The organism is Roseovarius nanhaiticus (genome assembly GCF_900156535.1).
GTDB classification, from domain to species: domain Bacteria; phylum Pseudomonadota; class Alphaproteobacteria; order Rhodobacterales; family Rhodobacteraceae; genus Roseovarius; species Roseovarius nanhaiticus.
The window spans coordinates 1237886-1292670 of sequence record NZ_FTNV01000001.1; the positions used below are offsets into that span (position 1 = coordinate 1237886).

General features: G+C 63.8%; 60 protein-coding genes and 1 pseudogene (2 of these 61 running past the window's edge). 35 read left to right on the top strand and 26 right to left on the bottom strand.

All coding sequences use genetic code 11. From position 1 onward, the window contains the following. The 3 genes from BW975_RS05945 to BW975_RS05955 all read left to right on the top strand — a co-directional run. On the top strand, positions 1-649 hold the 3' portion of the coding sequence (locus tag BW975_RS05945) for a SulP family inorganic anion transporter (RefSeq protein ID WP_076533442.1). 974 nt of this gene lie to the left of the window's left edge; only the last 649 of its 1623 coding nucleotides appear in the window; its start codon lies beyond the left edge, outside the window; the stop codon is at positions 647-649. Between the two features lie 77 nt (positions 650-726). Beyond that, positions 727-1209 (top strand): GNAT family N-acetyltransferase, encoded by a 483-nt coding sequence (locus BW975_RS05950; protein WP_076531831.1) that lies wholly within the window; start codon positions 727-729, stop codon positions 1207-1209. 31 nt (positions 1210-1240) lie between these two features. After that, the gene (locus BW975_RS05955; RefSeq protein ID WP_076531833.1) at positions 1241-2014 is read left to right on the top strand and encodes an EcsC family protein; all 774 of its coding nucleotides are present in this window, start codon (positions 1241-1243) and stop codon (positions 2012-2014) included. A 9-nt stretch (positions 2015-2023) separates the two neighbouring features. Here the strand turns inward: BW975_RS05955 and ptsP are convergent, their stop codons facing one another. The 5 genes from ptsP to BW975_RS05980 form a co-directional block, all read right to left on the bottom strand. After that, positions 2024-4267: a phosphoenolpyruvate--protein phosphotransferase gene (ptsP, locus tag BW975_RS05960; protein ID WP_076531834.1), complete on the bottom strand. Its 2244-nt coding sequence runs from the start codon at positions 4265-4267 to the stop codon at positions 2024-2026. 48 nt (positions 4268-4315) lie between these two features. After that, the gene (locus tag BW975_RS05965; RefSeq protein WP_076531836.1) at positions 4316-5554 is read right to left on the bottom strand and encodes an aspartate kinase; all 1239 of its coding nucleotides are present in this window, start codon (positions 5552-5554) and stop codon (positions 4316-4318) included. A gap of 94 nt (positions 5555-5648) precedes the next feature. Then, entirely contained in the window at positions 5649-6053 is a 405-nt protein-coding gene (locus tag BW975_RS05970) for an ACT domain-containing protein (RefSeq protein ID WP_076531838.1), read from the bottom strand. A gap of 72 nt (positions 6054-6125) precedes the next feature. Continuing rightward, positions 6126-6578, bottom strand: coding sequence for a DUF1178 family protein (locus tag BW975_RS05975; RefSeq protein WP_076533444.1), 453 nt, complete (start codon positions 6576-6578; stop codon positions 6126-6128). Between the two features lie 81 nt (positions 6579-6659). Then, positions 6660-7139 carry an NUDIX hydrolase gene (locus tag BW975_RS05980; RefSeq protein WP_244512505.1) on the bottom strand — a complete coding sequence of 160 codons (480 nt, stop codon included), beginning with the start codon at positions 7137-7139 and terminating at the stop codon, positions 6660-6662. Positions 7140-7334: 195 nt separating this feature from the next. Here BW975_RS05980 and modA point away from each other — a divergent pair, with 195 nt between their 5' ends. From modA to modC, 3 genes are read left to right on the top strand one after another with little or no spacing between them, the layout of a single operon-like run. Then, positions 7335-8105 carry a molybdate ABC transporter substrate-binding protein gene (gene modA / locus BW975_RS05985; protein ID WP_244512503.1) on the top strand — a complete coding sequence of 257 codons (771 nt, stop codon included), beginning with the start codon at positions 7335-7337 and terminating at the stop codon, positions 8103-8105. Continuing rightward, positions 8105-8788, top strand: a complete 684-nt coding sequence (modB, locus tag BW975_RS05990) for a molybdate ABC transporter permease subunit (protein WP_076531842.1) — start codon at positions 8105-8107, stop codon at positions 8786-8788. Before modA ends, modB begins: the two co-directional genes overlap by 1 nt. Next, positions 8785-9894, top strand: coding sequence for a molybdenum ABC transporter ATP-binding protein (gene modC / locus BW975_RS05995; RefSeq protein WP_076531844.1), 1110 nt, complete (start codon positions 8785-8787; stop codon positions 9892-9894). Before modB ends, modC begins: the two co-directional genes overlap by 4 nt. Positions 9895-9967: 73 nt before the next feature. Here the strand turns inward: modC and BW975_RS06000 are convergent, their stop codons facing one another. From BW975_RS06000 to BW975_RS06020, 5 genes are all read right to left on the bottom strand, one after another. Continuing rightward, positions 9968-10963, bottom strand: coding sequence for an ABC transporter ATP-binding protein (locus BW975_RS06000; RefSeq protein WP_076531846.1), 996 nt, complete (start codon positions 10961-10963; stop codon positions 9968-9970). Continuing rightward, positions 10960-11946, bottom strand: coding sequence for an ABC transporter ATP-binding protein (locus BW975_RS06005; RefSeq protein WP_076531848.1), 987 nt, complete (start codon positions 11944-11946; stop codon positions 10960-10962). Before BW975_RS06005 ends, BW975_RS06000 begins: the two co-directional genes overlap by 4 nt. Further along, positions 11946-12854 carry an ABC transporter permease gene (locus tag BW975_RS06010; protein WP_076531850.1) on the bottom strand — a complete coding sequence of 303 codons (909 nt, stop codon included), beginning with the start codon at positions 12852-12854 and terminating at the stop codon, positions 11946-11948. Before BW975_RS06010 ends, BW975_RS06005 begins: the two co-directional genes overlap by 1 nt. Continuing rightward, the gene (locus tag BW975_RS06015) at positions 12851-13837 is read right to left on the bottom strand and encodes an ABC transporter permease (protein ID WP_244512501.1); all 987 of its coding nucleotides are present in this window, start codon (positions 13835-13837) and stop codon (positions 12851-12853) included. The genes BW975_RS06010 and BW975_RS06015 overlap by 4 nt, the downstream gene beginning before the upstream one ends. Before the next feature lie 138 nt (positions 13838-13975). Next, complete coding sequence (locus BW975_RS06020; RefSeq protein ID WP_076533449.1) at positions 13976-15520, bottom strand: ABC transporter substrate-binding protein; 1545 nt, start codon at positions 15518-15520, stop codon at positions 13976-13978. A 302-nt stretch (positions 15521-15822) separates the two neighbouring features. On the opposite strand from BW975_RS06020, the gene BW975_RS06025 reads away from it, so the two are divergent. The 6 genes from BW975_RS06025 to BW975_RS06050 all read left to right on the top strand — a co-directional run bounded on the left by BW975_RS06025 (position 15823) and on the right by BW975_RS06050 (position 21061). Next, a complete protein-coding gene (locus BW975_RS06025; protein WP_076531852.1) occupies positions 15823-17448 on the top strand; it encodes an ABC transporter permease in 1626 nt (541 codons plus the stop codon). 162 nt (positions 17449-17610) lie between these two features. Next, positions 17611-18252 (top strand): ATP-dependent Clp protease proteolytic subunit, encoded by a 642-nt coding sequence (locus BW975_RS06030; RefSeq protein ID WP_076531855.1) that lies wholly within the window; start codon positions 17611-17613, stop codon positions 18250-18252. 132 nt (positions 18253-18384) lie between these two features. Further along, positions 18385-19653: an ATP-dependent Clp protease ATP-binding subunit ClpX gene (clpX, locus tag BW975_RS06035; RefSeq protein WP_076531857.1), complete on the top strand. Its 1269-nt coding sequence runs from the start codon at positions 18385-18387 to the stop codon at positions 19651-19653. A gap of 153 nt (positions 19654-19806) precedes the next feature. Further along, positions 19807-20190: an NADH:ubiquinone oxidoreductase subunit NDUFA12 gene (locus BW975_RS06040; protein WP_076531859.1), complete on the top strand. Its 384-nt coding sequence runs from the start codon at positions 19807-19809 to the stop codon at positions 20188-20190. 56 nt (positions 20191-20246) lie between these two features. Next, complete coding sequence (mlaD, locus tag BW975_RS06045; protein ID WP_076531861.1) at positions 20247-20708, top strand: outer membrane lipid asymmetry maintenance protein MlaD; 462 nt, start codon at positions 20247-20249, stop codon at positions 20706-20708. Further along, the gene (locus BW975_RS06050; RefSeq protein ID WP_076531863.1) at positions 20705-21061 is read left to right on the top strand and encodes a DUF2155 domain-containing protein; all 357 of its coding nucleotides are present in this window, start codon (positions 20705-20707) and stop codon (positions 21059-21061) included. Before mlaD ends, BW975_RS06050 begins: the two co-directional genes overlap by 4 nt. On the opposite strand, the gene aat is transcribed toward BW975_RS06050, so the two are convergent. From aat to accB, 3 genes are read right to left on the bottom strand one after another with little or no spacing between them, the layout of a single operon-like run. Continuing rightward, the gene (gene aat / locus BW975_RS06055) at positions 21016-21675 is read right to left on the bottom strand and encodes a leucyl/phenylalanyl-tRNA--protein transferase (RefSeq protein WP_076531865.1); all 660 of its coding nucleotides are present in this window, start codon (positions 21673-21675) and stop codon (positions 21016-21018) included. The genes BW975_RS06050 and aat overlap by 46 nt on opposite strands. A gap of 21 nt (positions 21676-21696) precedes the next feature. Then, positions 21697-23046: an acetyl-CoA carboxylase biotin carboxylase subunit gene (gene accC, locus BW975_RS06060; protein WP_076531867.1), complete on the bottom strand. Its 1350-nt coding sequence runs from the start codon at positions 23044-23046 to the stop codon at positions 21697-21699. Positions 23047-23055: 9 nt separating this feature from the next. Continuing rightward, positions 23056-23553, bottom strand: coding sequence for an acetyl-CoA carboxylase biotin carboxyl carrier protein (gene accB, locus BW975_RS06065; RefSeq protein ID WP_076531869.1), 498 nt, complete (start codon positions 23551-23553; stop codon positions 23056-23058). A gap of 213 nt (positions 23554-23766) precedes the next feature. Here accB and queC point away from each other — a divergent pair, with 213 nt between their 5' ends. Genes queC through queF form a run of 4 tightly spaced genes read left to right on the top strand, consistent with a single transcriptional unit; the run spans position 23767 to position 26025 of the window. Beyond that, positions 23767-24462 carry a 7-cyano-7-deazaguanine synthase QueC gene (gene queC, locus BW975_RS06070; RefSeq protein ID WP_076531871.1) on the top strand — a complete coding sequence of 232 codons (696 nt, stop codon included), beginning with the start codon at positions 23767-23769 and terminating at the stop codon, positions 24460-24462. A gap of 3 nt (positions 24463-24465) precedes the next feature. After that, on the top strand, positions 24466-24822 hold the full coding sequence (queD, locus tag BW975_RS06075; protein WP_076531873.1) for a 6-carboxytetrahydropterin synthase QueD: 357 nt from the start codon (positions 24466-24468) through the stop codon (positions 24820-24822). Next, positions 24801-25541, top strand: a complete 741-nt coding sequence (queE, locus tag BW975_RS06080; RefSeq protein ID WP_076531875.1) for a 7-carboxy-7-deazaguanine synthase QueE — start codon at positions 24801-24803, stop codon at positions 25539-25541. The genes queD and queE overlap by 22 nt, the downstream gene beginning before the upstream one ends. 19 nt (positions 25542-25560) lie before the next feature. Next, complete coding sequence (gene queF, locus BW975_RS06085) at positions 25561-26025, top strand: preQ(1) synthase (protein ID WP_076531877.1); 465 nt, start codon at positions 25561-25563, stop codon at positions 26023-26025. Positions 26026-26102: 77 nt separating this feature from the next. On the opposite strand, the gene acs is transcribed toward queF, so the two are convergent. The 7 genes and pseudogenes from acs to BW975_RS06115 form a co-directional block, all read right to left on the bottom strand. Then, positions 26103-28052, bottom strand: coding sequence for an acetate--CoA ligase (gene acs, locus BW975_RS06090; protein WP_076531879.1), 1950 nt, complete (start codon positions 28050-28052; stop codon positions 26103-26105). Positions 28053-28115: 63 nt separating this feature from the next. Next, on the bottom strand, positions 28116-28871 hold the full coding sequence (locus tag BW975_RS06095) for an ABC transporter ATP-binding protein (RefSeq protein WP_076531881.1): 756 nt from the start codon (positions 28869-28871) through the stop codon (positions 28116-28118). A 37-nt stretch (positions 28872-28908) separates the two neighbouring features. Beyond that, the gene (locus BW975_RS18425) at positions 28909-29223 is read right to left on the bottom strand and encodes an ABC transporter ATP-binding protein C-terminal domain-containing protein (RefSeq protein ID WP_418314330.1); all 315 of its coding nucleotides are present in this window, start codon (positions 29221-29223) and stop codon (positions 28909-28911) included. Further along, a pseudogene (locus tag BW975_RS18430) lies at positions 29197-29565 on the bottom strand (ATP-binding cassette domain-containing protein); the annotation flags it as partial. The gene BW975_RS18425 and the pseudogene BW975_RS18430, both read right to left, overlap by 27 nt. A gap of 114 nt (positions 29566-29679) precedes the next feature. Beyond that, positions 29680-30873 (bottom strand): branched-chain amino acid ABC transporter permease, encoded by a 1194-nt coding sequence (locus BW975_RS06105; RefSeq protein WP_076531885.1) that lies wholly within the window; start codon positions 30871-30873, stop codon positions 29680-29682. 4 nt (positions 30874-30877) lie between these two features. Next, complete coding sequence (locus tag BW975_RS06110; RefSeq protein ID WP_076531887.1) at positions 30878-31909, bottom strand: branched-chain amino acid ABC transporter permease; 1032 nt, start codon at positions 31907-31909, stop codon at positions 30878-30880. A gap of 137 nt (positions 31910-32046) precedes the next feature. Continuing rightward, positions 32047-33420 (bottom strand): substrate-binding protein, encoded by a 1374-nt coding sequence (locus tag BW975_RS06115; protein ID WP_076531889.1) that lies wholly within the window; start codon positions 33418-33420, stop codon positions 32047-32049. Positions 33421-33617: 197 nt separating this feature from the next. On the opposite strand from BW975_RS06115, the gene BW975_RS06120 reads away from it, so the two are divergent. The 5 genes from BW975_RS06120 to BW975_RS06140 all read left to right on the top strand — a co-directional run bounded on the left by BW975_RS06120 (position 33618) and on the right by BW975_RS06140 (position 39803). Next, positions 33618-35012, top strand: a complete 1395-nt coding sequence (locus BW975_RS06120) for a short-chain fatty acyl-CoA regulator family protein (protein ID WP_244512499.1) — start codon at positions 33618-33620, stop codon at positions 35010-35012. A 106-nt stretch (positions 35013-35118) separates the two neighbouring features. Then, positions 35119-35502, top strand: coding sequence for a response regulator transcription factor (locus tag BW975_RS06125; RefSeq protein WP_076531891.1), 384 nt, complete (start codon positions 35119-35121; stop codon positions 35500-35502). Beyond that, the gene (locus BW975_RS18225; RefSeq protein WP_244512497.1) at positions 35499-35897 is read left to right on the top strand and encodes a hypothetical protein; all 399 of its coding nucleotides are present in this window, start codon (positions 35499-35501) and stop codon (positions 35895-35897) included. Before BW975_RS06125 ends, BW975_RS18225 begins: the two co-directional genes overlap by 4 nt. Continuing rightward, entirely contained in the window at positions 35897-38593 is a 2697-nt protein-coding gene (locus BW975_RS06135) for an ATP-binding protein (RefSeq protein WP_076531893.1), read from the top strand. The genes BW975_RS18225 and BW975_RS06135 overlap by 1 nt, the downstream gene beginning before the upstream one ends. A gap of 94 nt (positions 38594-38687) precedes the next feature. Then, on the top strand, positions 38688-39803 hold the full coding sequence (locus BW975_RS06140) for a FliM/FliN family flagellar motor C-terminal domain-containing protein (protein ID WP_076531895.1): 1116 nt from the start codon (positions 38688-38690) through the stop codon (positions 39801-39803). Between the two features lie 13 nt (positions 39804-39816). On the opposite strand, the gene BW975_RS06145 is transcribed toward BW975_RS06140, so the two are convergent. Then, the gene (locus BW975_RS06145) at positions 39817-40032 is read right to left on the bottom strand and encodes a hypothetical protein (RefSeq protein WP_076531897.1); all 216 of its coding nucleotides are present in this window, start codon (positions 40030-40032) and stop codon (positions 39817-39819) included. Positions 40033-40174: 142 nt separating this feature from the next. On the opposite strand from BW975_RS06145, the gene BW975_RS06150 reads away from it, so the two are divergent. Further along, positions 40175-40435, top strand: coding sequence for a DUF2312 domain-containing protein (locus tag BW975_RS06150; RefSeq protein ID WP_170846539.1), 261 nt, complete (start codon positions 40175-40177; stop codon positions 40433-40435). A 145-nt stretch (positions 40436-40580) separates the two neighbouring features. Further along, positions 40581-40703 (top strand): hypothetical protein, encoded by a 123-nt coding sequence (locus tag BW975_RS18335; protein ID WP_272482016.1) that lies wholly within the window; start codon positions 40581-40583, stop codon positions 40701-40703. A 118-nt stretch (positions 40704-40821) separates the two neighbouring features. Here the strand turns inward: BW975_RS18335 and rplI are convergent, their stop codons facing one another. From rplI to rpsF, 3 genes are read right to left on the bottom strand one after another with little or no spacing between them, the layout of a single operon-like run. Further along, positions 40822-41442: a 50S ribosomal protein L9 gene (gene rplI / locus BW975_RS06155; RefSeq protein ID WP_076531901.1), complete on the bottom strand. Its 621-nt coding sequence runs from the start codon at positions 41440-41442 to the stop codon at positions 40822-40824. A gap of 11 nt (positions 41443-41453) precedes the next feature. Beyond that, positions 41454-41681: a 30S ribosomal protein S18 gene (rpsR, locus tag BW975_RS06160; RefSeq protein WP_036700444.1), complete on the bottom strand. Its 228-nt coding sequence runs from the start codon at positions 41679-41681 to the stop codon at positions 41454-41456. Positions 41682-41710: 29 nt separating this feature from the next. Then, a complete protein-coding gene (gene rpsF, locus BW975_RS06165) occupies positions 41711-42064 on the bottom strand; it encodes a 30S ribosomal protein S6 (RefSeq protein WP_076531903.1) in 354 nt (117 codons plus the stop codon). Positions 42065-42363: 299 nt separating this feature from the next. Here rpsF and BW975_RS06170 point away from each other — a divergent pair, with 299 nt between their 5' ends. Together BW975_RS06170 and BW975_RS06175 are read left to right on the top strand one after the other, a co-directional pair. After that, the gene (locus BW975_RS06170) at positions 42364-42870 is read left to right on the top strand and encodes a hypothetical protein (protein ID WP_076531905.1); all 507 of its coding nucleotides are present in this window, start codon (positions 42364-42366) and stop codon (positions 42868-42870) included. A gap of 125 nt (positions 42871-42995) precedes the next feature. After that, positions 42996-43577, top strand: a complete 582-nt coding sequence (locus BW975_RS06175; RefSeq protein ID WP_076531907.1) for a YceI family protein — start codon at positions 42996-42998, stop codon at positions 43575-43577. A 64-nt stretch (positions 43578-43641) separates the two neighbouring features. Here BW975_RS06175 and BW975_RS06180 read toward each other — a convergent pair whose 3' ends face one another. Beyond that, a complete protein-coding gene (locus BW975_RS06180; RefSeq protein ID WP_076531909.1) occupies positions 43642-44886 on the bottom strand; it encodes a cytochrome b/b6 domain-containing protein in 1245 nt (414 codons plus the stop codon). A gap of 151 nt (positions 44887-45037) precedes the next feature. Between BW975_RS06180 and fabD the strand changes: the two genes are divergently transcribed. The 3 genes from fabD (at position 45038) to BW975_RS06195 (ending at position 47186) form a co-directional block, all read left to right on the top strand. Next, positions 45038-45982 carry an ACP S-malonyltransferase gene (gene fabD, locus BW975_RS06185; RefSeq protein WP_076531911.1) on the top strand — a complete coding sequence of 315 codons (945 nt, stop codon included), beginning with the start codon at positions 45038-45040 and terminating at the stop codon, positions 45980-45982. 13 nt (positions 45983-45995) lie between these two features. Continuing rightward, entirely contained in the window at positions 45996-46733 is a 738-nt protein-coding gene (gene fabG, locus BW975_RS06190) for a 3-oxoacyl-[acyl-carrier-protein] reductase (protein WP_076531914.1), read from the top strand. A 219-nt stretch (positions 46734-46952) separates the two neighbouring features. Next, positions 46953-47186, top strand: coding sequence for an acyl carrier protein (locus tag BW975_RS06195; protein ID WP_076531917.1), 234 nt, complete (start codon positions 46953-46955; stop codon positions 47184-47186). A 129-nt stretch (positions 47187-47315) separates the two neighbouring features. On the opposite strand, the gene BW975_RS06200 is transcribed toward BW975_RS06195, so the two are convergent. Continuing rightward, positions 47316-47771: a PRC-barrel domain-containing protein gene (locus BW975_RS06200; protein WP_076531920.1), complete on the bottom strand. Its 456-nt coding sequence runs from the start codon at positions 47769-47771 to the stop codon at positions 47316-47318. 238 nt (positions 47772-48009) lie between these two features. On the opposite strand from BW975_RS06200, the gene BW975_RS06205 reads away from it, so the two are divergent. The 7 genes from BW975_RS06205 to BW975_RS06235 all read left to right on the top strand — a co-directional run. Further along, complete coding sequence (locus BW975_RS06205) at positions 48010-48753, top strand: 1-(5-phosphoribosyl)-5-[(5-phosphoribosylamino)methylideneamino]imidazole-4-carboxamide isomerase (RefSeq protein ID WP_076531922.1); 744 nt, start codon at positions 48010-48012, stop codon at positions 48751-48753. A 132-nt stretch (positions 48754-48885) separates the two neighbouring features. After that, positions 48886-50145, top strand: coding sequence for a beta-ketoacyl-ACP synthase II (fabF, locus tag BW975_RS06210; protein WP_076531925.1), 1260 nt, complete (start codon positions 48886-48888; stop codon positions 50143-50145). Next, complete coding sequence (gene mltG, locus BW975_RS06215) at positions 50146-51303, top strand: endolytic transglycosylase MltG (RefSeq protein ID WP_076531928.1); 1158 nt, start codon at positions 50146-50148, stop codon at positions 51301-51303. Positions 51304-51411: 108 nt separating this feature from the next. Next, a complete protein-coding gene (locus BW975_RS06220; protein WP_076531931.1) occupies positions 51412-53202 on the top strand; it encodes an ABC transporter transmembrane domain-containing protein in 1791 nt (596 codons plus the stop codon). Positions 53203-53299: 97 nt separating this feature from the next. Beyond that, positions 53300-54184, top strand: a complete 885-nt coding sequence (locus BW975_RS06225) for a carbon-nitrogen hydrolase family protein (protein ID WP_076531934.1) — start codon at positions 53300-53302, stop codon at positions 54182-54184. A gap of 134 nt (positions 54185-54318) precedes the next feature. After that, complete coding sequence (infA, locus tag BW975_RS06230) at positions 54319-54537, top strand: translation initiation factor IF-1 (RefSeq protein WP_005978431.1); 219 nt, start codon at positions 54319-54321, stop codon at positions 54535-54537. An 84-nt stretch (positions 54538-54621) separates the two neighbouring features. Further along, positions 54622-54785: the start of a Maf family protein gene (locus BW975_RS06235; RefSeq protein WP_076533454.1), read on the top strand. Its footprint extends 427 nt past the window's final position; the window shows 164 of its 591 coding nt (coding positions 1-164); the start codon lies at positions 54622-54624; the stop codon falls past the right edge of the window.

Here is a 54785-nt window from a genome sequence, read left to right on the forward strand (position 1 = left end):
GCGGATCGCGGGGATCGCGGCGGCGCTGTTCCTGCTGATCTTCATCCTGTTCGCCGCGCCCGTGATCGAACTGATCCCATTGGCCGCGCTGGTGGGCGTGATGTTCATGGTGGTGATCGGCACATTCGCGTGGAATTCGCTGACCATCCTGCGCAAGGTGCCGCTGACCGATGCGATGGTGATCGTGCTCGTAACGGCGGTCACGGTGAAATACGATCTGGCCATTGCGGTGGTCGTGGGTGTTATCGTCTCGGCGCTGGCCTATTCGTGGAACAACGCCAAGCGCATTCACGCGACCACCAAGATCGACGAGAGCGGCGCGCGCGTCTACGCCATCGAGGGCCCGCTTTTCTTCGGCTCGGCCGAAGGCTTTGGCGAGCTTTTCGATGTCGAGGGCGATCCTGACATGGTCATTGTCGATTTCGATCAGAGCCGCGTCGTGGACCAATCCGCCCTGCAGGCGATCGAAGCTCTGGCGGGCAAGTATCAGGCGGCGGGCAAGACTTTGCAGCTGCGGCACCTCAGCCGCGATTGCCACCGCCTGCTGACCAAGGCGGGCCACCTTATGATCGACAGCGACGATGATCCTGAATATCAGATCGCCGTCGATTACGATGTGCGCACAGGTGTACTGGGCGGCGGCCACTAGGGGCCACATCCGCGCGATTGTGACGCGCGCGGCGCCATGCTAGCCAAGCGCGGTAGGACAAGCGGAGCGGCGCGGCGGTGGAACTGAGGCCCGAGACGGACGGCGATTGGTGGGAGGTGGAGGCGCTTCTCGACCTGTGCTTTGCGCCGGGCCGCGAGGCGCTGTCGTCCTACCGTCTGCGCGAGGGGATCCCGCCCGTTCCCGGCCTCAGCTCGGTCGCACGGGACGAGGGCGGCATCCTAGCCGGCGCCATCCGCTATTGGCCGGTGCGCATCGGGGACGCGACGGCGCTGCTTCTTGGGCCCATTGCCGTCCATCCGACCCATCAGGGCGAGGGCCTGGGCGGCTTCCTGATGCGCTCGACGCTTGGCACGGCGCGCGCGCAGGGCTGGGACCGGGTGATGCTGGTGGGCGATGCGCCTTATTACAGCCGCTTCGGGTTCCAGCGCCTCGATCATGTGCACATGCCGCCGCCGACCAATCCCGACCGGGTTCTGGGCCTTGATCTGGCACCGGGTGCGTGGGGCGGCATCGCCGGGAAAGTGACGCGCGCCGCTTGAATCTGCGCCGCGATACGCCGATCTATAGCCAATGAGCGATATTCTAGGCCCCCCGATCAGCAAGGATGCCGTGGACGCGCGGCTGGATGCGTTGGCGCAGCGGCACAGGCGCGCGGGAAATCTGGGCATTCAGGTGCTGAACGTTGTCGGCGGACGCGCCGAGGCGCTGCTCGACCGGCTGCCCGAGAGCATGCGCGACCGGCTGGAGGGCGGCACCGCCCAGGCCCTTGAGATGGCAATGGGGGCGGCGCACCGCTCGCGCGGGGTGGTCGGCACGCAGCCCGGCTGGCTGAGCCGCGCCGTCACGACCGCGATGGGCGCGGCAGGCGGGTTTGGCGGGCTTCCCAGCGCCATGGCGGAGCTGCCGATCACCACAACGATTTTGTTGCGCGCCATTCAGGATGTGGCAGGAGAGCACGGCTTTGATCCCGCAGAAGAAGGCGTGCGCTACGATTGCGTTCAGGTCTTTGCCGCCGCGGGCCCGCTCGATCACGATGATGGCGCCGATCTGGCGTTTCTGACCACGCGGGTCGCGGTTACGGGCAAAGCGATGCAGGCGCTGATTTCCAAGGTCGCACCGCGCCTGAGCGTGGTTCTGGGCCAAAAGCTGGCCGCGCAGACGGTGCCTGTTCTGGGTGCGGCGGCGGGCGCTGCGACCAACTACGCCTTCACCAGCTATTATCAGCAGATGGCGCACGTGCATTTCGGGCTGCGCCGCCTCGCGATTGAGGCCGACATACCCCATGCCGAGGTTTTGAAACGCTTTCGGCAGCGCGTGGCCACAGCGCCGGTCAAGCGCGGATAGAACGCAAACCTACAGTTTCTCGCGCAGATATTCCATCACAGCCGGGCGCACCGATTGATCGCCGCGCCGACCGGCGGCGTCGATCACGCTGCGCAGCTCATCCAGATCGGTGCGGCGCAGGATCGACTTGACCGGCCCGATGGAGGCTGGCCGCATCGAGAGGCTGCGCAGACCGATGGCCGCAAGGCATGCCGCCTCGACGGGGCGGCCCGCATCCTCGCCACAGAAACTGAGCGGGGTATCGGTGGCGATACACCGCTCAACGATACCTTGCAGAAAGGTCAGAAAGCTGACGTTGAGCGTGTCGTAGCGCCGCCGTACGCGCTCGTTCTCGCGGTCGGCGGCAAAGAAGAACTGTTTGAGGTCATTGCCCCCGATCGAGAGGAAATCGACACTGCGGTAAAACTGGTCCGGTGCATAGGCGAGGCTGGGCGTTTCCAGCATCGCGCCCAGCCTCAGTGTTTCGGGCAGGGGGTGGCCCAAAATGCGCTCGCGCTCCATCGCCTTGTCCATCTCGGCGCGGCCGGCGTCGAATTCCTCGCGCTGGGCAACGAAGGGGAACATAATCGTGAGGGGGCGCCCCTTGGCACCGCGAATAAGCGCCTGAAGCTGCATCCGCATGACACCCGGCTTGTCGAGACCCACACGGATGGCCCGCCAGCCGAGCGCCGGATTCGGCTCGTCCGTCGGCTTCATGTAAGGCAGCACCTTGTCCGAGCCGATGTCGAGCGTGCGAAAGACCACCTGCCGGCCCTTGGCAGCGTCCATGACGCGCGCGTAAAGCTCGCTCAGCTCGGCCCGTTTGGGCATTTTCGAGCGGACGAGGAATTGCAGCTCGGTCCGGAAAAGGCCGACGCCATCGGCGCCCGACCCTTCGAGGCTGGGCAGGTCGGCCATGAGGCCCGCGTTCATGGTCAGCGACAGGGTGCGCCCGCAGAGCGTGGTCGCGGGCTTGTCGCGGATCGAGGCGTAGCGTTCCTGCGCCTTGGCCTGCATCGCCATCTTGTCGCGGAACGCCCCGAAAACCGTATCGTCGGGGCGCAGATGGGCGATGCCCTGGTCACCATCGACAAGGATCGGATCGCCGTTCAGCGCTTCGGTCGTGATATTCTTGGCGTGAATCACCAGCGGGATCGCCAGCGCGCGCGCGACGATGGTCGCGTGGCTGCCAACCGCGCCTTCCTCCAGCACGATACCCTTCAGGCTGCGGCCATAATCCAGAAGTTCGGCAGGGCCGATATTGCGGGCGATCAGGATGGGATCGGGCGGCATCTCGGCGCCTGTCTCATTCCCTTGGCCGGTCAGAATTCGCAGTAGCCTGTTCGACAGATCATCGAGGTCGTGCAACCGGTCACGCAAATAGGCGTCGGCGACCTGGCCAAGGCGCGCGCGGGCGGTCGACTGCTCTTTCTCGACGGCGGCTTCGGCCGAGAGGCCGCGCCCGATATCCTGCTCCATTCGCCGCATCCAGCCCTTGGAATTGGCGAACATGCGGTAAGCCTCAAGCACTTCGAGCTGGTCCTTGTCGCCAAAGCGGGCGCTGGTCAGCATGCGGTCGACGCCAACGCGCAATTCCTCGACCGCCTCATTCAGGCGCTCCATCTCGCGCACCGGATCCTCGGCGATGAGGTTGGTGACGACGACACGCGGCTCGTGCAGCCAGACATGGCCGCGTGCCGCACCCTCCTGAGCGGTTGCGCCGCGAAAGAGGACGGGGTTCTGGTGCCGCGCCGACATCGCCGCGCCCTCGCCGATGAAGGCACCAAGCTCGGCCATTTCGGCAAGCACCATGGCAACCACCTCGACCGCATAGACCTCTTCCTCGGAGAAGCTGCGCGCATCCTTGGATTGAACAACCAGAACGCCCAGCTTTTCGCCCAGGCGCTGGATCGGCACGCCCATGAAGGACGAATACGCCTCTTCGCCGGTTTCGGGCATATAGCGAAAGCCGCGCGTGCCGGGCGCGTCGTCGGTATTGATGACTTGGCCCGTGCGCGCGACGCGTCCCACCAGACCCTCGCCCAGCTTCATGCGCGTTTCGTGCACGGCGGAGGCGTTGAGCCCCTCGGTCGCGCACAGCTCGAGCGTTTCTTCGTCGCGGAAAAGGTAGATCGAGCAGACCTCGATGCGCATCTCTTCTGCGATCAGATGAGTGATTTGATCGAGCCGCGCCTGACCTGCCGCGTCCTCGGCCATGACGGCACGCAGGCGGCCCAGCATCTGCCGGCTGTCGGTCTGGAAATCATGGCTCATCAGCGTGTCCGCCTATCCGCCGCTTCGGGGGTGAGGGGGCCGATCGCCTCAGCCCACCTTGTCCAGCTGGAACGCATCATGCAGCGCCTGCACGGCGAGTTCCATGTATTTCCTGTCGATCAGGACGGAAATCTTGATCTCGGAAGTGGCGATGACCTTGATGTTCACGCCTTCGTCCGAAAGCGTCTTGAACATCTGCGCCGCGACGCCCGACTGGCTGCGCATCCCGATGCCAACGGCCGAGACCTTGGCCACATTCGTGTCAGCCACGAGATCCTCGTATTCGATCTGGCCCGCCGCAACGGCATCTTTCATCGCCTTTTCGGCGCGCGCCACCTGATCGGTGGGGCAGGAGAAGGTCATATCGGTGCGCCCCTCTTCCGAGATGTTCTGGATGATCATGTCGACGTTCACGCCAGCGTCAGACAGCGGGCCGAAAATTGCGGCGGCGATGCCGGGACGGTCGGCCACTGACAGAAGGGTCATCTTGGCCTCGTCGCGGGAATAGGCGATGCCGGTCACAACATTGGATTCCATGATTTCCTCCTCGGCGCAGACAAGGGTGCCGGCGTCATCTGATTGTTCCTCGAAGCTGCTGAGAACCCGCAGCTTGACGTTATAGCGCATCGCCAGTTCGACCGAACGGGTCTGCAAAACCTTGGCGCCCAGACTGGCCAGCTCCAGCATTTCCTCGAACGCGATGCGGTCCAGCTTGCGCGCCTTGGACGAGATGCGCGGATCGGTCGTGTAGACGCCATCGACATCGGTGTAGATATCGCATCGCTCGGCGTCGAAAGCTGCGGCAAAGGCGACGGCTGTCGTGTCGCTGCCGCCGCGTCCCAACGTGGTGATGCGGCCCTCTGGGCTGACACCCTGAAAGCCTGCGACGACGGCGACGCGCATGCCCTCGCCGAATTTGGCCATGATGTTCTCGGGCGGGATTTCCTCAATCCGGGCGGCGGAATGCGCCGAGGTGGTGCGCACCGGCACCTGCCATCCCTGCCAGCTGCGCGCGGGAATTTCCATTTCCTGCAAGGTCAGTGCCATGAGGCCCGCTGTCACGTTCTCGCCCGAGGATACCACGGCATCATACTCGCGCGCGTCATAAAGCGGGGATGTCTCGCCGACCCAGCCGACCAGCTCGTTCGTCTTGCCGGACATGGCCGATACGATGACGATCACATCATACCCCTTGGCCACCTCGACGCCCACACGCTTGGCGACGCGGCGGATGCGGTCGAGGTTGGCGACGGACGTGCCGCCGAATTTCATCACGAGAACGGGCATATGGAGCGTTCCTTGGCTGTAATCGAGCGCGGTTTACGCGGGCCTGCGCCCAAGGGCAAGGGCGCCCGCACTGCAGCGCACCCGCATCAGCGCCTTAGGTGCCGGCCTCGCGCGCCATTTCGCGCAGGGCCGTCATCGCGTCATCGGCGCGGCTGACGGGAACAAAGAGGTGATCGTGGTAGTAGCCCGCCACCGGATTTACGCCCATGCCCAGATCGGCCAGCCGCGTCGTGACCTTGGCCAGAAAGCCAACCGCGTCCAGCGCGGAATGCACGTCCAGGGTGATCATGCGGCAATCAAAGACGTGATCCAGTCCCGCCGCCTCGGCCTCGGAGCGCGTCACGATCACGGTCGTGCCTTCGCCCTCCTGCATCATCATGCGCGGCGCGAGACCCTGGGGGATGTCGCGCCCCGGCAGCGTAACGAAAACGTAGGTCGCCGGATCAAGGACCGGTGACATGCCGGCAAGAAGGCCTTTCAGGTCGCGTCCGCCGCTCATCTCGCACCTCGTCTATTTCGGTTTCGCGCCAAAGATCACCCGGAAGCGCATTTGTCCAGTCTGGCGCGGCGCTCAGTTGACCTTGCGGGCAGGGCCGAACGGCAGGGGAAGGATCGGCACACCGTCCTCGATCAATTTGCGCGCCTCCGCCGGGCGCGCTTCGCCGTGGATCGAGCGCGCCGGCGCCTCGCCTTCGTGTATGCGCCGCGCCTCGGATGCGAAATCCGTGCCGACATAGTCCGAGTTCGCCTCGATCTTGCGGCGCAGGGCGGCCATTGCGCGCTCGGCCTCGCTCCCCGGTGCGGCAAGGGCGTGACGGCGTGGTGCAGCCTCGGGGCTATTGGCAGTGTCGTCGTGGTGGCCGCCACCAATGCGCGGCGCCATGATGGATTTCGCGATTTGGGTGTCGCCACAAACCGCGCAGGCAACCATGCCGCGCGCGGCAAGCGTGTCATAGGCATCCGCCGACTGAAACCAGCTGTCGAAAACATGGCCTTGCGCGCATTTCAGCGAAAATTTTATCATGGTTTCGGGGTCCGGTTGCGATGCAATATACATAAACGCAGGGCCCACGGAATCAAGCGGGGAGGGTGCCGCGCCCCTTGCCTAACTCTTGACCTGGGCCGGATCGAAATTGCGAATAAGATGCGCCAGATCCGGCTCATCCACCAAGGCGGCGGCCCGTTTGGGGCGCATCCACTTACGCTTGCGCTCGTGCGCTTCGGGATAATCCTTGGACAATTCGCGCACCTTCATGGCGTAGATCATCGTGACGCAAGGCACATCCTCACCATCGTCCACGGTCTTGCGATAGGAATAAAGGCCAAGGCACCGGTCATACATGCGCCCGCGCACGCCAGCCTCTTCCCAAGCCTCGATCTCGGCGGCCTGTGCCGGGGTCTTGCCATTCATGGGCCAGCCCTTGGGCACGATCCAGCGGCCGGTGCGGCGGCTGGTGACCAGCAGCACCTCGGGCTTGCCTTGCATGATGCGAAAGCACAGCGCACCAAACTGGGTGCGCACATCGGTTTTGTGCGCATCGCTCAAATCGATCGGCTCGAGTATGGTCTTGCTGGTGCTGCTCACGAGTGCCTGTTCTGTCTTGCTGCGCCTATCGGTTCCGGGCCAGCTGTTATGGCTATGGGCACCTTGCGCTTTTGCTTTGTCCTTGCACAATATATTGCGAAAGCTGTTGAATAACAACCAACGGCGCTGCGATCGCCCGGCTGTCGCCGAGGGACAGGCGCATCTTGCGGGCAGGCGCGCACCAAGGGGGGCAGAATGACAGGAAGGAGGGCGGCGACGGAGTGGATGCGCCACGCCTGCCTTGCGCTGATTGCAGCGTCCCTGCCAGTGATGGCGCAGGCCGACGCGCCGCGGGCGACCATCTTTGCCGCCGCGTCCCTGCAGGGCGTCCTGAGCGAGATCGCGGCGCTTTATCCCGGTGAGGCGACGGTCTCGGTCGCCGGCAGCGGCACCATCGCGCGGCAGATCGCCAATGGCGCGCCTGCCGACCTTGCGATCCTGGCAAATGCGGATTGGATGGACTGGCTGGAGGATCAGGGACTGATTGATCCGTTGCGCCGGACGGACCTTGTGGGTAACAGCCTCGTGCTGATCGGGCCGGCAAACGCTCCGGATCTGAAAGCGGTGAACGCCGAGGCCCTGCTGGCGCGGCTGAATGGTGGGCGCATGGCCATCGGGCAGACGATGGGTGTGCCTGCGGGCATTTACGGGCGTCAATGGCTGGAGGCGGCTGGCTTTTGGCCCGCGCTGCGCCCGCAATTGGCCGAGACGGACAACGTGCGTTCGGCGCTGGCGCTGGTCGCGCGGGGGGAGGCGCCGCTGGGCGTCGTTTATGCTACGGATGCCGCCGCCGAGGAGGGCGTGCGCACCCTCTACGCCGTGCCGCAAGAGATGCACGATCCCATCACCTACCCTTTAGCGGAATTGACGGATGCGGGGGCTGACCTTGCGACGTTTTTGCGCGGAGCCGAAGCGCGCGGCGTGTTCCTGCGCCACGGTTTCGTTCCATTCAGTGGCGCGCCGTGATGCTGGATGGTGCCGCCCTAGACGCCGTTCTGCTGTCGCTGCGGGTCTCTGTCGTGGCGGTGCTTTGCAGTCTGCCGCTTGCCGTGGGCGTGGCCTGGCTGTTGGCGCGGCGGCGCTTTCCGGGCCATTCGGCCCTCAGTGCGCTGGTACACTTGCCGCTGGTGCTGCCGCCCGTGGTTACCGGCTACTTGCTGCTTTTGGCGTTCGGGCAGAATGGATGGATCGGCAGTGCGCTGGCCGAAATCGGGGTCGTCCTCGCCTTTCGCTGGACCGGGGCCGCGCTGGCGGCGGCGATCATGGGATTTCCGCTGATGGTGCGCGCGATCCGCCTCTCGATCGAGGCGGTGGATCCCGGCCTTGAGGAGGCGGCTGGCACGCTCGGCGCGGGCCGCTGGGCTGTGTTTTGCCGCGTAACCCTGCCGCTGATCGCGCCCGGCCTTCTGGCTGGCGCGGTGATGGGTTTTGCCAAGGCAATGGGCGAATTCGGCGCGACGATCACCTTCGTGGCCAATATTCCGGGCGAAACGCAGACGCTGCCATCGGCCATATACGCCTTTCTGCAGGTTCCGGGCGGCGAGGGGGCGGCGCTGCGCCTTGTCGCCGTCGCGTTGGTGCTATCGGTGGGCGCCGTGCTGCTCTCGGAGTGGTTGGCACGGCGCATGGCAGCGCGGATCACCGGATGAGCCTGAGCGTCGATATCGCGCACCAATTGGGGGATTTCGCGTTGGAAGCGGCGTTTCGCGCCGGGCCGGGCGTGACGGCACTTTTTGGTCCGTCCGGCTCGGGCAAGACGACCATCGCGCGGGCGGTTGCCGGGCTTTTGACGCCCGACAGTGGCCGGATCGTGCTGGACGGGGATGTGCTTGTGGACCGCGCCGGGCGTATCGATCTGGCTTCGGCGCGGCGCCGGATCGGAGTGGTTTTTCAGGATGCGAGGTTGTTCCCGCATCTAACGGTGGCACAGAACATCACCTTCGGCGCACGCTACGCGCCGCAAGGGGCGCCCGGACTGGACGCCAGAATGATCGAGCGGACGCTTGGCATCGGCGCGCTGATGGAGCGGCGGCCTGCCACCCTTTCGGGCGGCGAGAAACAGCGCGTGGCCATCGCGCGTGCACTCACGATGCGCCCGCGCCTTTTGCTGATGGACGAGCCTTTGGCCGCGCTCGACGGTCCGCGCAAGGACGAGATCCTGCCCTATCTGGAGCGGCTGCGCGATGTGGGTGGGGATGGCGGCGGTATTCCGATCGTCTACATCACCCATGCGGTTGCCGAAATTGCGCGCCTCGCGGACCGTATCGTCGTTCTGCGCGAAGGCCGGGTTGTGCGCGCGGGCGAGGTGGGCGAGGTGATGAGCGATCCGGCACTGGTCCCGCTCATTGGCGTGCGCGAGGCGGGATCGGTCCTGACGGCGCGGGTCGAAGAATGCGATCCCAAGGGGCTGAGTAGCCTCAGCATCAGCGGCGGTGCGCTGCGCTTGCCGGGGATCGCGGCCGCACCTGGCACATCGATGCGGGTCCGAATTCTGGCGCAAGACGTCCTGATCGCGTTGGAGGAGCCGAAGGGCCTGTCCTCGCGCAACATTCTGCCGGCAGTGGTCGAGGCGGTACACCGGGGCGGAGGGCCGGGCGTCGCGGTGTCGTTGCGCGTTGGGCAGGATCGGCTCTTGGCACGGATTACCGCAGAGGCGTCGGACGAATTGCGGCTTGCCCCCGGTACTGCCTGCTACGCGGTGCTAAAGGCGACGGCGGTGGCGCGGGCGGATATCGGTGCAGGACCTAAGAGTTGACCATAGTCAATCTGCGCCGCCGAGATATGCACCGCAGCGACGCGATTTCTGTTCTTAATCGAACAGCTGGAGCCTACTCGGCCAGATGGCAGGCAGCCATGGTTCCGCTGTCGCCCACGGGGCGCAGCTGGGGGCGCTCTGCGCGGCAGATGTCCTGCGCGATGGGGCAGCGCGGCGCAAACGGGCAACCCGGCGGCGGATTGACCGGATCGGGCAGTTCGCCCGGCTCGCGCGGTGCATCGAACGAGCCGCCTTCAAGACGCGGAATCGCATCCAGCAGGAGTTGTGTATAGGGATGCTTGGGGTCGCGGTAGATCGCCTCGACCTGCGCCAGTTCCATCACCTGACCCAGATACATCACGGCCACGCGGTCGCCGAAATGCTCGACCACGCTCAGATCGTGGGTGATGAACATGTAGGTCAGGCCGCGCTCGTCCTGCAAGTCGTTAAGCAGGTTCAGGATCTGCGCCTGGATCGAAACATCCAGCGCCGAGATCGGCTCGTCCGCGACGATGAAGGCGGGGTTGGTGACCAAAGCGCGGGCGATCGCGATGCGCTGACGCTGGCCACCCGAGAATTCATGCGGCAGTTTTCGCTGCCAGCTTTGGTCGCAGCCGGTGGCGTCCAGCACGTCCTCGACCTGTTTGCGCACGTCCGCCTCTGATTTCTCGGGCATCAGGTGGCGGATTGGCTCGGCCAAGGTCTGGAATACATTGCGGCGCGGATTGAGCGATGCGTACGGGTTCTGAAACACCATCTGCATGTCGGCGCGGATCGGCTTGCGCTCGTCCTCGCCCATGGTGTCGATGCGCTTGCCGTCGTAATAGATCTCGCCCGAAGAGGGCGTCAGCAGGCCCATGATGGCGCGCCCGAGCGTGGTCTTGCCGCAGCCGGACTCGCCCACAACGCAGAAGGTCTCGCCCTGTTGGATCTGCACATCGACGCCCGAGAGGGCATGCAGCACCGGCTTTTCCCGGCTCAGGAAATGCGTCGGCAGGTTGAAACGCATCTCAAGCCCGCGGGTTTCGACAATTGGGGTCTTGGCATCTGGCTTCGCGGTATCGGTCATTCTGCGGTCTCCGCGTCCTTAGTCACACCGGCCTCGTGCATGGGATGAAAGCAGGCCACGCCATGTTCCAGTGGTGGCATGGTGGCGCGGCATTCATCCGTCGCCCGCTCGCACCGGGGGTGGTAGGGGCAGCCCGAGGGCAGGTTGGTAATCGGCGGCATCGAGCCGGGGATCTGGTAGAGCTTGGCGCCCTTGGTGCTGTTTTGCGGCAGCGCCTTCAGAAGGCCGACCGCGTAGGGATGCTTGGGCGCGTCGATGATGTCGCGTGTGCGGCCCGTCTCGACGCATTTGCCCGCATACATGATCATGATGCGCTCGGTCACTTCGGCCACGACGCCCAGATCGTGGGTGATGAGGATCAGCGCCACGTCATTTTCGCGGCAAAGGCGCAGGATCAGCGACATGATCTCGGCCTGGATGGTTACGTCGAGCGCCGTGGTCGGCTCGTCCGCGATGATCAGCTCGGGATCTGTCAGAAGCGCGATGGCGATGACGACGCGCTGGCGCAAACCGCCCGACAGCTCGTGCGGATAGGCGTCCATGCGGCTCTCGGCCGAAGGGATGGCAACGAGGTTCAGCTTTTCCACGGAGAGGCGGTGCGCCTCGGCCTTGGAAATGTTGCGATGCGCCTTGAGCGTCTCGATCATCTGCTGGCCGATGCTGAGAACCGGGTTCAGCGTGACCATCGGATCCTGAAAGATCATTGAGACGCGATTGCCGCGGATGCGGCGGATCTGGCGTTCGCTAAGGTCCAGCAAGTTCTGTCCGTCGAATGTGACAGAGCCTTTCGTGACGCGGCCCGGCTCGGCGATGAGGTTGAGAATGGCGAAGGCCAGCATGGATTTGCCTGCGCCGCTTTCGCCCACAACGCCGAGGCGCTGACCTTTTTCCAGCACCAGATCGACACCGCGCAGGGCCTCGACTTCGCCCTTTTTCCCTTTGGGAAAGGCGACATGCAGGTCTTTGACTTCAAGAAGTGGCATCAGTCGTCCCCCCGGCGCAGTTTCGGGTTCAGCACGTCGCGCAGCCAGTCACCCAAGAGGTTGAGGGCCAGCACCAGCGTGACCAGCACGATGGCGGGATAAAGCGTGATCCACCACGAGCCCGAAAAGATGAATTCAAAGCCCGAGCGGATCAGCGAGCCGAGCGACGGTTTGTCCGTGGGCATACCGAGGCCGAGGAAGCTGAGCGCCGCTTCGGTCATGATCGCCTCGGCCACCTGGATGGTCGAGATGACCAGCACCGGCGTCAGCGTATTGGGAAGGATATGGCCCCACATCACCTTGCGCGCGGGCAGGCCGATCACACGGGCCGCGTCGACATACTCCTTGTTCTTCTCGCCAAGGACCGAGGATCGCACGGTGCGGGCAAATTTCGGCCATTCGGCGATGCCGATGATCACGATCAGCATGATGATGGCGTAATCGGCGTAGATGTTGGCATCGAAGGCCGCCTTGAAGAGGGCGAGCGCGATGATGGCGATCATCAGTGTCGACAGCGACATCTGAATATCGGCCATCCGCATCAGGAAACTGTCCACCCAGCCGCCACGATACCCGGCCCAGAGGCCAAGGCTGACGCCGAGAACGGCTTGCACGATCACGGCGCCGATCCCGATCAGCAGGCTGATGCCGGTGCCATAGAGAATGGTCGAGAAGACGCCGCGACCTTGTGCATCGGTACCAAGCCAGAACCGCTCGTCGCCGCCGTCGCGCCACGAGGGGGGCATTTCGCTGTCCATGATGTTCAGCTGCAAGAGGTCGTAGGGATTCTGCGGTGCGATCCACGGCGCGAAAACGGCCATGGTGACCAGAACCAGCAGGACAAAACCGGCGCCGATGGCGACAGGGTCCGACAGGAAGCGTTTGAGAAATCCTTGCCAGGTGATCATGACTTGGCCCCCGGGAGTTTCACCATCGGATTGATGAGTGTGTAGATGAAATCGACGATCGTGTTCACAACCACGAAGATCAGGCCGACGACGATGATGTAGGCGATGATCAGCGGCGTATCGACACGGTTCACCGCCTCAAGAAAGAGGAAGCCCATGCCCGGCCACTGAAAGACCGTCTCGGTCAGGATCGTGTAGGCGATCAGCGTGCCGATCATGAGACCGCCGACCGTCACAACGGGCAGCAGCGTGTTGCGGAAGGCGTGGACGTAGCGCACGCGCGGCGTCGAAAGGCCCTTTGCCTTGGCAAAGCGGACATAATCGGTGCCCATCGCCTCCATCATCTCGGCGCGGATCAGGCGGATGAACAGCGGCAGCATGATCGAGCTGAGCGCGATGGACGGCAGGATCAGGTGCGACAGGCCATCCCATGTGAGCAGGCCGGTATCCCAGCCCCAGGGCAGTTCGACCGTGTCGCCGCGCCCGAAGGCGGGCAGCCAGCCAAGTTCGACGCCAAAGAGCCAAACCAGTAGGATCGCCGTCAGAAAGACCGGCACCGAGATGCCGATGATCGAGGCGGTCATGATGGTCTTGGCCAGCCATTTCTCGCGATTGATGGCGCAATAGATGCCGCCCGGAATGCTGAGCGCGAGGAAGATCACGACGGAGCCGAGGACCAGCTCGAACGTCGCGGGGAATTTGTCCATGATGACATCGAGCGCCGGACGCTTGAAGAAGTAGGAGGTGCCCAAATCGCCCTGCACGGCATTGCCCAGAAAGCGGCCGTATTGCACGAGGAAACTGTCATTCAAGCCCAGCTCGTCACGGAGCTCCTGGCGCTCGGCTTCGGAGACGGATTGTCCGACCAATTCGCGCAGCGGATCGCCCAGATTGTCCTGGATCGAAAAGCCGATAAGCGAGATGACGAACATCACGATCACGGCCTGAATGGCGCGCCGGATGAGAAATGCGATGATATGCATGGTGCGGATACGTCCCTGGCGGCTGCTGGAGGGGATGCGGCGAATGAGCGCCGTCTAGGGCGGTAGGGGGCCGAACGTCAAGCCATCGAGGTGGTTGACGCAACGGCGGGCCGGAGTGCTCCGGCCCGCCTGAAGTGCTTATTCCTCGATGACGAGGTCACCCAGATAGGGGAAGTTCATCACGTTGAGGACAGGCTCGATGTTCACGCCCTTGCGTGCGGCCCATGCAAGATCCTGCCAGTGCAGCGGGATGTAGGCGGCCTCATCGTAGAGGATCTGCTCGACTTCCTGCAGCATTTCGGCGCGCTTCTCGTTGTCGGTTTCGTTGAGCGATGCCATGGTCAGCTCGTCGACGCGGGCATTGGAGTAGTTGCCCGAGTTGTACTGACCTTTGCCGGTGTCGGCATTCGGGGTCATGTTGAGGAATTCGTAGAAGTTGGCCGAATCCTCGGTATCGGCGTGCCAGCCGATCATCATGATATCTGCTGCACGCTCGTCGTATTCGGGCCAGTACTGCGCCTTGGGCATGGTGGTCAGATCGACGTCGATCTTGATCTGAGCCAGCATTGCCGCCGCCGCTTCGCAAATCTTGTAGTCGTTTACGTAGCGGTTGTTGGGGCACATCATCGAGGCCGAGAAGCCATCGGCGTAGCCGGCCTCTTCCATCAGCGCGCGTGCCTTTTCCAGATCAAAGCGCGGCTCGAGATCGGGGTTGTGGCCCAGATACCCTTCGGGCGAGTTCTGCGCCGCGACGGTGCCAAAGCCCTTCATGATCTTTTCGACGATACCCGCGTTGTTGATCGCGTTGTCCATGGCCAGGCGGACCTTGGGATTGGCCAAAGCCTCATTGCGCTGCTGGTTCAGTTGCAGCGTAATGATGCGCGTGCCCGACATGGTGATCAGATTGGTGTTCTCGTCATTCTCGATCCGCTCCAGATCGGTGGGCGGCACGGGCGCGATGAAATCCACGTCGCCCGACAGCAGGGCCGCGACGCGAGTCGGCGCTTCCTTGATCGGGGTCAGGATTGCGGTCTGGACGTTGCCAGGGCTTTCGGCGTCCCAATAGTCGGGGTTGCGCTCGAACACCACTTTAACGCCCTGCTCGCGCTCGGCGATGGTGAAGGGGCCGGTGCCCGACACGTTCGACGACGCAAAGCTGTCGCCGTGCTTGGCAATCTCGGCGCCGCCTTCTTCGTAGAATTTCTTGTCGAGCGGGAACACGTAAGTGGCCGTGTGCAGCACCAGCGGGCTGGGCCCGTCTGTCTTGATCTCGACCGTGTAGTCATCGATCGCCTCGACCGAGGTCCAGCCCGAGAAGATGCCCTTGAAATCCGCCGAGGATTTCAGGCGTTCGATGGTCCAGACCACGTCTTCGGCGGTCATGTCATTGCCCGAGTGGAACTTGACGCCCTCACGCAGATTGAAGCGCATGGTCGTGTCATCGACCCGCTCCCAATCCGAGGCGAGGCGGCCGTCAAAGCCCAGTTCCTTATTCCAGCGCACCAGCGGATCGAAGATCATGTGGCTCAGCTGCAAAGTGCCGCCCGAAAGCTGCTCATGCGGGTCAAGCGAGACGGGGTCAGCATCATAGGCGAAATTCAGGGTCTGCGCGGGGGCAAGCGTGGCCGCACCCATCAGCAGCGCGGTCGCCGACGCCGTGGCGAGGTGACGAAGTGTTTTCATTGGTATCTCCCAGATCTTGATCGCGGCAGCGCCATTCATCGCGGCGCCGCCTTGGCGATCACAGGAAGGTGTCTCGATTCCCGCGCCGTGTAAAGTCCGGTATTCTTATCCAAGCGAGCAACGCAGAACGAAATTTTCCGCAATATCATCGGGCTGGCGCGCAACTATCCTGCTTGACTGTCGCGCAGCGCATGGGGTGCCGGTGGTTCGCGCCGGGTGCCGGCCTGCTTGACCCCCGGGGAGGTGGGTAATAGTGATCAAAACGCTCAGGCATAGGCGCCGGGCAGCTTGGGGGCGATCGCGTGACGGAACGGCTGATCTATCGTTTGGCTTGGCTGGTGGCGGCGCTCTGCGTGGCGCCGATCTTTGCCGCGGCCCTAGCCGCCCTGGGCGGAGATCTGGCAACGTGGCGCGACGTGCTATCCTCAGTTCTGCCGCGCTATACTGCAACGACGCTGGCGCTGGTGGTGATCGTCGGCGGCGCGGCCGCCGTGATAGGCACCTCGACGGCGTGGCTGGTCACGGTCTACCGCTTTCCGGGGGTACGCTGGCTGGAGGTGGCACTCGCGCTGCCGTTGGCGTTTCCGGCCTATGTTCTGGCCTATGCCTATACGTCGCTTCTGGATCATCCCGGCCCGGTGCAGACGCTGTTGCGCAATATTACCGGCTGGGGCCCCCGCGATTACTGGTTCCCCGAGATCCGCAGCCTGGGCGGCGCTGCCCTCATGCTGACGATGGTGCTCTACCCGTATGTCTACCTGCTGGCACGCGCGTCCTTCCGCCAGCAAAGCTCGAACGCCTTTCTGGTGGCGCGCACCTTGGGGCGCCCGCCGCTGGCCGCGTTCTGGGCCGTGGCGCTCCCGATGGCGCGGCCCGCCATCGTCGGCGGCACCCTCCTCGTGGTGATGGAGACCATCGCCGATTTCGGCACGGTCGCCTTCTTCAACGTCCAGACCTTTGCGACCGGTATCTATCAGGCATGGTTCAGTCTGGGCGACAGGGCGGCGGCGGCGCAATTGGCGCTCTGCCTTTTGACCTTCGCGCTGCTGTTGGCGGGGCTGGAGCGCGCGCAGCGGGGCCGGGTGCGCCGCGCGGCGCGCGGCGGCGCGCGGTTCGAGGTGCTGGCCAAGCCGCGTCTGACCGGCTGGCGCGGCTGGGGCGCGGTAGCTGTTTGCCTGCTGCCGGTGTTGGTGGGCTTCTTGATACCCGTCATCATGCTGGGCGTCATGGCATGGGGATCAGGCCAGAACATTCTTCAGGACCGCTACGTCGATCTGATGAGGAATTCTGTCCTGCTGGCGATGGTCGCATCGGTGCTGACCGTGCTGGGCGCGATCCTTATCGGATTTCGCGCCCGCACCAAGCCCGGGCGCACCTCGCGCGGCCTGCTTGTGGGTGCGGGCCTTGGATACGCAGTGCCGGGCGGTGTTATCGCGGTCGGTCTGATGGTGCCGCTCGCCGGGCTTGACAACGTCATCGACGCCTTCATGGAGCGCAATTTCGGCATCGATACCGGGCTGCTGATCACCGGCTCGATCTGGCTGATGGTGCTGGCCTATATGGCGCGCTTCATGGCCGCCGCGCTCAATGCGTATGACAGCGGCATGGCCACTGTCCCGGCGCATTACGACGCGATCGCGCGCAGTCTGGGGCAGGGTGCGGGACGCCTTTTGTGGCGCGTGCACCTGCCGGTGGCCAAGACGTCGGTCCTGACGGCGCTGCTCATCGTTTTTGTCGATGTGATGAAGGAGCTGCCCGCGACGCTGATCCTGCATCCCTTCAACTTCGAGACGCTTGCCGTGCAGGCTTACCGCCTCGCCGCGGACGAGCGGTTGCGAGAGGCGGCGGTGCCGTCTTTGGCGCTGGTCGCGTTCGGCCTGATCCCGGTGCTGATCCTTTGCCGCACCATCGGGCGCGAAAGCGCCTGAGGCATGCGCCTTTGTAGCGTGGCGGCCGCGCGCGGCGCCTTACTCCATGTCGCGCGGACAATTCCGGGCGGTGCCCTTGCGGGCGGGTTTGCGCAGCACTAAGACTCCGTTAGGAATGATCCGCTAAACGGCGGACGCAGATCTCAGCATGCAAGGCGGCTTATGAACGATCCAATGGACACCTACATGAACACCCTCGTGCCGATGGTGGTCGAACAGACCAGCCGGGGCGAGCGTGCCTACGACATTTTCTCGCGCCTGCTGAAAGAGCGCATCATCTTTCTGAACGGGCCCGTGCATGACGGCATGTCCAGCCTGATCGTCGCGCAGTTGCTGCATCTCGAGGCGGAGAACCCGTCGAAAGAGATCAGCATGTATATCAACAGCCCCGGCGGCGTTGTGACGAGCGGTTTGTCGATCTACGACACGATGCAGTATATCCGCCCCAAGGTTTCGACGCTGGTGATCGGTCAGGCAGCCTCGATGGGCTCGCTCCTGCTGACGGCAGGCGCGCCCGGGATGCGCTTCTCGCTGCCGAACTCGCGCATCATGGTTCACCAGCCTTCGGGCGGGTATCAGGGCCAGGCGACGGACATCATGATCCACGCCGAAGAGACGCTGAAGCTGAAAAAGCGTCTCAACGAGATCTACGTCAAGCACACTGGTCAGACCCTGAAAAAGGTTGAGGACGCGCTGGAGCGCGACAATTTCATGTCGCCCGAGGACGCCAAGAACTGGGGTCTGATCGACGAGATCGTCGAGAACCGCGCCAAGCCGGAAGAAGACGACAAGCCCAAATCCTGAGGCTGAAACACACACTGGGCGGCGCGCGATTTTGCGATTGTCGCCGCCCGGTGCCTGCCATAAGCTAAAGAAAATGGCGGTCCGATCCCCGCGGAGGGCCCCGATTGCAACGCACCGCCCGAAAGGTAGATCATGTCGAATAGTTCAGGCAGCGACAGCAAGAACACCCTCTATTGCAGCTTTTGCGGCAAGAGCCAGCATGAAGTCCGCAAGTTGATCGCGGGCCCGACCGTGTTCATCTGCGATGAATGCGTCGAGCTGTGCATGGACATCATCCGCGAGGAAACCCGCAGCGCGGGTCTGAAATCCTCCGAGGGCGTGCCCGCCCCGCGCGAGATTTGCGATGTTCTGGATGATTATGTCATCGGGCAGTTCACCGCCAAGCGGGTGCTCTCTGTCGCGGTTCACAACCATTACAAGCGGCTGAACAACTCGGGCAAGTCGGGCGATATCGAGCTTCAGAAATCCAATATCATGCTGATCGGCCCCACCGGCTGCGGCAAGACATTGCTGGCGCAGACGCTGGCGCGCATTCTGGATGTGCCCTTCACCATGGCCGACGCGACCACGCTGACCGAGGCGGGCTATGTCGGCGAGGACGTCGAGAACATCATTCTCAAGTTGCTTCAGGCCTCCGAATATAACGTCGAGCGCGCGCAGCGCGGCATCGTCTATATCGACGAGGTCGACAAGATCACGCGCAAGTCCGAGAACCCTTCGATCACACGCGACGTGTCGGGCGAGGGCGTGCAGCAGGCGCTTTTGAAGCTGATGGAAGGCACCGTTGCCGCGGTCCCGCCGCAGGGCGGGCGCAAGCATCCGCAGCAGGAATTCCTGCAGGTGGACACGACCAACATTCTCTTTATCTGCGGCGGCGCCTTTGCCGGCCTCGACAAGATCATCGCGGCGCGCGGCAAGGGCAGCGCAATGGGCTTTGGCGCGGATGTGCGCGACAAGGATGATCGCGGTATCGGCGAGGTGTTCAAGGATCTCGAGCCGGAGGATCTGCTGAAATTCGGCCTGATTCCCGAATTCGTCGGCCGCTTGCCGGTCATCGCGACACTTGAGGATCTGGATGAAGACGCGCTGATCACCATCCTGACCCAGCCCAAGAATGCGCTGGTCAAGCAATACCAGCGTCTGTTCGAGCTTGAGAACGCGCAGCTGACCTTTACCGACGACGCCCTGACCGCCATCGCCAAGCGCGCGATCCTGCGCAAGACCGGCGCGCGTGGTCTGCGCTCGATCCTTGAGGACATTCTGCTCGACACGATGTTCGAACTGCCCAGCATGGAAAACGTCGAGGAAGTGATCGTCAATGAAGAGGCGGTCACATCTGGCGCCAAGCCGCTGATGATCTACGCCGAAAGCGCAAAGAAAGAGGGCGCCTCGGCGGGCTGACACGACCGCAGCGACGCGAGACACAAAAGGGCGGGCCTACGGGCCTGCCCTTTTTCGTTTTGATGCGCGCGGCACCGCCATTGCGGCCTTTGGCCCACTGGACGTTTGCGCGCCGATGCGGCATATCAGGGGCAACGACCTTCGGAGGACGACATGGGCATTCTCAACTCGCTGCTGCGCGCCGTCACCTGGTGGCATGGCCAGACCCTGAACACGCAGCTTTGGACCTGGCGCAAGGGCACCAAGGTGGGCGAGGACGCGCAGGGCAACATCTTCTATCGCTCCAAAGACGGCGATCGCCGCTGGGTCATCTACAATGGCGAGGCCGAGGCAAGCCGAGTGAGCCCGGAATGGCATGGCTGGCTGCATCACACTTACCAGGATCCGCCGACCGAGGCGCCGCTGGCCCATCAGTCTTGGGAAAAGCCGCATCTCGAGAACCTGACAGGCACTGCGCTGGCCTACGCGCCGGCAGGCTCGATCAGGCGCAGCGAGCCTAAGCCGCGCAGCGAATACGAGGCGTGGCGGCCCGAATAAGGCCCGCCTCTTCCACCTGAAATCAAGGCGCGCCGGCGCCAAGTCAGAGAGCGATCATGGCTGAAAACAAGAGCGAAGTCATCGCGGGGGCCGTTGTGCTGGCCGTGGCCTTGGGATTTGTCTTCTACGCGGGCAAATTGACCGGTGCATCGGCTGGTGGCCAAAGCTATGAGCTCGGCGCCTCCTTCCGCTCGGCCGACGGGATCACGGTGGGCACGGATGTGCGCCTCGCAGGCGTCAAAGTGGGCCGCGTGACGTCGATGGCGCTCGATCCTTCCACATACCGGGCGGGCACCACGATTAGCGTGGCCGAGGGTATCTCGGTGCCTGACGACAGCGCGCTGGCCATCTCCTCCGAGGGGCTTCTGGGCGGCAATTATGTCGAGATCCTGCCGGGCGGATCGCCCATCCATTTTGAGCCCGGTGACCAGATCGAGTTCACCCAAGGCTCTATCAGCCTTGTGTCGCTCCTCATGAAGTTCGTTGGCGGCGACTCGGGTGAGGTGCCAAGCGAATGAGATGGGCGGCCCTGATGCTGGCGCTGGTGCCCATGATGGCAAGCGCGCAAGACGAGGCGGCTGTCGGCACCGGCGCCGTGCTGCGCGGGCTGGAAAAGGTCTCCGGTGATCTGGTGGAGATGAACTTGCGCCCCGGAGAGGAGGCCAGCATCGGGCCACTTACCGTCACATTGCGCGAATGTCGGTATCCCCTGGGCGATCCGGCGGCGGATGCCTTTGCCTTCGTTACCATTCGCGACGAATCAGAAGCGCAGCCGATCTTCTCGGGCTGGATGATTGCGTCATCGCCCGCGCTGAATGCGTTGGATCATCCGCGGTTCGACGTCTGGGCATTGCGCTGCAGCACCGAGTGAGGCGACGGGTCCAGCGGCACCGCGTCGATGCCCGCCGGGTATTGGAGCGCGATGGCCAACTGACTGCGATAGGCGCCGCGGCTGATCTCGATCCCGCCAAGGCTGGCCAAGTGGTCCGTCAGGAATTGCGTGTCGAACAGGCGATACCCGCAGCGGCGTAGATGATCGACCAGATGCACCAGAGCCAGTTTCGAGCCGTCATTGGCGGATGAAAACATACTTTCCCCAAAGAACGCGGCGCCAAGGCTGACACCGTAGATGCCGCCAATCATGCGGCCCGATACGGTAATTTCCAGCGAATGCGCGTGCCCCATCTGGTGCAGGGCGATGTATTGACTACGGATCTCGCCGTTGATCCACGTCTCGGGCCGGTCGGCACAGCCATCGACGACGCCCGCAAAATCCGCGTTGAGGCTGACCTCATAGCCGCCGCGCCGCATCCTCTTGGCCAGACTACGCGAGATGCGTAAACCGTCCATCGGAATGATGCCGCGGCGGCGGGGATCGACCCAGAAAATTTCTGGGTCGTCGCGCCCTTCGGACATCGGGAAAATTCCTGATGCATAGGCATTCAGCAGAAGGTCCGGCGTTAGCGAAAAATCCGCATCCTTCATGTTATGCCTCGCAAAGCGGCCTTAGCCGCGCAGGTTGGTCTCCAGCCAATGTTCCAGCCAGTGTATGTTATACTCGCCGGTCTGAATGTCGTCTTCCTGCAAAAGCGCATGGAAGAGCGGCACGGTGGTGTCGACCCCGTCCACGATCAACTCGCCCAAGGCGCGGTTCAGACGCGCGAGCGCTGCGGGCCGATCAGACGCATGCACGATCAGCTTGCCGATGAGCGAATCGTAATAGGGCGGGATGCTGTAGCCATCGTAAAGCGCGCTATCCATGCGCACGCCAAGGCCGCCGGGTGCGTGGAACTGCGTGATCCGGCCCGGACGGGGCGCGAATTCCGGCAACTTCTCGGCGTTGATGCGGACCTCGATGGCGTGGCCGTTGATCTTCAGCTCGTCCTGTTGGAACTCCATCTCGAGCCCGGCAGCCACACGGATCTGCTCGCGCACCAGATCGACGCCAAAGATGGCCTCGGTCACGGGATGTTCGACCTGAAGACGGGTGTTCATCTCGATGAAATAGAACTCGCCATTCTCGTAGAGAAACTCGATCGTGCCTGCGCCGGTATAGTTGATGCGCGCCACGGCATCGGCGCAGATCTTGCCAATGCGGTCGCGCTCTTCCTGAGTGATCGAAGGGCCGGGCGCCTCCTCGAAAACCTTCTGGTGGCGCCGCTGGAGTGAGCAGTCGCGCTCGCCCAGGTGCACAGCGCGGCCCTTGCCGTCGCCAAAGACCTGGATCTCGATATGGCGCGGCGTGGTCAGGTATTTCTCGATATAAACTTCGTCGTTGCCGAAATTCGACTTGCCCTCGGCGCGCGCGGTCTGGAATGCGCGCTCCATCTCCGTCGCGTTCTGAGCGACTTTCATACCCTTGCCGCCGCCGCCCGCCGTGGCCTTGATGATGACCGGATAGCCGACCTCCTCGCCAATGCGTTTGGCCTCGGCCAGATTGGCGACGCCGCCCTCGCTGCCGGGCACGCAGGGCACACCCAGCTGCTTCATCGTGTCCTTGGCGGTGATCTTGTCGCCCATGACGCGGATATGCTCGGCCGTGGGGCCGATGAAGGTCAGGCCGTGATCTTCGACGATCTGCACGAAGGTGGCGTTTTCGCTGAGAAATCCATAGCCCGGGTGGATCGCCTGCGCGCCCGTCACCTCGCAGGCCGCGATGATCGCGGGGATCGAAAGGTAGCTGTCGGTGCTGGCGGGGGGGCCGATGCAGACGCTCTCGTCAGCCATGCGCACATGCATCGCGTCGGCGTCTGCGGTGGAATGTACGGCGACGCTATGGATGCCCATCTCGCGTGCGGCGCGGATGACCCGCAGGGCGATTTCGCCCCGGTTGGCGATCAGGATCTTGTCGAACATGGGTTTGCCTTACTCGATGATCATCAGGGGGGCGCCGTATTCCACGGCACCGCCATCCTCGACGAGGATGCGCTTGACCGTGCCGCCGCGCGGGGCGGGGATGTGGTTCATCGTCTTCATCGCCTCGATGATCAGCAGCGTGTCGCCCTCGCTGACCTTGTCGCCGACCGACACGAAGCTGGGCGCACCCGGCTCTGCCTGCGTATAGACGGTGCCGACCATGGGCGAAGTCACGGCGCCCGGATGGCTGGCCGGGTCTTCGCCCTGCGCCGGCGCGCCGGATGCGGCCGGTGCGGCGCTCGGGGCGGCCGGGGCATGGGCCACGGGCGCGGGCGCAGCGTAATGCGCTTGCGGGGCGGCCTCCATCTTGCGGCTGACCCGCACGTTCAGGCTGTCATCCTCGCCATAGTCGCGCTTGACCTGAAGTTCGGTCAGGTCGTTGTCGTTCAAGAGCTCGGCCAGCGCCTTGATGAAGGCGACGTCGTCGTCATGCGTTGTCTTGGGCATCATGGATCCTCAAACGGCTTGCACCCGAACCGGGCGCTTATGTGATTTTCGCCGCTTATATGGCATGCGGGCGCCATAGAAAACCGCGATTGTGCAGCGTTGATGCGTCCCGGCCACGTGCCGCTTGCTGCGCGGGTTGCCTTGAGGGGCGCTGCAGCTTATGTGCGGCACACTACGCGGTCGCAGCCTACCCGCTCAAAACAAGGACGAGATATGAAAGTCATAGTCATCTGCTCCGGCGGAATGGATTCGGTCGCATTGGCGCATCGCTATGCGGCGACGGGCGATCTGCACGCGCTCTTGTCGTTCAACTACGGTCAGCGTCACGCGAAAGAGCTTGAGTTTGCCGCGCTCTGCGCTGCCCGTCTCGGCGTTCCGCACCATGTCATCGATATCAGCGCCATCGGTGCCGCCTTGAGCGGCAGCGCACTGACCGACGATATCGACGTGCCGGATGGCCATTACGCCGAAGAGACGATGAAAATTACCGTGGTGCCGAACAGAAACGCCATCATGCTGACGATCGCCTTCGGCATGGCCGCCGCACAAAAGGTGGACGCGGTGGCGACGGCGGTGCATGGGGGCGATCACTTTATCTACCCCGACTGCCGCCCCGATTTCATCGCCGCGTTTCAGGCGATGGAGGATCGCGCGATGGAGGGTTACGCCGACATCCGGCTGCTGACGCCCTATGTGCAGGGCACCAAGGCCGACATCGCGATTGACGGCGCCAAGCACGGCACGCCCTTTGCCGAGACATGGTCCTGCTACAAGGGAGGCGATCTACAGTGCGGGCGTTGCGGCACCTGCGTCGAGCGGCGCGAGGCGTTTCATCTGGCCAGCGTCGAGGATCCGACGACCTACGCGGATCCGGATTTCTGGCGCAATGCCACCGGTCAGGAGGGCTGAGCCATGTACCGTATCACCAAGGAATTTCACTTCTCGGCGTCGCATCAGCTGTTTGGTCTGCCCGAAGATCACCAATGCGCGCGCCTCCACGGGCACAACTATATCGTCGTGGTCGAGCTGGCTGGGGCCGAGCTGAACCAGCATGGCTTCGTGCGCGACTATCTCGAGCTGGCGCCGCTCAAGCGGTATATCGATGACGAGCTGGACCACCGCCACCTCAATGACGTGCTGGGCGACGATTGCGTTACGGCCGAGCGCATGGCCAAACACCTCTATGATTGGTGCGCCGCCCGCTGGCCCGAAACAGCTGCCGTAAAGGTCAGCGAAACGCCCAAGACATGGGCCGAGTATCGACCGTGAGCGACGTTCTGCGCATCTCCGAGATCTTTGGCCCGACCATCCAGGGGGAGGGCGCGCTGATAGGCGTGCCGACGGTTTTCGTGCGCACCGGCGGCTGCGATTTTCGCTGCGTCTGGTGCGATAGCCTGCACGCTGTGAACAGCGAATATCGCCATACATGGGCGCCGATGAGCGCCGTGGACGTGATGGCCGAGATCCGCCGCCTTTCGGGCGGCGTGCCCCTGACCGTTACGCTCTCGGGCGGCAATCCTGCGATCCAGCCGATGGGTGATTTGATCGAGATGGGCCGGGCCGAGGGCTATGGTTTTGCGATCGAGACCCAAGGGTCGGTCGCGCGGGACTGGTTCGCGCAATTGGATATGCTGGTGCTTAGTCCCAAACCGCCGTCGTCCGAGATGGAAACGGATTGGGCAATCCTGCAGGACTGTATCGACGCCGCCAAGGATGCGCCGACTGTGCTGAAGATCGTCGTCTTCGACGAGGCGGATTATGCCTATGCACGGGACGTGGCCGCGCGCCATCCCGACCTGCCGATCTATCTGCAGCCCGGCAACCATACACCGCCCCCGCCAGAGGATGACAGCGCCACCGTCGATCAGGACGGGATCGACGCGCGGATGCGCTGGCTGGTGGACCGGGTGATTGCGGATCACTGGCACGCGGCGCGGGTGCTGCCGCAGCTGCACGTCATGCTATGGGGAAACAAGCGCGGCGTTTAGGGCCGGCAAAGGAGACCGTATGAGCGAGAATATCTACCAAGATCTCAAACAACTGGGCGCAAACACGGCCCTGCCGGACGACCCGGACACCGCCGAGCTGGAGCGGGTCAAGAACCCGCAGGCCGATGTGGACTATAACGTGCGCTTCGTCGCGCCCGAATTCACGTCTCTCTGCCCGATGACGGGCCAGCCGGACTTTGCGCATCTGGTCATTGATTACGTGCCGGGCGAATGGCTGGTCGAGTCGAAATCGCTCAAGCTCTACCTTGGCAGCTTTCGCAATCACGGGGCATTTCACGAGGATTGCACCATCACCATCGCGCGCCGGATTGCCGAGTTCACCGAAGCCAAATGGCTGCGCATCGGGGGCTATTGGTATCCGCGCGGGGGCATTCCGATCGACGTCTTCTATCAGACGGGCGAGATGCCGAAAGGTGTTTGGATCCCGGATCAGGGCGTGCCGCCCTATCGCGGACGCGGCTAAGAGTTTTCGCTGAAAAGTCTTGGGTCCGACTTGCCACAAATTTTGCGCCCCGCGAGATGATCGCGGGGCGCTTTTCGTTATTTGCGGTTCATCCGATTTTCGATCAGATCGTCCACAACCGAAGGATCCGCCAGCGTTGACGTATCGCCCAGCGTAGCGTGATCGTTTTCGGCGATCTTGCGCAGGATGCGGCGCATGATCTTGCCCGAGCGGGTCTTGGGCAGGCCGGGCGCCCATTGGATGAGGTCCGGCTTGGCGATGGGGCCGATCTCGGTGCGGACCCATTTTTCCAGATCCTTGCGCAGCTCGTCCGTTGGCTCCACCCCGTTCATCAACGTCACATAGGCGTAGATCCCTTGGCCCTTGATGTCGTGCGGATAGCCGACGACGGCGGCCTCGGCCACGTCCGCGTGGGCGACAAGGGCCGATTCCACCTCGGCCGTGCCCATGCGGTGGCCCGAGACATTGATCACGTCATCGACGCGGCCCGTAATCCAGTAATAGCCATCCGCATCGCGGCGGCATCCGTCGCCGGTGAAGTAATACCCTTTGTAATCCGAGAAATAGGTCTTCTCGAACCGCTCATGATCGCCATAGACCGTGCGCATCTGGCCGGGCCAGCTGCTCTTGATGCAAAGGACGCCCGAGGCTTCGGTCTCAGTCTGCTCTTCGCCGGTCTGCGGGTCCAGAATGACAGGCTCGATCCCGAAGAAAGGCGTGGTGCAGCTGCCGGGCTTGGTGGGGGTGGCGCCGGGCAGGGGGGTCATCAGGTGGCCGCCGGTTTCGGTCTGCCACCAAGTATCGACGATGGGGCGCGTGCCCTTGCCGACGACATCGTTGTACCAGTTCCACGCCTCGGGGTTGATCGGCTCGCCCACGGTGCCCAGCACCTTGAGATCGCTCAGATCGCATTTCTCGACGAATTCCTTGCCTTGCCCCATCAGCGCGCGGATGGCGGTGGGGGCCGTGTAGAACTGGTTCACCTTGTGCTTTTCGCAGACCTGCCAGAAGCGGCTGGCATCGGGATAGGTCGGCACGCCCTCGAACATCAGCGTCGTCGCGCCATTCGCCAGCGGGCCGTAGATGATATAGCTGTGGCCGGTCACCCAGCCCACATCGGCGGTGCACCAGAAGACGTCGCCGTCGTGATAGTCGAAAACGTATCTATGCGTGAGGCCGGCATAGAGCAGGTAGCCGGCAGAGCTATGGACGACGCCCTTGGGTTGCCCGGTGGAGCCCGAGGTGTAGAGGATGAAAAGCGGATCCTCGGCGTTCATGGGGCGCGCGGGGCAGTCGGGGCTGGCGTGCTCCATCTGCGCCTTCACGTCGATGTCGCGCCCGTCGATCCAGGTGGTCTGGCCGCCAGTGTGCTTAACGACGAGGCAGCGCACCTTGTCGTCGCAATGCAGCAGGGCGGCATCGGTGTTGGATTTGAGGGCCGTCTTGCGCCCGCCGCGCGGGGCCTCGTCGGCGGTGATGACCACCTTGGCGCCGGAATTGTTGATACGGTTGGCCAGCGCATCGGGCGAAAAGCCTGCAAAGACGATGGAATGGACCGCGCCGATGCGTGCGCAGGCCAGCATGGCATAGGCGGCCTCGGGGATCATGGGCAGATAGATCACCACCCGGTCACCGCGCATGATGCCCTGGCTCAGCAGGACGTTCGCCATGCGGCAGACCTTTTCGTGCAGCTCATTGTACGTGATGTGCAGCGCAGGCGTCTCGAGATCGTCCGGCTCCCAGATGATGGCGGTCTGGTCGCCGCGCGTCTTGAGATGCCGGTCGATGCAGTTGGCGGCGACGTTCAGGACGCCGTCCTCGAACCAGCGGATATCGACATTGCCCATCTCAAAAGACGCGTTCTTCACCTTTGTAAAAGGCTCGATCCAATCCAGGTTTTGCGCATGTTCGGACCAGAACGCGTCCGGATCCTTGATCGAGGCGGCGTACATCTTGTCATATGCCGCGGCGTCGATATGCGCGTTTTTTGCGAATGCATCGGAGGGCGGATAGGTTTTGTCGGACATGGCTGTGACCTTCTTCTGGTAGGGAGGCGGGCGGCGCGCGCGGCGCCGCCAAGCATGGCGGCGTCAGATCGCCAGATATTCGGCGCGCAATTCTTCGTTGTTCAGGACCTCTTCGGCACTACCGTCAAAGACGATGCCGCCTGTGTCAAGAATGACGGCCCGGTCTGACAGGTTCAGCGCGCGCACGGCGTTCTGTTCGACCAGAATGGTGGTTATGCCTTGCTGCTTGATGATGCGCAGCGTCTTTTCGATCTCGTCGACGATCACCGGGGCCAGCCCCTCGTAAGGCTCGTCCAGCAGCAACACCTTGATATCGCGGGCCAGCGCGCGGGCAACCGCCAGCATCTGCTGTTCGCCGCCGGAAAGGGTGACTCCCTCCTGCTGGCGCCGCTCGGCCAGGCGTGGGAACAGCTCGTAGAGGCGCTCGATCGACCAGCCGACGGGCGGCGCGATCTGCGCCAGTTGCAGGTTTTCCTCGACCGTGAGACCGGGGATGATGCAGCGATCCTCGGGCACGAGGCCGATGCCAGCGACGGAGGCCTCGTGGCTTTTCATCTTGTGCAAGGGCTGGTGATCCAGCCAGATCTCGCCATGATTCAGCTGCGGATTGTCCATGCGGGCGATGGCGCGCAGCGTCGTCGTCTTGCCCGCGCCGTTACGGCCCAGCAGGGCGAGGATTTCGCCCTCGTGCACGTTGAAGCTGATATCCTGAACGATATAGCTTTCGCCATAGTACGCTTGCATGCCCCAGACGGACAGAAAAGCGGGGGCCGTCGCGGCGTGATTGGCATTCTTCGAGAAGTCGGGTTGTGCGGTCATGTCATATGTCCTTTTGCGGGCGTCATCGGCGGCGACGTCAATGAGCGGTTTCGCCCAAGTAAGCTTCGCGCACCTTGGGGTGGCCCTTGATCTTGTCCGGCGTGTCCTCGACCAGGGGGGTGCCCTGCGCCAGCACGGTGATACGCTCGGCCAGGCTGAACACCACGTGCATGTCGTGCTCGATGATGGCGATGGTGATCTCGCGCTCGTCCTTGATCTGCTTGAGCAGGTCGATCGTGTTGTTGGTGTCGGCGCGGGCCATGCCCGCCGTCGGCTCGTCCAGCAGCAGCAGGCGCGGCTCTTGGGCCAAGCACATGCCGATCTCGAGGCGGCGCTTGTTGCCCCGGCTCATCGCGGCTGAATGATTGTGCCGCTGGTCGGCCATGTTGAGGCTTTCCAGCATGTGCTCGGCCTGCTCCATCACCTCGCGTTCGCTGCCGACGGCCTCGATCGCGTGCATGCGAAAGGCGCCGTCACGCTTGGCGAAGATCGGGATCATCATGTTCTCCAGCACCGTCAGATCGCCGAATATCTCGGGGGTCTGAAAGACGCGGGAGATGCCCATCTGGTTGATCTCGTAGGGCTTGCGCCCCAGCACGGATTGGCCGTCAAAGCTGACCGATCCGGTATCGGGGATCAGCTTGCCGACCAGCACGTTGAGAAGGGTGGATTTACCGGCCCCGTTGGGGCCGATGATCGCGTGAACGGAGTTCTCCGCGACGCTGAGGTTCACGTCCCCCAGCGCCTGGAGGCCGCCGAAACGCTTGTTGACGTTCTTGACTTCGAGAATGCCCATGGGTGCGGTTCCTTATTCAGCCGGGGACGGCGCTTCGGAGGATTTCTTGGCCTTCTTGCCTTGGGCAAGGCGGCGGATACGCTGCCCCCCTTCGACGAGACCGCCGGGCAGGAAGATGACGACAAGCATGAAGACGAGGCCCAGCGTCAGGTGCCAGCCCTTGCCGACGAAGGGATAGATCAGCGCGACAGTCAGATCCTCCAGCCCGTCGGGCATCCAGTAGAACCAGTCATGCAGCACGCCCGAGTTGATCTTGGACACGATGTTTTCCATGTACTTGATCAGGCCCGCGCCCAGAACCGGGCCGATCAGCGTGCCGGCGCCGCCGAGGATGGTCATCAGCACCACCTCGCCCGAGGCGGTCCAGAACATCCGCTCGGGGCCCACTTGCGTGTCCATCGCGACCATCAGACCACCGGCGAGGCCAGCATACATGCCCGAGATGACGAACGCCGCCAGCGCGTAGGGGCGCGCATTCAGGCCCGTATAGGTCATGCGGGTGTTGTTGGATTTGATCGCGCGCAGCATCATGCCAAAGGGCGAGCGGAAGATGCGGATCGAGAGGTAAAAGGCCAACACCATCACCACGGCGGCGATGTAGTAGCCCGCGTTGAAGGTGAACTGCCAACCGCTGAGATAAAGGTCGACGCTGGAAGTCATGTCGAGGCCGAAAAGATTGGCACTGGCGCGCTCACTTCCTTCCAGCGCGCCGTCGAGAATGCGCGCGTCGTTCAGCTTCAGCTGCAGGCCCGTCTCGCCGCCCGTGATGGGCGTGAGGACCGAATAGGCCAGCGCATAGGACATCTGCGCGAAGGCCAGCGTCAGAATGGCAAAGTAGATGCCAGACCGGCGCAGCGAAATGTAGCCGACCAGCAGGGCGAAAAGCCCCGCAACGACCACCGCCATGATAATGCCGGGAATGATATTGGCCGTCAGCAGCTTCATCATCCAGATCGCGGCGTAGCTGCCAACACCGAGGAAGGCGGCGTGCCCGAAGCTGAGATAGCCCGTGAGGCCAAAGAGGATGTTGAAGCCGATGGCGAAGATCCCGAAGATCACGAAGCGCTGCATCAGGTCGGGATAGCCCGCGTTGAACTGCGCCATGCCCGAGTTTACCGGGAACGGGTTGAGGATGAAGGGGGCCAGCAGCGCGAGGGCCGTGACCAGCGCCAGCAAAAGGGCGTCTTTGCGTGTCAATCCAAGCATTGGCTTATTCCTCCATCACGCCTTTGCGGCCCATCAGGCCGCGCGGGCGGGTCAGCAAAACGATGATCGCAACAAGGTAGATGACGATCTGGTTGATGCCCGGCAGGGCTTCGAGAACGGCGGACATCGAGGCAAAGCTCTCGAGGATGCCCAGCAGGAACCCGGCCAGAACGGCGCCTGGCAGGCTGCCCATGCCGCCCACCACGACCACGACGAAGCTGAGGACAAGAAAGTCCATGCCCATGTGGTAGTTGGGGCTGTTGATGGGGGTGTACATCACGCCTGCAAGGCCCGCGACGGCGGCGGCAATGCCAAACATGATGGTGAAGCGCTTGTCGATGTTGATGCCCAGAAGGCCCACGGTTTCACGGTCGGCCATGCCGGCGCGCACGACCATCCCGAAGGTGGTGTAGCGCAGGAAGGCAAAGACACCGCCCACAATCACGAGCGCAAAGGCGAAATAGACGAGGCGCCAGTAGGGGTAGATGATCGAATTGGCCTGCATGCCAAGGAAGGCGCCGAAGTCGAACGAGCCGCGGAACGCCTCGGGGGCGGGCGTCGGGATCGGGTTGGCGCCGTAGAAATACTTGATGATCTCCTGCAGCACGATCGCAAGGCCGAATGTCACCAGGATCTGGTCCGCATGGGGGCGCTTGTAGAAATGCTTGATCAGGCCGCGCTCCATGATGACGCCGATGGCGATCATCACAGGAATGGCGAAGATGATGGACAGAGGCACGGCCCAATCGATGATGAAATTGCCGGCATTCTCGCCGACGAGGCCGTAGATATAGGGCACATCGACCGTCATCGGGTTGCCCAGGAAGTCTGTGCGCGTCTCGTCCACAACCGTGTGGCTGAAGGTCAGGATGCGGCTGAGCGTGACCGCGCAGAACGCGCCGATCATGAACAGGGCGCCGTGAGCAAAGTTGACCACCCCCAGCGTTCCGAAAATCAATGTCAGGCCAAGGGCGATCAGCGCATAGGCCGACCCCTTGTCCAGTCCATTGAGGATTTGCAGGATTATCGCATCCATCGATCTGCCTCACATGTCAGAAATCAGTCCAGCCACGAAACGGCCAGGTCAGGCCCCGTCTTGGGGACCGGCGCAGTAGTGATTTGATAGGGGTTGGCCCGTCCCCAGCCCTTGGCGGGGACGGGCCGCCGGGGCGCTTAGGCGCCCGGGTTGCACTCACCCAGGGTTGCCTCGGGGCCACCGAATTCGGGCGCGTCTGCCGCGTAGGTCACCTGCTCGGCAGGGGTCACCTCGACGATTTCGACGAGGTCGAATTCGTTCTCGGGGTTTTCCTTGCCGCGCACGACCACGACGTCCTTGAAGCACTGGTGGTCATCGCCGCGATACAGCGTCGGGCCGCTGCCCAGACCGTCGAATTCGAAGTCCTTGAGGGCCTCGACCACGGCGCAGGGGTTGAAGCTGCCCGCGCGCTCGACCGCATCCGCGTAAAGCAGCGTCTGCACGTAGCAGGTATGCGCCGCCTGGCTGGGCGGGAAGCCGAACTTTTCGCCGAAGGATTTGACGAATGCGTCGGTGCCGACATAGCGGTCGCCGAGCTCGCGCTGAAGTTTCCAGTCCCAGTTCTGCGAACCGAAGATGCCCGCGATGTTCTGGCCTGCGCCGCGTGCCATCAGCTCGGAATAGAGCGGAACGATGATTTCGAACTTCTTGTCGTTCACCATGCGGTCGCGCAGGCCAAACTGCACGGCGTTGGTCAGCGAGTTGACCATGTTGCCGCCGTAATGGTTCAGAACCAGCACATCGGCGTCGGACTGCAGGACGGGCGTGATATACGCGCTGAAGTCGGTCTGGGTCAGCGGGGTCTTGACCGCGTTGACGGTTTCCCAGCCCATGGCCTCGGTCGAGTTGCGGATCGCTTCCTCGGTGGTGTAGCCCCAGTTGTAGTCCGCTGTCAGGTGATACGCCTTGCGGTCGGTGCCATAGGCGTTCGCCAGAACGGGCGCGAGCGCCGCGCCGGACATCCAGCTGTTGAAGAAGTGACGGAAACCGTTGGCCTTGCGGTCCTTGCCGGTCGTATCGTTCGAGTGGGTCAGACCCGCCATGAAGATGACGCCGGCTTCTTGGCAGAGCGCCTGCACGGCCACGGCCACACCCGAAGACGAGCCACCGGTGATCATCACTGCGCCGTCTTTTTCGATCATCGACTTCGCCGATGCGCGCGCCGCGTCCGATTTGGTCTGGGTGTCGCCGGTGACGTACTCGACTTTCTTGCCCATGATGCCGTTGCCCTGCAGCGCCTTGGAGCTGAAGGTGTTCATCATGCCGCCGTCGCCGCCGCCGTTCAGATGCTCGACCGCCAGCTCGTAGGCGCGCAGCTCGTCGGCGCCCTCATCGGCATAGGGGCCGGACTGTGGCACGTTGAAGCCCAGCGTGACGCTGCTGGCATCGGTGGGGTCATTGGTGAACGCCGAGGCGCTGCTGGCCGTGAAAATCGTCGGAACCGCAAGGCCCGCGCCCGCGACGGCGCTGGTTTTCAGCATGCCGCGACGGGTGAAGTTGGATGTGGACATGTAATCCTCCCTTTATGATCAATTGTGGCAGACACCTCCTCCGCGTCACGCCACAACCGCACTTTGTGCAAACGCATTATGACACGGCGCAAGAAAACTTCTCAACAACTGCCTTTTGCACAACGATAATTTTGTAAATTTATGCACACGGACCGCTTGAATCGTGTAAATATTTGTCAATCACACGGAGGATTGCTTTGAAACGAAACGAAAATGGCGGGGGTTCTGCGGCGCAGCACGGATTGGACGCGGGCACGCTGACCGGCACCCGTATCCGCGAGCGGCGGCTCGAGCGCGGTCTGGCGCAGGGCGCATTGGCGCGCGAGGCCGGGATTTCGCCCTCCTATCTCAACCTGATCGAGCATAACCGGCGCAGAATCGGCGGCGGCATTCTCTTGCGTCTGGCCGCCGCGCTGGGTGTCGAGGCACAGGCGCTGGCCCATGGCGGAGAAGCGGCGCTGATGGACGGTCTGCGCGAGGCGGCGGGTGGCTTGCCACCCGAGGACGATGCCCCTGCGCCCGAGCTGGACCGGATCGAGGAATTTGCGGGCCGCTTTCCCGGCTGGGCGCATCTGGCGGTCGCCATGTTGCGCCGCAGCCAGGCCGAGGCACGGCGCGCCGATGCAATGGCGGACCGGCTGGCGCATGACCCGCATCTGGCCGCGTCGCTGCACGAGGTTCTGTCGGTCGTGACCGCCATCCGCTCGACCGCGTCGATCCTTACCGATACCGCCGCGCTCGAGCCGGAATGGCAGGCGCGGTTCCACCGTAATCTGGGCGAGGACAGCCAGCGGCTGGCCGAAGGGGCCGAGCGGCTTGTGCGCTATCTGGATGACGGGCCGGGCGCGGGCAGCGACATCCTGTCGCCGCAGGACGAGATGGACAGGATCATGGACGCGGCCGGCCATCGGTTCGCGCCGCTGGAAGCGGGCGGTAGTCCGGATGCGGTGCTGGAGGAGATCGAAGCCGAGGCGGGGTTGCGCCCCGGCACCGGCGCGCATGCGCTGATTGCGGAGGCGCTGGCCCGCTATGCCGCCGATGCGCGCGCGCTGCCTGAGGCGAAGTTGCGCGCGGCACAGGCGCGCCACGGCACGGCGCCTCTCGCGCTGGCGCAGGATTTGGGCGCTCCGTTGCCGCTGGTCTTTCGGCGCCTCGCGGCGCTGCCCGAGGATGTGGCCGGCCCGGTTGGCCTGATCAGCGCGGATGCATCGGGTGCCATTCTGACGGTCAAGCCGCTGGCGGGCTTCCTGGTGACCCGGCTTGCCGGTGCCTGTCCGCTTTGGCCCCTGTTCCGCGCGGGAGGGCAGCCGGGCATGGCGCTGCGCCAGCGCATCCAGCAGCCCGACCGCGACGCGCGCCCGGTGCTGGCCATGACCGCCACCGAAGAGGCGGCGCCCGGCGGCTTCAACATGCCGTCCCTGACGCGCAGTTACATGCTGCTCTTGCCCGAGAGCGCGGCCGATGCGCAGGATGGCGCGCCGCCCAGCCCTGTCGGCATATCCTGCCGGATCTGCCCGCGCCGCGCCTGCCTCGCCCGGCGTGAGCCGTCGATCCTTCCCGAGAGTGATCTGCCAGCTGCGCCAAGCTTTTGACAGGCAGGATCATTGCCGCCAATACTGGCGTGGGGCATCGCGCCGCTGCACTTGATTGACGCGATGTATCGCCGCGCAGCACGCGCAAGATAAGGGGAGGAGGCCGATGCCAAGGCAGGTCTTGTTGATCGAGGACGAGCCGAACATCATCGAGGCCATCAGTTTCATCCTGTCGCGGGATGGCTGGCAGGTGCGCAGCCATGCAGGCGGCGCCGGCGCCATGGAGGCCGTGCGAACGCGCCGTCCTGATCTGATCATTCTTGATGTGATGCTGCCCGACCGCTCGGGCTTTGAAATTCTGGGCGATATCCGCGCCGATCCCGACCTTGGCGCGACGCCCGTCCTGATGCTGACGGCGCGTGGCCAGCGCAAGGACCGCGACATGGCCGAACGCGCAGGCGCCAGCCGCTTCATGACCAAGCCATTCTCAAACGGTGAGATGCTGGAGGCGGTGCGCGCGTTGGCCGGCGGCCCGGACACGGCGTCATGAACGCGGCGCGGGGGCCGGGCAATGTGCAGGACAAGCTGCCAGCGCGTCCGCAGCCCCCGGCCGATGGCAAGCCGGGCGCGGGATATGCGCTTTTCGTGGCGCATGGCACGTACCGGCAGCGGCGCATGATAGATGCAGCTGGACTGTTGCCGGTGCTGGGCGCGCTCCTGTTCGCCATGCCGCTTCTATGGATGGGCGCGGGCAGCGGACCGGAGCCGGCGGCCCCCGCACGCACGTCGCATGTCATGATATACCTCTTCGCTGTCTGGGCCGGGCTTGTCATTCTGTCGGCCTTCATTACCCGCGGGCTGAAGACGGGAGGAGCCGTCCCAGAAGACGACGACACGCCGCCCCATAATTCCACGTCCCAGGACGGCGCGGTGCGAGACGGCTGATGGCCACCACGGGCATCCTTGCGGCGGTTTGCGTGATCTATGTGATCATTCTCTTTGCCGTGGCCTTCGCAGCGGATCGCGCGGCGCGGCGCGGCCGGGGTGCCTGGCTGCGCTCGCCGCTGGTCTACACCTTGTCGCTCTCGATCTATTGCACCGCCTGGACATTCTATGGCGCCGTCGGCTTTGCAGCGCGGTCGGGGATGGAGTACGTGACGATCTATCTTGGCCCCAGCCTGATCATGATCGGCTGGTGGTGGACGCTGCGCAAGATGGTCCGCGTGGGCCGCAGTCAGCGCATTACCTCCATCGCCGACATGATTTCGTCCCGCTATGGCAAGTCGAACACGCTCGCGGTCTGCGTCACGGTCATCGCGGTGATCGGCGCGACGCCCTACATCGCACTCCAACTGCAATCGGTGACACTGTCCTTCGCCGCCTTTTCGCCGTCCGGCCCCGAGGGCGGCGGGCGCTCGGTTCAGTCAATCGCGATCTATGTCGCGTTGGGCCTGACGCTCTTCACCATCCTATTCGGCACCCGGAACCTCGACGCAAACGAGCGGCATCACGGCGTGGTGATGGCCATTGCGGTCGAGGCGGTGGTCAAGCTGTTGGCCCTGTTGGCCGTCGGCATCTTTGTGGTTTGGGGGTTGGAGGGCGGCCTGGCGGCGACGATGGCGCGCATCGACGCCTCGCCCATCGCCGATTTCGATGTCTCGGGCAGCCGGTGGACCGCGCTTACGCTGCTGTCGGCCGCGGCATTCCTGTGCCTTCCCCGCATGTTCCAGGTCATGGTGGTCGAGAACGAGGACGAGGGCCATCTGCGCACCGCGGCCTGGGCGTTTCCGCTTTATCTGATGCTCATCAGCCTTTTCGTCGTGCCCATTGCCGCCGTCGGGCTGGATCTGATGCCCGCGGGCTCGAACCCCGATCTATACGTGCTGAACCTGCCGCTGTTGGCGGGGCAGGACGGGCTGGCGATCCTGTCATTCTTGGGCGGCTTTTCCTCGGCCACGTCGATGGTGATCGTCGCGGCGATTGCCCTGTCGACCATGGTGTCGAACCATATCGTGATGCCGATCTGGCTGCGCGCCACCGGTGGCGCGGCGATGATGTCGGGCGATGTGCGTCATGTCGCGCTTTTGGCGCGGCGCCTGTCCATCGGGGCAGTGGTGTTTTTAGGCTATCTCTACTTTCGCCTGTCCGGAGGGGGCACGGCGCTGGCGGCCATCGGTCTTGTGGCCTTTGCCGGCGTGGCGCAGTTTCTGCCCGCGCTGATGGGCGGTCTTGTCTGGCGCGGGGCCACGCGCAGCGGGGCGCTGGCGGGGCTGGGTGTGGGCTTTGTTCTATGGGTTTATTGCCTTTTCCTGCCCAGCTTTGGCGCGGGCGTGGTCCTGCCGGTGCATGTTTTTGAGGAAGGGCTCTTTGGCCTGTCCTGGCTCCGGCCTCAGGCGCTGTTCTGGACGGTTGGGATGGATCCGCTGGTGCATTCGGTGATGTGGTCCGTTGGCCTCAATACGGCCGCCTTCTGCATCGTGTCGATCCTGACCTTTCCGCGCCCGGTCGAGCGGCTGCAAGGTGCGCAATTCGTCAACGTGTTCGAGCATTCGCGCGGCCCCGGCACCTGGAGCGGCGGGCGCGGCCAGTCCGAGGACCTGCTGATCATGGCGCAGCGCATCATGGGTTCTGCCGAGGCGCAGGAATTGTTCAGCCGCGCCGCGCGCCGCCAGGGCCTGACCGGCTACCTGCCCGAGCCGTCACCCGAGTTTCTCGAATGGCTCGAGCGGCGCCTCTCGGGGTCGGTCGGGGCGGCGACGGCGCATGCCATGATCAGCCAGATCGTCGGCCGCGCGACCGTCTCGGTCGAGGATCTGCTGGCCGTGGCGGACGAGACCGCGCAGATCATGGAGTATTCCAGCCAGCTCGAAGCCAAATCCGCCGAGCAGGCCCGCACCGCACGCCAGCTGCGCGAGGTGAACGAGAAGCTGACGCAGCTTTCGGTACAAAAGGACGGGTTTCTCAGCCAGGTGAGCCACGAGTTGCGCACGCCCATGACGTCGATCCGCGCCTTTTCCGAGATCCTGCGCGAGGGCGATCTGAGCGCCGAAGAGCAGCAGAAATACGCCTCTATCATTCATGGTGAATCGTTGCGCCTGACGCGCCTTCTCGACGATCTGCTGGATCTGTCAGTGCTTGAATCGGGCCAAGTGGTGCTGAATGAGCAGTCCGGCACGTTGGCTGAGGTGCTGGACCGGGCCGTCGCCGCAACCATTGGCAGCGCGCCGCCGGGCACGGGCGCCGAAGCGGGCCTGCGCATTCAGCGCGACCCGAATGCCGAGGCGCTGCGCCTGAACACGGATCTGGACCGGCTGGTGCAAGTCTTCATCAATCTCATCGCCAATGCGCGGAAATACTGTGATGCGCCCGAACCCTTGCTGCATGTGCGTCCCGAGCTGGGTCAGTCCGGATTGACGCTCGATTTCATCGACAACGGCGCCGGCATACCGCTCAAGGACGAGGCGCTTATTTTTGAGAAATTCTCGCGGCTGGGTGCGTCCCAAGCGCCGGGGGCGGGTCTGGGTCTGGCCATTTGCCGCGAGATCATGCACCGGCTGGGCGGCACGATCGCGTATCTGCCGGGGCAGGGCGGAGGGGCGTTTCGCGTGACGCTGCCGCGCGAGGCGGTGGCACGGGCCTAAATCGGTACTGCTGAATTTCCCGCAACCTTTTGGTAACCTGAATGGCGCTAAGGTCGGTGCCAATTGGATCTGACACGGGGCGGCGACGCGGCGCATGACATCTCAGGGCGGCAATACGGTCATTCATCGCAAGGCCCGCGCCTCGCGCGAGGAATATCAGGCGCGCGCGATGTCTCCGGCCAAGGCGCTGAGGTTGGCGCTGGCCCAGGCGTCGGGCGCGCTCTTCGATTTGCCGATGATCGTGGCGGCGGTCGAGCAGGTCGAGATCTCGCAAACTGCACTGAGGGCAGAGTTTGCGGATGGCGGGCTCATGGTCCTTCTTGACGGGCCGCGCGGTGCGCGCGGGGCTGTGCGCCTCGACGCCGCCCTTCTGGCCGCGCTGATCGAGATTCAGACCACCGGGCGCATCACCGGGCGCGACACCGGCGGGCGGGCCGTCACGCGCACCGATGCTGCCATTGCGGCCCCGCTGATCGATGCGGCGCTGGCCGGTGCGGAGGCCAAGCTGACCGAGGACGCGGACCCGCAGGAGGACGGCAAGGCGGCGGCGCCCCATTGGGCATCGGGCTATCGCTTTGGCGTCATGATGGAGGACGCGCGCGGCATGGCACTGGCGCTGGATGCGCCGGCTTTTCACGTGTTTCGAATGATGGTCGAGTTGGGTGATGACGGTTATCCCGGCGCGCTGACCTTTTTGATCCCGGTCCCCGAAGTTCCTGCGCGTCCCGCTGCGGACGCGGGTGATGACGGTCTGCGCCGCACGCTTGAGCAAAGCGCGATGAACGCGCCTGCACTTTTGGATGCAGTGCTGGGCCGCGTGACCCTACCGCTTGAAAAGGTGTGCAATTTTGAGGTTGGGGCCCTTATTTCCCTCTCGGGCGAGCCGGGGTTGAAGGTGCAACTGGAGGCAAGTCAAAAACATGTCGTCGCGCTGGCGCGGCTGGGCCAGATGAATGGTGCGCGGGCCGTGCGTCTTTTGCCGGGCAAGGATGCCGTAGCGGCGCCATCCGATACAGGCGCCAATGGTGGGGCGCGAGCGTCTAACCAGAGTTTCGACATGGCCATGATCTCGGATATCGCGGATGCGGCGGCGGGGCTTGCATCTCGCCCTGCGCCGTCCGGCGGTCTACCGCCAAACGTGGCCGCGCCGGTCCGCATCGAGAGCGCGGCGCGTGATCCAGCCCGAATGGAAGATCAAGCCGTGGAGTGAGTGGCGCGATGCCCTAACGCAGGAAGATCCCGATCACGACCAGCATAAGGCCGATGACCGACATGAAGAGCGCGCCCATGTTGATAGGCAGCACCTTTTGCAGGACCGCGCGCATCCGCTCGTCATCCAGCTTGGCGCGGCGCGCGCGCCAAACCCGGGCAATGCACCAGAGCAATCCGCCAAGACCGGCTGCGGATACGGCGGCACCGACCCAGATAAGACTTTCCATGACTTTACTCCCGGCTGCTACGGGCCTATCGCGCCCGCTTTGCCCCTTACCCCTTGCGGACTTCAGGCTCAAGCCACCGGGGCTTGCGGGATGACGGGTCGCGCTGTAGTCACGGTCATCTTTGAGGATGCGGAGTAGACCCATGGACGACCAGACCCCCGATGCCACCTACCGCGTGACGGCCGATGAACTGCGCCAGTTTATCGAGCGAATCGAGCGCCTTGACGCGGAAAAGAAGGACCTCGCCGAGCAGCAGAAGGAAGTCATGGCCGAGGCCAAGGCGCGCGGCTACGACACCAAGGTGATGCGCAAGGTCATCGCCCTGCGCAAGCGCGACAAGGACGACATCGCCGAGGAAGAAGCGGTGCTTGAGATGTATAAAGAAGCGCTCGGCATGGCCTGAGCGGCCGCCGCGCCGAGGCCGCCGGGATCCGAGGCACAGCGACGGCGGCCCGCGCGACTGCGAGCTTAACACACGATCACATCGCAATGGAAGGGCGCCGAGGCGCGCTAACGGTTTCTCGGACCGTGCGCTGCGCGGAGCGGCGGTGATCCGCGAAATGGACGCGCCGTCATTCGTTGTGACAGGCGCATTTCTGGCCACGTTCGTCGCTGGGGATGCGGTGCAGGACATTCTGCCGACCCCCTCTAGCTGGTTCCAGATCGTCTAGCAGGGGGGCAAGTTTATCGGCGCGGTGGCGCAGCAGGAATGATCCTGACGCGGCGCCGAAAGCAAAAAAGCCGCGCTGTATGCGCGGCTTTTTCCTTGTCTCAAAGCTGGCGCCCGGTTCAGGCGTCGTCGTCTTCTTCCGACTGCTGCTCGACCGCTTCGGCCAGGTCTTCGTCGTCCGATGCGGCAGAGCCGATATCGTCGAAGAGTTCCGCGATCTCGAAATCGGCGGCCGCTTCTTCTTCGGCTGCGAGTTCCTGGATCGACTTGCCCGATGCCTGCAATTCGGCCTCTTCGGGCGAACGCGCGACGTTCAGCGTGACGGTAGCGTCAACTTCGGGGTGCAGCGACACGTTGATGTCGTGCAGACCCAGCTCTTTGATCGGCGCGCCCAGCGAGACTTGCTTGCGATCGACGGTAAAGCCGTTCTCGTTTGCCGCGTCAGCCGCGTCACGCGTGGTGACCGAGCCATAAAGTGCGCCCGAATCGGCGGCCTGACGAATCACGACGAATTGCTGACCGTTCAGCTTTTCGGCCATCGCTTCGGCTTCTTTGCGGGTCTCAAGGTTCTGCGCCTCGAGATGCGCCTTGCGCGCCTCGAAATCGGCGATGTTACGCTCGGAGGCCGACAGCGCCTTGCGCTGGGGCAGGAGGTAGTTGCGTGCGAAGCCCGGCTTGACGTCGACGACGTCGCCCATCTGGCCCAGCTTGGCCACACGCTCGAGAAGGATAACTTGCATTGTCTTACTCCTTACTTGACGGCGTAGGGCAGCAGGGCGAGGAAGCGGGCGCGCTTGATCGCGCGGGCCAGCTCACGCTGCTTTTTTGCCGAGACGGCGGTGATGCGCGAGGGCACGATCTTGCCACGCTCGGAGATGTAGCGCTGCAGCAGGCGCGTGTCCTTGTAGTCGATCGCGGGCGCGTTCTCGCCCGAGAAGGGGCAGACCTTGCGGCGACGGAAAAACGGTTTGGTAGCCATGGGTTATGTCCTTTATCTGAGGGCGTTGATCAACGGCGCTCGCGGCGCTCGGACCGCTCGTCGCGCTTTTGCATCTGGACCGAGGGCAGCTCTTTGTGCTCATCGACCTTGATGGTCAGCGTGCGCATGACGTCGTCATGCAGGCGCATCAGACGCTCCATTTCCTGCACGGCCTCGGAGGGCGCGTCGGAACGCAGGAACGCGTAGTGACCCTTGCGGTTCTTGTTGATCTTGTAGGCCATCGTCTTGACGCCCCAGTACTCGTGATCGACGAGTTTGCCGCCATTGTCGGACAAGACGGTGCCGAAATGCTCGATAAGGCTTTCGGCCTGGGCGCTGGACAGGTCCTGGCGCGAGATAAAGACATGCTCGTAAAGGGGCATGTTGGATCCACTTCTATCAGGGCGCATTTCATAGGCGGGGCAATTCGTTTCGCGGCCCCACCACGAGAGACTGCGCGGTTCATACGTATCTGCGAAACGAGGCCGACCCTTACAGCCATCGTTCTGCGCGCGCAAGGGCCGGGGCGCGTGGCAGGGTCGCTGAAGGCCCGTCCAGTGCAGATGCCGCTCTTTGACCCGGTGTGCGCCCCATTCCTGCCGGAATTCCTAGTCAACCGTTAACCATGGAAACCAGACCCCATGGCAATGGTTGAATACGGCAACGGCAAGGGACGAAACTCATGACAGCACTTCCTGATACTTTCATGCCCGAAGGCCCCTTGCGTCATCAGCGCGTGGTGCCGCAGCACCATATCGAGATGAGCGATGACGGCGGCCTGCGCCGCCTCGGAATGCGCGGCACGGCGCTATCGCTGCTTGTTGCCTCGGTTGGGCTTTGGCTGGTCCCGGTGATAGAGGGCGACGCGATGATGCAGCTGTTCAAGCTCGCATTCTCGGCGGCGATGGCGATGATCGGCGTAATGCTCTTGGGCGCGCGCGTTGGCCCGATGGGCCCCGAGGTGCGTGTAGATCCGGCCACGCGCCGCATGACGATCATCGAGCGTGGCCACGACGGTCATGTGCGCAGCGAGACGGTGCACGATATCGACGCGCTGGGCGATATCGTGCTGCGCGACGGTCTGCTGACAGCACGCTGCGCGGGTGGGCAGACGCTGGTCACGTTGCCGGTGAGTGATCCGCGCATCGAAGCTGCTCTTATGCGCGTCCTGGCAAATCGCGCGGCCTGACGTCCGCGCATCCTCTGGGCAACTCTGCGCCGATGCGCACATGCTGTTGAGTTTCGCGTAATTGTCTTGGCCCTGCTTCGCTATACGTTGGAGATCAGTATTCGCAACCAACAGGAGCCTTTGACATGAAGACATCGCTACTCGCCGCCGCAGCCACCGCCGCCGCCTTGGCCGCTACCAGCGCCGCCGCCGAGCCCGTCGCCTACACGCTCGATCCCAGCCACAGCCAGGTCATGTTCACCTACGATCATCTTGGCTACTCGACGACCTACAACATGTTCGCCGGCTGGGAAGGCCAGATCATGTTCGACAAGGAAGATCCGGCCAATTCGTCGGTCGAAGTGTCGATCCCGCTCATGTCGCTCTATACGGGCTGGGAAGATCGGCTGACGCATTTCATGGGTGACGACTTCTTTGCCGCGCAAGAAGGCGATCTGATCACGTTCAAATCCACGGCGATCGAGGTGACCGGCGACGACGAGGCGATCATCACGGGCGATCTGACGATGAACGGCATCACCAAATCCGTGCAACTCGAGACCGAGCTGAACATGGACGGTCAGCATCCGATGCAGAACAAGGCTTGGCTGGGCTTCGATGCCGAGACAACCATTCTGCGGTCGGATTTCGGGGTGGGTGCCTATGCCCCCAACATCAGCGACGAGCTGGATGTCGAGATTTCCATCGAGGCGGGCGCCGCGGAGTAATTCCGCGCTGCTTTCCCGCATCGGCCCGCGTCCCTTGATCGGGGCGCGGGCCTTTTCGTGGGCGTTACTCGGCGTTCGGGACGTCCGCGCCACCCCCGCGCACCGCTGTCAGTGCCCAGTCGATCCGCACCTCATAGGCTAGCGAGCTCTCGTCCTTGGTATCGGTGCCGATGCCGAAGTTCATGCGATTGACTGTCAGCGCGCCTGCAGCGTTGGCCGTGTCGCCCTCAACGGCCAGCTCAACAGGCATGCGCACCGGCAAGGTTTCATCCCGGATGCGCAATGTGCCATCTGCGATCAAACCGTCCTCATTGATCAGGGTCGCCTCGAAGACGGCTGTCGGAAACTCTTCGGCTGCGAAGAAGTCTGCGCCCATCGCCTGCCCGGTGACCGAGCCAAGCGTCAGGGATTGGATGGCGATCGTCACCGTGACCGCGCCGTGGCGCCCGTCGGCATCCGACGTTTCGGCATAGTCGATCTGCGCGGTCCAGTCGGCAAAACTGCCGGTCACGTCCGTGCCGTTTTGCACGATGGTGATGCCCAGATTGCCCTCGGTGACCTGCCATTCGCTGGGCACATCGGCCAGTGCTTCGGCGCGCGCGGCCTCTGGCACGGTCAACCAGCCCGCGGCGCCGCCCAAGCCGATCGCAGCCGCCCAGACGGCCAGCGCCGCCAGTATTGGTAGGGCATGGCCCGGCTGCGCCTCGGTCGGCAGTGCGGTCTGGTGGCCCGGCAGCATGCGGCGCAGCGTGGCGTCGCGGTCAATGACGTGATGTTTGAGCGCGCCCGCGATATGCAGCGCGACGGAGCCTGCCAAAACCCATTGAAGAATGAAATGCAGCGCGCCCGTCACCTCGGCCACGGCCGGATCCTTGGGCACAAACGGCAGGCCCTGCCCGAACGGCCACCAGATCGGCGCAAAGCCGGTCGTCGCCGCGTGATGCACCCAGCCGCTGAGCGGGACCAGAACGAGCGAGCCGTAAAGCAGCCAATGCACCGTCTCGGCCAGCCGCGCCTCCATCGGCCTGTCGCCGTTCAACAGGGCGGGCTTCGGCTGTGAGATCGCCCAGAGGATGCGAAGGACCGCCAGTGCAAAGATGGTGACGCCCAGCGTTTTATGAATGGAAAAGAGTAGCTTGGCCCATTCCAGCACCGCATCTGTCGTCTGTATGTCCGGCGCCTCGATCCGGTGCGCCAGCTCGCTTGCGATCCAGCCCAGAGGGAACATCGACAGGATCATCAACGCGATCGTCCAGTGGAAGAATTTTGTCACGCTGCCATAGCTGGTCGCGGTGTTCCGGGTGGGCATGGGTCTGTTGTCCTTTGAGCGTTCAGTGCGTGGCAAGCTAGCGCAAAGGGGACGGGACGCAATCCTGCGACGGCGCACAGTCGCCCTGCGCCATTGCCTCGCGCGGCCTTGCGCGATATCCGTCGATGCAATCAGTCGAAGGAGGGCCAGCATGGGCCGAGCATTCATTTTTCCGGGGCAGGGTGCCCAGACCATCGGCATGGGCCGCGCATTGGCCGAGGCCTATCCGGCCGCGCGCGACGTCTTTGACGAGGTCGACGACGCGCTGGGCGAGGCGCTGTCGGCCACCATCTGGGAGGGCAATATCGAAACGCTGACCCTGACGCAGAATGCGCAGCCGGCGCTGATGGCCACCTCCCTTGCTGCGATGCGCGCCCTTGAGGCGGAAGGTGTGGATATTGCCGCCGCGCAATATGTCGCCGGCCACTCGCTCGGTGAATACTCGGCGCTTGCCGCCGCCGGCGCGCTGAGCGTGTCAGATACCGCGCGCCTTCTGCGCATCCGTGGCCGCGCCATGCAAGAGGCGGTGCCGGTGGGCGTCGGCGCCATGGCGGCGATCCTCGGGCTGGATCTGGAGGCCGTGCGCGCACTGGCCGCCGATGCCGCCGAGGGCGAGATTTGCGAGGCCGCCAATGACAATGATCCGGGGCAGGTCGTCGTTTCGGGCCATAAGGCGGCGGTCGAGCGGGCCGTCGAGATGGCGAAGCCGCGCGGCGCCAAGCGTGCGATGCTTCTCCCGGTCAGCGCGCCGTTTCATTGCGCGCTTATGGCGCCCGCCGCCGATGTCATGCGCGCCGCACTGGACGAGGTGGCGATGGATGCCCCCGCGGTGCCGCTGATCGCCAATGTCCGCGCCGAGGCCGTGACCGATCCCGAAGAGATCCGCGCGCTTCTGGTCAGTCAGGTGACGGGCGCGGTGCGCTGGCGCGAGAGCGTGGGCTACATGGCCGCGCAGGGCGTGACCGAGACATGGGAGATCGGCGCGGGCAAGGCGCTCTCGGGTATGGTCCGCCGGATCGAAAAGGACATCGCCGTGCGCAATATTGGCACGCCCGAAGAGGTGGTGGCCGCGGCTGCCGCCCTGCAAGACAGCTAAAAAGGAATTTCTGATGTTTGACCTGACAGGCAAGACCGCGCTCATCACCGGCGCATCGGGCGGGATCGGCGGCGAGATTGCCCGCGCCCTTCACGCGGCGGGCGCCACCGTGGGCCTCAGCGGCACCCGCACCGAGCCGCTGGAGGCATTGGCGGCCGATCTGGGCGAGCGCGCCCATGTGCTGCCTTGCAACCTATCCGACAAGGACGCGGTCGAGGCGCTGCCCAAGCAGGCGATCGAAGCGATGGGCGCGCTGGATATCCTCGTCAACAATGCCGGGATCACGCGCGATCAGATCTTCATGCGTATGTCGGATGATGAATGGCAAAACGTGCTGGACGTAAATCTGACCAGCACCATGCGTCTTTGCCGTGGCGTGATGCGTCCGATGATGAAGGCGCGCTGGGGCCGCATCATCAATATCAGCTCCATTGTGGGCGCCACGGGCAATCCTGGTCAGGCCAACTATGCTGCCTCCAAGGCGGGTGTCGTCGGCATGACCAAATCCATCGCATACGAGGTTGCCAGCCGCGGCATCACCGCCAACGCCGTTGCCCCTGGCTTCATCGCGACCGCGATGACCGACAAGCTGACCGAGGATCAGAAGTCCAAGATCAATGGGCAGATCCCCGCCGCCCGCATGGGCACACCGGCGGAGATCGCCGCAGCCGTGCTTTACCTCGCCAGCGACGAGGCGGGCTATGTCACGGGCACGGTGCTGCATGTCAACGGCGGCATGGCGATGCTTTGACCATCGCCTTGCACGGGGCGGCGAAAACATTTGCCTCGCGCGCGCCATATGCTATAGGCGGCGCAGATTTGCAGGGGGCCGCGCCACGCGGCCCTTCGTAGAGTGCCTCGGAGGGCATTGACTTAACGCCCTCATTGGGCACCATTCACGTCGCTACCCGCCTTGCCGGGCGGGGGCAAAACGGGCCGAGGCGCCCATCGAGAAAACAAGGATTATGACATGAGCGATATCGCAGACCGCGTGAAGAAAATCGTAGTCGAGCATCTGGGCGTCGAAGAAGACAAGGTTGTCGAGAACGCATCCTTCATCGACGATCTGGGCGCCGACAGCCTGGACACGGTCGAGCTGGTCATGGCCTTCGAAGAAGAGTTCGGGATCGAGATCCCCGATGACGCCGCCGAGAACATCCAGACGTTCGGCGATGCGGTCAAGTTCATCAAGGAAGCCTCCTGAGGCATCCCGGCGGGGCCCAGAAGGGTCCTGTCATTTGAACGGCGATCACGACATCAAAAAGGCCGCACAGCGTACGCTGTGCGGCCTTTTCTTTTCGCCATCAGCCTAAACAGCCGATCGGATCACATCTTAGTTCCAGAAGCCTTCATCGACGCTGGGCAGCGCTTCCATCTCTTCTTCGTTCATGCGTGTGAGCAGAACGAGCGAAGTGTCGTCGACGGGCACCAAGCGAACGTCGTCAATCGAGATCATGACGTGCTTGTCCGCGATGTCGAGGAAACCGCCGACTTCGGCGACAACACCCTTCATCTGACCGTCACGGCTCAGGACGATGTCTTCAATCGTGCCGATCTCGTTCCAGTCGGCGCCGACAGAGTCGTATTCTGCTCCGTCCCAACCTTCGTCGTTGGCCTCGTCCATTGTGTAGATGGCGCCGCCCGTGATGTCGCGGGTGCGGATCAAGTCGTCTTTCATGGCGGACATCGCTTCGCTGTTTTCCGAAGCGGTTTTCATGCTGCTGTCTTGTGCCATTGCGCCGCCTGCTGCGACGGTAAGAGCCAGTGCGCTTGCTGTCAGGAATTTCATTTCTGCATCTCCTTATCTTGCGTTGCGTTCGGGTACCCAACGGGGCGATGCCATGTGAGTTCCGGGGATTTTGCGAGATTTCTTACAAAATGTCGCAGGAGCGCCCCGAGTGAGCGTGCGGCACGTCGCGGCGTTTTTCGGATCAGATGCGCCGATTTGAGACGATCGTGTCGCGCGCGCTCGGTGCATGGTGTGTCAGCTGCGCGCTGGGCGCGGTGCTGAGCGGGGACTGTCTGCCATGATCATCTATCCCACCCTGGAACTCTTGGACGGCAAATGCGTGTCGCTGGCGCGCGGGCAGCTGGACGCGCCGATGCTGTGGCATGTCGATCCGGTCGAGATGGCACGCGGATTTGCGCGGGCTGGCGCAACCTGGATGCATCTGACGGACATCAACGGGTTGCGCGGCGACGGTGACAATAACGCGCTGGTCGAAGAGATCATTCGCGCCGCGGGCATTCCCGTGCAGCTGGGCGGCGGGTTTCGGACCGAAAGCCAGGTGGCCTCCTGGATCGATCGCGGCGCGGGGCGTGTCGTGATCGGCACCATGGCGGCGCGCAACCCCAGCCTGTTGCATCACCTTGCCAAGTTCTTTCCCGATCAGATCGTCATGGCACTGGACGTGCACGAGGGTTCGGTTGCCACCGATGGCTGGCGCGAAAGGTCCAGCTTTTCGCCCGAGAGTTTTCTTTCGGCATTCGATGCCGATCCGCTGGCCGGAATCATCATCACTGATGTCGGGGCCATGATGGAGGAAACCGACGGCACGCTGGGCATGATCAGCGGCCTTGCGGCGCAAACGCGTCATCCGGTTATCGCGCGTGGCACGGTCTACACGGTGGATGATGTGGCGCGGCTCAAATACGTGCCCAATATCGCTGGCACGTTGATCGGGCGGGCGCTGATGGCACGCGACGTCGATCTGGCCGAGGCGATCGGAATTGCCTCCAGTCCAAGCGAGCCGGTCGCGGCCTTCCAATAAGAGGTCCCGGCGCAGGACGGTGCAGGCTGCCTGCGCGGCAGGCACCTGCCGCCGCGCCAGCACGGTCTTGCCCCCCGGCCCCAGAAAAGGGTAAGAGCAGCGCCAAAGAACTTAACCGGAAGGGGCAGCAATATGCGCCGTGTCGTCGTAACAGGCCTGGGATTGGTCACACCTCTCGCATCCGGTGTCGAGGAGAGCTGGAGCCGCCTTTTGGACGGCCAGTCGGGCGCCGGCCCGATCACACGCTTTGATCCGGTCAACGTGCAGACCAAATACGCCTGCGAGGTCCCTCTGGGCGATGGCACGGACGGCACGTTCAATGCCGACCACTACATGGAGCCTAAAGAGCGCCGCAAAATTGATGATTTCATCCTCTACGGCGTCGCCGCCGCGCAGCAGGCGGTCGAGGATAGCGGCTGGATGCCCGAGGACGAGAGCGCGCGCGAGCGCACAGGCGTTTTGATTGGCTCGGGCATCGGTGGCCTGCGCTCGATCGAGGAGACGACGCTGATCATCCGCGACAAGGGTGTGCGGCGTGTGTCGCCCTTCTTCATTCCCGGCGCGCTGATCAACCTTATCAGCGGTCAGGTGGGCATCCGCTATGGCTTCAAGGGGCCGAATCATTCTGTGGTTACAGCCTGCTCGACCGGGGCGCATGCCATCGGCGATGCCGCGCGGCTGATCATGTTCGGGGATGCCGACGTGATGGTTGCGGGCGGCGCCGAGGCGGCAATCTGCGAGATCGGCATCGCGGGCTTCAATGCCTGCAAGGCGCTCAGCACCAAGCGCGCGGACGATCCCAAGGGCGCGAGCCGGCCCTACGATGCGGATCGCGACGGCTTTGTCATGGGCGAGGGCGCCGGTATCGTCGTGCTGGAGGAATACGAGCACGCGAAGGCGCGTGGCGCCAAGATCTATGCCGAGGTGCTGGGCTACGGCCTGTCGGGCGACGCCTATCACATCACCGCCCCCAGCGAGGACGGCGATGGCGGCTTCCGCGCGATGAAGATGGCGCTGGGCCATGCGGGCGTCGATCCCGCAGATGTCGATTACATCAATGCGCATGGCACTTCGACCATGGCCGACACGATCGAGCTGAAGGCGGTCGAGCGGCTTCTGGGCGATGCGGCCTCGAAGGCGACGATGAGCTCCACGAAATCCGCGACCGGGCACCTTTTGGGCGCGGCGGGCGCGATCGAGGCGATCTTTTCGATCCTGGCGATCCGCGATCAGGTGGTGCCGCCCACCATCAACCTCGACAACCCGGCGGTCGAGACGCCGCTTGACCTGGCGCCCAACAAGAAGGTTGCGCGCGAGGTGAAGGTGGCGCTGTCCAACAGCTTCGGCTTCGGCGGCACGAATGCCAGCGTCTGTTTCGGCGCGGTGCGCTGAATGTGGCGCAATATCACTTCATCGGCGCTCAGTTTTCTGGTCGTCGTTGTGTTCCTGCTGGGCGGCGTGATCGTCTGGGGCCAGAACACCTATAAGGCCGAGGGCCCGTCTGACGCGCCCATTTGCCTGCGCGTGGATCGCGGCGCGTCGATGCGCGCCACATCCGACAAGCTGGCCGATCAGGGCGCAATCACCAGCCCCATGATCTTTCGTATCGGCGCCGATTACGCGGGCAAATCCGGCGATCTCAAGGCTGGCAGCTGGCTGATTCCCGAGGGCGCCACCATGTCCGAGATCACGCGCATCATCACGCGTGGCGGGGCCAGCACGTGTGGCACCGAGATCGTCTACCGCATCGGCGTCACCTCCTCCGAGGTCGAGCTGCGCGAGTTGGACCTTGAATCGAACCGTTATGTCGAAAAGGCCGCTTATGACCCGGCGACCGAAGAGGCGCCCGAGGAGTTTGCCGACGTGCGCGCGCAGGCCGATACTCGCTACCGCGTGGCCATCGCCGAGGGCACGACAAGCTGGCAGATCGTCGAGGGGCTGAAATCCGTCGAAGTTCTGGAAGGCGAGGTCGCCGAAATTCCTGCCGAAGGCACGCTGGCCCCAGACAGTTACGAAGTGGCCAAGGGCGACACCCGCGCCAGCGTGATCGAGCGCATGACCGAAGCGCAGGAAGTGATCGTCGCGGCCGCGTGGGCCAGCCGCTCCGAGGGGCTGCCATTGGCCAATGAGCAAGAAATGCTGATCCTCGCCTCGATCATCGAGAAAGAGACGGCGGTCGCCGATGAGCGGCGCCAGGTTGCCAGCGTGTTCGAGAACAGATTGCGCCAGGGCATGCGTCTGCAAACCGACCCAACGGTCATCTACGGTATCACCGAAGGGCAGGGCGTTCTGGGCCGTGGCCTCCGGGCTAGCGAATTGCGGGCCGCGACACCGTGGAACACCTATGTCATCGAAGGTCTACCGCCGACGCCCATCGCCAATCCGGGCCGCGCCAGCATCGAGGCCGCGGTCGATCCGGCGGCGACCGATTACGTTTTCTTCGTGGCCGATGGCACGGGCGGGCATGCCTTTGCCGAGACGCTGGACGAGCATAACGCGAATGTGGCGCGCTGGCGCCAGATCGAGGCCGAGCGCAACGCGGCCGAGTGATGCACCTCGATCGCGAGACGTCGCTGCGGCGAAAGGGCGCTTGACCCTCCGGCTTGCGGGGGCCAAGAACGAGCCGCGTCCAAACCACCCAAAAGGCAGGAGCGATAGATGGCCCGTAGCGGAGCACAAAGCGCAGAGTTGCGCGGTCGCGATCCGTCCAAGCGCATCGGTGCGCTGGCCGCGCTGACCCCATTTTTGATGCCGTACAAGCTGCTTATGGCAGCGGCGGCGCTGGCCCTCTTTTTGACATCTGCCGTGGCGCTGACCCTGCCGCTGGCCGTGCGCCGGGTGATCGACAATTTCAACGTCGAAAACGGCGAGATCCTGGACCGCTACTTCATTGGGGCGCTGATCATCACCGGGCTGCTCGCCATCGGGACGGGCCTGCGCTATGCGCTGGTCACCAAGCTGGGCGAACGTGTAGTGGCCGATATCCGCCGCGCCGTTTTCGACCGCGTCATCGGCATGAGCCCCGTCTTTTTCGAGCGGATCATGACCGGCGAAGTCCTCAGCCGGATCACAACGGATACGACGCTTATCCTCAGCGTCATCGGCTCGTCCATCTCCATCGCGCTGCGCAATGCTCTGATCTTTGTCGGCGGGCTTGTCCTGATGCTGGCGACGTCGCCCAAGCTGACGGGGCTGGTTCTGCTGATCGTGCCGCTGATCATCGTGCCCATCCTGACGCTGGGCCGCAAGCTGCGCAAGCTGAGCCGCGACAATCAGGACTGGATTGCCGCCAGTTCGGGCAAGGCCTCCGAGGCGCTGCTGAGCGTTCAGGCGGTGCAGGCCTTCACCCACGAGACCGCGACGCGCGACGATTTCGGCGGCGCGACCGAGGCCAGTTATCGCTCGGCCCAGGAACGGATCCGCGTGCGGGCGATCATGACTGTTATCGTGATCTTCCTCGTCTTTACCGGCGTGGTCTGTGTGCTCTGGATCGGCGCGCGCGATGTGCGCGGCGGGAATATGAGTGCCGGATCCTTGGTGCAATTCGTCATCTATTCGGTGATGGTCGCTGGCGCGGTCGGCGCATTGTCCGAGATCTGGGGCGAGCTGCAGCGTGCGGCGGGCGCGACTGAACGCCTGGTCGAGCTCTTGCAGAGTGACGATCCGGTGCAGGACCCGGCTGCGCCCGCCCCGCTGCCGGCAACCGTAATCGGCGATATACGGTTCGAGAATGTCGAGTTCGTCTATCCCGCAAGGCCCGACGTTCCGGCGTTGCATGATTTTGATCTGCACATCAAACCGGGCGAGACGGTGGCGCTGGTTGGCCCGTCCGGCGCGGGCAAGACGACCGTGATCCAGATGCTGCAGCGGTTTTATGACCCGAAAGGGGGCCGAGTCCTGCTGGACGGCGTGGCGCTGGCCGATATGCGGCGGGATGAATTCCGCAAGGTGATGGCGCTGGTGCCGCAGGATCCGGTGATCTTCGCGACCAGCGCGCGAGAGAATATCCGCTTTGGCCGCCTGGATGCCACCGACGCCGAGGTCGAGGCGGCGGCGCGCACGGCGGCGGCGCATGAGTTCATCATGGCGCTGCCCGGCGGTTACGCCGCCGAGGTGGGCGAGCGGGGTGTCATGCTGTCCGGCGGGCAGAAACAGCGCATCGCCATCGCTCGCGCTATCCTGCGCGACGCGCCGGTTCTTCTCTTGGACGAGGCGACCAGCGCGCTTGACGCCGAAAGCGAGCGCGCGGTGCAGGAAGCGGTCGACAAGCTGGCCGAAGGGCGCACCACGATCATCGTCGCGCACCGCCTTGCCACGGTGAAGAAGGCGGACCGCATCATCGTGATGGAGGCGGGGCGTATTGTCGCCGAGGGTACGCATGACAGCCTCGTGGCCGAGGATGGGCTCTACGCGCGGCTGGCGCGTCTTCAATTCACCGGCGGCGCCTAGGGTGCGCGGTGCGATTTTGTGTATTTTTGCCAAGATGAAACCCGGGGTGGGCCTGCCGGGGCTGGCAGGGCGCGAAGGGCACTGGTAGGATCGCAGAATGAAAATAGCTACCGCTGCATACCCGCTGGATCCACTGCCCGATTGGGCAGCCTACAAAGCCAAACTGACCGATTGGGTGTCGAACGCTGCCGGGCAGGGGGCGCAAATCTTGGTCTTTCCCGAATATGGCGCACTGGAGCTGTCGATGCTGGCCGGTCCCGATATCGCGGGTGATCTGGAGGGCTGCCTGCGCGCGACATCGGATCTGATGGGCGACGTAGACGATCTGCACAGCGATCTGGCAGCGCGATTCAATGTCCATATTCTGTCAGCCTCGGCGCCCGTCTTCGACGAAGGCATCAGCCCGCGCCCTGTCAATCGTACGACGCTGTTCGCGCCCGGTGGCGGGCGCGGCGTTCAGGACAAGCAGATCATGACCCGCTTTGAACGCACGCCCTGGGACGTAGTGGGCGGCGGCGGCTTGCAGGTCTTTGACACGGCCCTTGGCAAGATTGCTGTCCTGATCTGCTACGACAGCGAATTCCCCCTGCTGGCCCGCGCCGTCAGCGACGCGGAACTGCTGCTGGTGCCCTCCTGCACCGACACGCTGGCGGGCTATAGCCGCGTGCGAATTGGCGCGATGGCCCGCGCGCTGGAGGGGCAATGTGTCAGCGCCATGGCCTCGCTGGTGGGTGATGCGCCGTGGTCGCCCGCTGTGGACGTGAATGTGGGCATGGGCGGCATCTTTGGCCCGCCCGATCACGGGTTCCCGCCGACGGGCGTCATTGCCGAGGGTGTCATGAATCGCCCCGGCTGGACCATCGGTGAGGTTGATCTGGCGCGCGTGGGCGATGTGCGCGCGGATGGCGGCGTTCTGAATCGCGCGCATTGGGCCGATCAGGCGGGGCGGGACGAAGCGCCCGCTGTCGTATCCTTGCGCTGAGCTTTCTGGCGCGCCGTCCTCTCGGGCTGCGTGGATTGGCCAAGGACCACAATAGCCCTTGAAAAAGGGAAGGAATGGCGCCATTTAAGGCGCTGTTCCGCCGCAGTGCGGAAAGTACCGCTTTAGGAGACCACATGGCCAAGGAAGATACGCTCGAATTTCCCGGTGTCGTCAAGGAACTCCTGCCGAATGCGACATTCAGGGTCGAGCTGGAAAACGGCCATGAGATCATCGCACATACGGCAGGCAAGATGCGCAAGAACCGCATCCGCGTTCTGGCCGGCGACAAGGTGCAAGTCGAAATGACCCCCTATGATCTGACCAAGGGCCGGATCAATTACCGCTTCAAATAACGGCCCAATGGCGCTTGGCCGCATGCGGGACCGCGTTTCGCCATGGGCAAAGCGCTGCTGACCATCCAAGACACGTCAGGTGCCATGACCCAAGGGCTGATCTCTCCCCGCCTCATTCTCGGCTCGGCCAGCCCGCGCCGGAGAGATCTGTTGTCGCAGATCGGCGTCATCCCAGACGACATCCGTCCGCCCGATATTGACGAAACACCTGCAAAGGCGGAACAGCCGCGCCCCTATTGCATCCGCAT

What these genes read in the sequence shown, in the direction of transcription:
- rpsR (WP_036700444.1), bottom strand. Translation starts at nt 41,681, where the DNA reads ATGGCTACCAAACCGTTTTTCCGTCGCCGCAAGGTCTGCCCCTTCTCG.
- rplI (WP_076531901.1), bottom strand. Translation starts at nt 41,442, where the DNA reads ATGCAAGTTATCCTTCTCGAGCGTGTGGCCAAGCTGGGCCAGATGGGC.
- BW975_RS06005 (WP_076531848.1), bottom strand. Translation starts at nt 11,946, where the DNA reads ATGCCACTTCTTGAAGTCAAAGACCTGCATGTCGCCTTTCCCAAAGGG.
- BW975_RS05955 (WP_076531833.1), top strand. Translation starts at nt 1,241, where the DNA reads ATGAGCGATATTCTAGGCCCCCCGATCAGCAAGGATGCCGTGGACGCG.
- rpsF (WP_076531903.1), bottom strand. Translation starts at nt 42,064, where the DNA reads ATGCCCCTTTACGAGCATGTCTTTATCTCGCGCCAGGACCTGTCCAGC.
- modA (WP_244512503.1), top strand. Translation starts at nt 7,335, where the DNA reads ATGACAGGAAGGAGGGCGGCGACGGAGTGGATGCGCCACGCCTGCCTT.
- acs (WP_076531879.1), bottom strand. Translation starts at nt 28,052, where the DNA reads ATGTCCGACAAAACCTATCCGCCCTCCGATGCATTCGCAAAAAACGCG.
- BW975_RS06105 (WP_076531885.1), bottom strand. Translation starts at nt 30,873, where the DNA reads ATGCTTGGATTGACACGCAAAGACGCCCTTTTGCTGGCGCTGGTCACG.
- ptsP (WP_076531834.1), bottom strand. Translation starts at nt 4,267, where the DNA reads ATGAGCCATGATTTCCAGACCGACAGCCGGCAGATGCTGGGCCGCCTG.
- BW975_RS05965 (WP_076531836.1), bottom strand. Translation starts at nt 5,554, where the DNA reads ATGCCCGTTCTCGTGATGAAATTCGGCGGCACGTCCGTCGCCAACCTC.
- BW975_RS06150 (WP_170846539.1), top strand. Translation starts at nt 40,175, where the DNA reads ATGGACGACCAGACCCCCGATGCCACCTACCGCGTGACGGCCGATGAA.
- BW975_RS06040 (WP_076531859.1), top strand. Translation starts at nt 19,807, where the DNA reads ATGGGCATTCTCAACTCGCTGCTGCGCGCCGTCACCTGGTGGCATGGC.
- queF (WP_076531877.1), top strand. Translation starts at nt 25,561, where the DNA reads ATGAGCGAGAATATCTACCAAGATCTCAAACAACTGGGCGCAAACACG.
- BW975_RS18425 (WP_418314330.1), bottom strand. Translation starts at nt 29,223, where the DNA reads ATGAGCCGGGGCAACAAGCGCCGCCTCGAGATCGGCATGTGCTTGGCC.
- modC (WP_076531844.1), top strand. Translation starts at nt 8,785, where the DNA reads ATGAGCCTGAGCGTCGATATCGCGCACCAATTGGGGGATTTCGCGTTG.
- BW975_RS05970 (WP_076531838.1), bottom strand. Translation starts at nt 6,053, where the DNA reads ATGAGCGGCGGACGCGACCTGAAAGGCCTTCTTGCCGGCATGTCACCG.
- fabD (WP_076531911.1), top strand. Translation starts at nt 45,038, where the DNA reads ATGGGCCGAGCATTCATTTTTCCGGGGCAGGGTGCCCAGACCATCGGC.
- fabF (WP_076531925.1), top strand. Translation starts at nt 48,886, where the DNA reads ATGCGCCGTGTCGTCGTAACAGGCCTGGGATTGGTCACACCTCTCGCA.
- fabG (WP_076531914.1), top strand. Translation starts at nt 45,996, where the DNA reads ATGTTTGACCTGACAGGCAAGACCGCGCTCATCACCGGCGCATCGGGC.
- accB (WP_076531869.1), bottom strand. Translation starts at nt 23,553, where the DNA reads ATGCCCAAGACAACGCATGACGACGACGTCGCCTTCATCAAGGCGCTG.
- BW975_RS06170 (WP_076531905.1), top strand. Translation starts at nt 42,364, where the DNA reads ATGACAGCACTTCCTGATACTTTCATGCCCGAAGGCCCCTTGCGTCAT.
- BW975_RS06010 (WP_076531850.1), bottom strand. Translation starts at nt 12,854, where the DNA reads ATGATCACCTGGCAAGGATTTCTCAAACGCTTCCTGTCGGACCCTGTC.
- BW975_RS06030 (WP_076531855.1), top strand. Translation starts at nt 17,611, where the DNA reads ATGAACGATCCAATGGACACCTACATGAACACCCTCGTGCCGATGGTG.
- BW975_RS06175 (WP_076531907.1), top strand. Translation starts at nt 42,996, where the DNA reads ATGAAGACATCGCTACTCGCCGCCGCAGCCACCGCCGCCGCCTTGGCC.
- BW975_RS06205 (WP_076531922.1), top strand. Translation starts at nt 48,010, where the DNA reads ATGATCATCTATCCCACCCTGGAACTCTTGGACGGCAAATGCGTGTCG.
- mltG (WP_076531928.1), top strand. Translation starts at nt 50,146, where the DNA reads ATGTGGCGCAATATCACTTCATCGGCGCTCAGTTTTCTGGTCGTCGTT.
- BW975_RS06200 (WP_076531920.1), bottom strand. Translation starts at nt 47,771, where the DNA reads ATGAAATTCCTGACAGCAAGCGCACTGGCTCTTACCGTCGCAGCAGGC.
- BW975_RS06220 (WP_076531931.1), top strand. Translation starts at nt 51,412, where the DNA reads ATGGCCCGTAGCGGAGCACAAAGCGCAGAGTTGCGCGGTCGCGATCCG.
- BW975_RS06050 (WP_076531863.1), top strand. Translation starts at nt 20,705, where the DNA reads ATGAGATGGGCGGCCCTGATGCTGGCGCTGGTGCCCATGATGGCAAGC.
- queE (WP_076531875.1), top strand. Translation starts at nt 24,801, where the DNA reads ATGGGCCGAGTATCGACCGTGAGCGACGTTCTGCGCATCTCCGAGATC.
- clpX (WP_076531857.1), top strand. Translation starts at nt 18,385, where the DNA reads ATGTCGAATAGTTCAGGCAGCGACAGCAAGAACACCCTCTATTGCAGC.
- BW975_RS06180 (WP_076531909.1), bottom strand. Translation starts at nt 44,886, where the DNA reads ATGCCCACCCGGAACACCGCGACCAGCTATGGCAGCGTGACAAAATTC.
- BW975_RS06115 (WP_076531889.1), bottom strand. Translation starts at nt 33,420, where the DNA reads ATGTCCACATCCAACTTCACCCGTCGCGGCATGCTGAAAACCAGCGCC.
- BW975_RS06015 (WP_244512501.1), bottom strand. Translation starts at nt 13,837, where the DNA reads ATGCATATCATCGCATTTCTCATCCGGCGCGCCATTCAGGCCGTGATC.
- BW975_RS06140 (WP_076531895.1), top strand. Translation starts at nt 38,688, where the DNA reads ATGACATCTCAGGGCGGCAATACGGTCATTCATCGCAAGGCCCGCGCC.
- queD (WP_076531873.1), top strand. Translation starts at nt 24,466, where the DNA reads ATGTACCGTATCACCAAGGAATTTCACTTCTCGGCGTCGCATCAGCTG.
- BW975_RS05975 (WP_076533444.1), bottom strand. Translation starts at nt 6,578, where the DNA reads ATGATAAAATTTTCGCTGAAATGCGCGCAAGGCCATGTTTTCGACAGC.
- BW975_RS06110 (WP_076531887.1), bottom strand. Translation starts at nt 31,909, where the DNA reads ATGGATGCGATAATCCTGCAAATCCTCAATGGACTGGACAAGGGGTCG.
- BW975_RS06020 (WP_076533449.1), bottom strand. Translation starts at nt 15,520, where the DNA reads ATGAAAACACTTCGTCACCTCGCCACGGCGTCGGCGACCGCGCTGCTG.
- aat (WP_076531865.1), bottom strand. Translation starts at nt 21,675, where the DNA reads ATGAAGGATGCGGATTTTTCGCTAACGCCGGACCTTCTGCTGAATGCC.
- accC (WP_076531867.1), bottom strand. Translation starts at nt 23,046, where the DNA reads ATGTTCGACAAGATCCTGATCGCCAACCGGGGCGAAATCGCCCTGCGG.
- queC (WP_076531871.1), top strand. Translation starts at nt 23,767, where the DNA reads ATGAAAGTCATAGTCATCTGCTCCGGCGGAATGGATTCGGTCGCATTG.
- modB (WP_076531842.1), top strand. Translation starts at nt 8,105, where the DNA reads ATGCTGGATGGTGCCGCCCTAGACGCCGTTCTGCTGTCGCTGCGGGTC.
- infA (WP_005978431.1), top strand. Translation starts at nt 54,319, where the DNA reads ATGGCCAAGGAAGATACGCTCGAATTTCCCGGTGTCGTCAAGGAACTC.
- BW975_RS06145 (WP_076531897.1), bottom strand. Translation starts at nt 40,032, where the DNA reads ATGGAAAGTCTTATCTGGGTCGGTGCCGCCGTATCCGCAGCCGGTCTT.
- BW975_RS06125 (WP_076531891.1), top strand. Translation starts at nt 35,119, where the DNA reads ATGCCAAGGCAGGTCTTGTTGATCGAGGACGAGCCGAACATCATCGAG.
- BW975_RS18225 (WP_244512497.1), top strand. Translation starts at nt 35,499, where the DNA reads ATGAACGCGGCGCGGGGGCCGGGCAATGTGCAGGACAAGCTGCCAGCG.
- BW975_RS06195 (WP_076531917.1), top strand. Translation starts at nt 46,953, where the DNA reads ATGAGCGATATCGCAGACCGCGTGAAGAAAATCGTAGTCGAGCATCTG.
- BW975_RS06225 (WP_076531934.1), top strand. Translation starts at nt 53,300, where the DNA reads ATGAAAATAGCTACCGCTGCATACCCGCTGGATCCACTGCCCGATTGG.
- BW975_RS06000 (WP_076531846.1), bottom strand. Translation starts at nt 10,963, where the DNA reads ATGACCGATACCGCGAAGCCAGATGCCAAGACCCCAATTGTCGAAACC.
- BW975_RS06095 (WP_076531881.1), bottom strand. Translation starts at nt 28,871, where the DNA reads ATGACCGCACAACCCGACTTCTCGAAGAATGCCAATCACGCCGCGACG.
- BW975_RS06135 (WP_076531893.1), top strand. Translation starts at nt 35,897, where the DNA reads ATGGCCACCACGGGCATCCTTGCGGCGGTTTGCGTGATCTATGTGATC.
- mlaD (WP_076531861.1), top strand. Translation starts at nt 20,247, where the DNA reads ATGGCTGAAAACAAGAGCGAAGTCATCGCGGGGGCCGTTGTGCTGGCC.